Annotated in this window: 47 protein-coding genes (1 of these 47 running past the window's edge); 16 read left to right on the forward strand and 31 right to left on the reverse strand. The window is 65.4% G+C overall.

Features of this window, described 5'->3' with window-relative positions; genetic code table 11:
- Positions 1-1,385: hypothetical protein (locus K1X74_12680; protein ID MBX7167176.1), on the reverse strand; the 1,385-nt coding region annotated here is incomplete at its 3' end.
- A gap of 247 nt (positions 1,386-1,632) precedes the next feature.
- Between K1X74_12680 and K1X74_12685 the strand changes: the two genes are divergently transcribed.
- From K1X74_12685 to K1X74_12700, 4 genes are read left to right on the forward strand one after another with little or no spacing between them, the layout of a single operon-like run.
- The gene (locus K1X74_12685; protein ID MBX7167177.1) at positions 1,633-2,439 is read left to right on the forward strand and encodes a glycosyltransferase; all 807 of its coding nucleotides are present in this window, start codon (positions 1,633-1,635) and stop codon (positions 2,437-2,439) included.
- Positions 2,440-2,447: 8 nt separating this feature from the next.
- Positions 2,448-3,701, forward strand: coding sequence for a lipid-A-disaccharide synthase (gene lpxB / locus K1X74_12690; GenBank protein MBX7167178.1), 1,254 nt, complete (start codon positions 2,448-2,450; stop codon positions 3,699-3,701).
- 31 nt (positions 3,702-3,732) lie between these two features.
- Positions 3,733-5,130, forward strand: a complete 1,398-nt coding sequence (locus tag K1X74_12695) for an MEDS domain-containing protein (GenBank protein ID MBX7167179.1) — start codon at positions 3,733-3,735, stop codon at positions 5,128-5,130.
- The gene (locus K1X74_12700; protein ID MBX7167180.1) at positions 5,127-5,915 is read left to right on the forward strand and encodes a M50 family metallopeptidase; all 789 of its coding nucleotides are present in this window, start codon (positions 5,127-5,129) and stop codon (positions 5,913-5,915) included. Before K1X74_12695 ends, K1X74_12700 begins: the two co-directional genes overlap by 4 nt.
- A 909-nt stretch (positions 5,916-6,824) precedes the next feature.
- Here K1X74_12700 and K1X74_12705 read toward each other — a convergent pair.
- From K1X74_12705 to K1X74_12785, 17 genes are all read right to left on the reverse strand, one after another.
- Positions 6,825-7,907, reverse strand: coding sequence for an Mrp/NBP35 family ATP-binding protein (locus tag K1X74_12705; GenBank protein ID MBX7167181.1), 1,083 nt, complete (start codon positions 7,905-7,907; stop codon positions 6,825-6,827).
- A 70-nt stretch (positions 7,908-7,977) separates the two neighbouring features.
- The gene (locus K1X74_12710; GenBank protein ID MBX7167182.1) at positions 7,978-8,496 is read right to left on the reverse strand and encodes a hypothetical protein; all 519 of its coding nucleotides are present in this window, start codon (positions 8,494-8,496) and stop codon (positions 7,978-7,980) included.
- A gap of 132 nt (positions 8,497-8,628) precedes the next feature.
- The gene (locus tag K1X74_12715) at positions 8,629-10,071 is read right to left on the reverse strand and encodes a sigma 54-interacting transcriptional regulator (GenBank protein ID MBX7167183.1); all 1,443 of its coding nucleotides are present in this window, start codon (positions 10,069-10,071) and stop codon (positions 8,629-8,631) included.
- 532 nt (positions 10,072-10,603) lie between these two features.
- Positions 10,604-12,304, reverse strand: a complete 1,701-nt coding sequence (locus tag K1X74_12720) for an NADH-quinone oxidoreductase subunit N (GenBank protein ID MBX7167184.1) — start codon at positions 12,302-12,304, stop codon at positions 10,604-10,606.
- A 92-nt stretch (positions 12,305-12,396) separates the two neighbouring features.
- Positions 12,397-14,019: an NADH-quinone oxidoreductase subunit M gene (locus K1X74_12725; GenBank protein ID MBX7167185.1), complete on the reverse strand. Its 1,623-nt coding sequence runs from the start codon at positions 14,017-14,019 to the stop codon at positions 12,397-12,399.
- Positions 14,020-14,089: 70 nt separating this feature from the next.
- On the reverse strand, positions 14,090-16,234 hold the full coding sequence (nuoL, locus tag K1X74_12730; GenBank protein MBX7167186.1) for an NADH-quinone oxidoreductase subunit L: 2,145 nt from the start codon (positions 16,232-16,234) through the stop codon (positions 14,090-14,092).
- Complete coding sequence (gene nuoK, locus K1X74_12735) at positions 16,227-16,673, reverse strand: NADH-quinone oxidoreductase subunit NuoK (protein ID MBX7167187.1); 447 nt, start codon at positions 16,671-16,673, stop codon at positions 16,227-16,229. The genes nuoL and nuoK overlap by 8 nt, the downstream gene beginning before the upstream one ends.
- Positions 16,674-16,679: 6 nt before the next feature.
- Entirely contained in the window at positions 16,680-17,582 is a 903-nt protein-coding gene (locus tag K1X74_12740) for an NADH-quinone oxidoreductase subunit J (protein ID MBX7167188.1), read from the reverse strand.
- Positions 17,579-18,121: an NADH-quinone oxidoreductase subunit I gene (locus K1X74_12745; GenBank protein MBX7167189.1), complete on the reverse strand. Its 543-nt coding sequence runs from the start codon at positions 18,119-18,121 to the stop codon at positions 17,579-17,581. The genes K1X74_12740 and K1X74_12745 overlap by 4 nt, the downstream gene beginning before the upstream one ends.
- Positions 18,122-18,202: 81 nt before the next feature.
- The gene (gene nuoH, locus K1X74_12750) at positions 18,203-19,450 is read right to left on the reverse strand and encodes an NADH-quinone oxidoreductase subunit NuoH (GenBank protein MBX7167190.1); all 1,248 of its coding nucleotides are present in this window, start codon (positions 19,448-19,450) and stop codon (positions 18,203-18,205) included.
- A 44-nt stretch (positions 19,451-19,494) separates the two neighbouring features.
- Positions 19,495-21,108 (reverse strand): molybdopterin-dependent oxidoreductase, encoded by a 1,614-nt coding sequence (locus K1X74_12755; GenBank protein ID MBX7167191.1) that lies wholly within the window; start codon positions 21,106-21,108, stop codon positions 19,495-19,497.
- A 12-nt stretch (positions 21,109-21,120) separates the two neighbouring features.
- Positions 21,121-22,479 (reverse strand): NADH-quinone oxidoreductase subunit NuoF, encoded by a 1,359-nt coding sequence (gene nuoF / locus K1X74_12760; protein MBX7167192.1) that lies wholly within the window; start codon positions 22,477-22,479, stop codon positions 21,121-21,123.
- Positions 22,480-22,563: 84 nt separating this feature from the next.
- Positions 22,564-23,067 (reverse strand): NAD(P)H-dependent oxidoreductase subunit E, encoded by a 504-nt coding sequence (locus K1X74_12765; protein ID MBX7167193.1) that lies wholly within the window; start codon positions 23,065-23,067, stop codon positions 22,564-22,566.
- A gap of 57 nt (positions 23,068-23,124) precedes the next feature.
- Positions 23,125-24,411 carry an NADH dehydrogenase (quinone) subunit D gene (nuoD, locus tag K1X74_12770; GenBank protein ID MBX7167194.1) on the reverse strand — a complete coding sequence of 429 codons (1,287 nt, stop codon included), beginning with the start codon at positions 24,409-24,411 and terminating at the stop codon, positions 23,125-23,127.
- A gap of 1 nt (position 24,412) precedes the next feature.
- The gene (locus K1X74_12775; protein ID MBX7167195.1) at positions 24,413-24,910 is read right to left on the reverse strand and encodes an NADH-quinone oxidoreductase subunit C; all 498 of its coding nucleotides are present in this window, start codon (positions 24,908-24,910) and stop codon (positions 24,413-24,415) included.
- Positions 24,911-24,989: 79 nt separating this feature from the next.
- The gene (gene nuoB, locus K1X74_12780) at positions 24,990-25,550 is read right to left on the reverse strand and encodes an NADH-quinone oxidoreductase subunit NuoB (GenBank protein ID MBX7167196.1); all 561 of its coding nucleotides are present in this window, start codon (positions 25,548-25,550) and stop codon (positions 24,990-24,992) included.
- Complete coding sequence (locus tag K1X74_12785; GenBank protein ID MBX7167197.1) at positions 25,541-25,972, reverse strand: NADH-quinone oxidoreductase subunit A; 432 nt, start codon at positions 25,970-25,972, stop codon at positions 25,541-25,543. Before K1X74_12785 ends, nuoB begins: the two co-directional genes overlap by 10 nt.
- Before the next feature lie 857 nt (positions 25,973-26,829).
- On the opposite strand from K1X74_12785, the gene K1X74_12790 reads away from it, so the two are divergent.
- Positions 26,830-28,050 carry a M20 family metallopeptidase gene (locus K1X74_12790; GenBank protein ID MBX7167198.1) on the forward strand — a complete coding sequence of 407 codons (1,221 nt, stop codon included), beginning with the start codon at positions 26,830-26,832 and terminating at the stop codon, positions 28,048-28,050.
- A 274-nt stretch (positions 28,051-28,324) separates the two neighbouring features.
- Here the strand turns inward: K1X74_12790 and K1X74_12795 are convergent, their stop codons facing one another.
- The 10 genes from K1X74_12795 to K1X74_12840 form a co-directional block, all read right to left on the reverse strand.
- Positions 28,325-29,794, reverse strand: a complete 1,470-nt coding sequence (locus K1X74_12795) for a PEP-CTERM sorting domain-containing protein (protein ID MBX7167199.1) — start codon at positions 29,792-29,794, stop codon at positions 28,325-28,327.
- A 613-nt stretch (positions 29,795-30,407) separates the two neighbouring features.
- Complete coding sequence (locus K1X74_12800; GenBank protein MBX7167200.1) at positions 30,408-30,728, reverse strand: calmodulin-binding protein; 321 nt, start codon at positions 30,726-30,728, stop codon at positions 30,408-30,410.
- Positions 30,729-31,062: 334 nt separating this feature from the next.
- Positions 31,063-31,851 carry an MBL fold metallo-hydrolase gene (locus tag K1X74_12805; GenBank protein MBX7167201.1) on the reverse strand — a complete coding sequence of 263 codons (789 nt, stop codon included), beginning with the start codon at positions 31,849-31,851 and terminating at the stop codon, positions 31,063-31,065.
- Positions 31,852-32,014: 163 nt separating this feature from the next.
- Positions 32,015-32,869, reverse strand: coding sequence for an SDR family oxidoreductase (locus K1X74_12810; GenBank protein ID MBX7167202.1), 855 nt, complete (start codon positions 32,867-32,869; stop codon positions 32,015-32,017).
- Positions 32,870-32,892: 23 nt separating this feature from the next.
- The gene (gene ruvX / locus K1X74_12815) at positions 32,893-33,387 is read right to left on the reverse strand and encodes a Holliday junction resolvase RuvX (protein ID MBX7167203.1); all 495 of its coding nucleotides are present in this window, start codon (positions 33,385-33,387) and stop codon (positions 32,893-32,895) included.
- Positions 33,388-33,432: 45 nt separating this feature from the next.
- Positions 33,433-34,509 (reverse strand): NTP transferase domain-containing protein, encoded by a 1,077-nt coding sequence (locus K1X74_12820; GenBank protein ID MBX7167204.1) that lies wholly within the window; start codon positions 34,507-34,509, stop codon positions 33,433-33,435.
- A 79-nt stretch (positions 34,510-34,588) separates the two neighbouring features.
- A complete protein-coding gene (locus tag K1X74_12825) occupies positions 34,589-35,986 on the reverse strand; it encodes a UTP--glucose-1-phosphate uridylyltransferase (GenBank protein MBX7167205.1) in 1,398 nt (465 codons plus the stop codon).
- Positions 35,987-36,081: 95 nt separating this feature from the next.
- Positions 36,082-36,513 (reverse strand): hypothetical protein, encoded by a 432-nt coding sequence (locus K1X74_12830; GenBank protein ID MBX7167206.1) that lies wholly within the window; start codon positions 36,511-36,513, stop codon positions 36,082-36,084.
- 9 nt (positions 36,514-36,522) lie between these two features.
- The gene (locus K1X74_12835; protein ID MBX7167207.1) at positions 36,523-36,669 is read right to left on the reverse strand and encodes a hypothetical protein; all 147 of its coding nucleotides are present in this window, start codon (positions 36,667-36,669) and stop codon (positions 36,523-36,525) included.
- Between the two features lie 22 nt (positions 36,670-36,691).
- Positions 36,692-37,438 carry an MBL fold metallo-hydrolase gene (locus K1X74_12840; protein ID MBX7167208.1) on the reverse strand — a complete coding sequence of 249 codons (747 nt, stop codon included), beginning with the start codon at positions 37,436-37,438 and terminating at the stop codon, positions 36,692-36,694.
- 442 nt (positions 37,439-37,880) lie between these two features.
- Between K1X74_12840 and K1X74_12845 the strand changes: the two genes are divergently transcribed.
- From K1X74_12845 to K1X74_12860, 4 genes are all read left to right on the forward strand, one after another.
- Entirely contained in the window at positions 37,881-41,579 is a 3,699-nt protein-coding gene (locus K1X74_12845) for a preprotein translocase subunit SecA (protein MBX7167209.1), read from the forward strand.
- Positions 41,580-41,643: 64 nt separating this feature from the next.
- A complete protein-coding gene (locus tag K1X74_12850; GenBank protein MBX7167210.1) occupies positions 41,644-42,957 on the forward strand; it encodes a 3-deoxy-D-manno-octulosonic acid transferase in 1,314 nt (437 codons plus the stop codon).
- Between the two features lie 150 nt (positions 42,958-43,107).
- Positions 43,108-44,301 carry a methionine adenosyltransferase gene (gene metK / locus K1X74_12855; GenBank protein ID MBX7167211.1) on the forward strand — a complete coding sequence of 398 codons (1,194 nt, stop codon included), beginning with the start codon at positions 43,108-43,110 and terminating at the stop codon, positions 44,299-44,301.
- Between the two features lie 70 nt (positions 44,302-44,371).
- Positions 44,372-45,166 carry a hypothetical protein gene (locus K1X74_12860; protein ID MBX7167212.1) on the forward strand — a complete coding sequence of 265 codons (795 nt, stop codon included), beginning with the start codon at positions 44,372-44,374 and terminating at the stop codon, positions 45,164-45,166.
- A gap of 45 nt (positions 45,167-45,211) precedes the next feature.
- Here K1X74_12860 and K1X74_12865 read toward each other — a convergent pair whose 3' ends face one another.
- The 3 genes from K1X74_12865 to K1X74_12875 all read right to left on the reverse strand — a co-directional run bounded on the left by K1X74_12865 (position 45,212) and on the right by K1X74_12875 (position 49,503).
- The gene (locus K1X74_12865; protein ID MBX7167213.1) at positions 45,212-47,275 is read right to left on the reverse strand and encodes a carboxy terminal-processing peptidase; all 2,064 of its coding nucleotides are present in this window, start codon (positions 47,273-47,275) and stop codon (positions 45,212-45,214) included.
- Between the two features lie 329 nt (positions 47,276-47,604).
- Positions 47,605-48,420: a hypothetical protein gene (locus K1X74_12870; GenBank protein ID MBX7167214.1), complete on the reverse strand. Its 816-nt coding sequence runs from the start codon at positions 48,418-48,420 to the stop codon at positions 47,605-47,607.
- Positions 48,421-48,480: 60 nt separating this feature from the next.
- Positions 48,481-49,503, reverse strand: coding sequence for a DUF1559 domain-containing protein (locus K1X74_12875; protein ID MBX7167215.1), 1,023 nt, complete (start codon positions 49,501-49,503; stop codon positions 48,481-48,483).
- Positions 49,504-49,622: 119 nt separating this feature from the next.
- On the opposite strand from K1X74_12875, the gene K1X74_12880 reads away from it, so the two are divergent.
- The 7 genes from K1X74_12880 to K1X74_12910 all read left to right on the forward strand — a co-directional run.
- Positions 49,623-51,434, forward strand: a complete 1,812-nt coding sequence (locus tag K1X74_12880) for a sigma 54-interacting transcriptional regulator (GenBank protein MBX7167216.1) — start codon at positions 49,623-49,625, stop codon at positions 51,432-51,434.
- A 35-nt stretch (positions 51,435-51,469) separates the two neighbouring features.
- The gene (gene xseA, locus K1X74_12885) at positions 51,470-52,771 is read left to right on the forward strand and encodes an exodeoxyribonuclease VII large subunit (protein MBX7167217.1); all 1,302 of its coding nucleotides are present in this window, start codon (positions 51,470-51,472) and stop codon (positions 52,769-52,771) included.
- 42 nt (positions 52,772-52,813) lie between these two features.
- Positions 52,814-53,221, forward strand: a complete 408-nt coding sequence (gene xseB, locus K1X74_12890; protein ID MBX7167218.1) for an exodeoxyribonuclease VII small subunit — start codon at positions 52,814-52,816, stop codon at positions 53,219-53,221.
- A gap of 61 nt (positions 53,222-53,282) precedes the next feature.
- Positions 53,283-54,206, forward strand: a complete 924-nt coding sequence (locus tag K1X74_12895) for a polyprenyl synthetase family protein (protein ID MBX7167219.1) — start codon at positions 53,283-53,285, stop codon at positions 54,204-54,206.
- Positions 54,207-56,126 carry a 1-deoxy-D-xylulose-5-phosphate synthase gene (dxs, locus tag K1X74_12900; GenBank protein MBX7167220.1) on the forward strand — a complete coding sequence of 640 codons (1,920 nt, stop codon included), beginning with the start codon at positions 54,207-54,209 and terminating at the stop codon, positions 56,124-56,126.
- 90 nt (positions 56,127-56,216) lie between these two features.
- Positions 56,217-57,101 carry an NAD(+)/NADH kinase gene (locus tag K1X74_12905; protein MBX7167221.1) on the forward strand — a complete coding sequence of 295 codons (885 nt, stop codon included), beginning with the start codon at positions 56,217-56,219 and terminating at the stop codon, positions 57,099-57,101.
- Between the two features lie 74 nt (positions 57,102-57,175).
- Positions 57,176-57,671: the start of a hypothetical protein gene (locus K1X74_12910; GenBank protein ID MBX7167222.1), read on the forward strand. The gene runs 545 nt beyond the window's last position; 496 of the gene's 1,041 nt are visible here — the first part of the coding sequence; the start codon lies at positions 57,176-57,178; its stop codon lies beyond the right edge, outside the window.

Here is a 57,671-nt window from a genome sequence, read left to right on the forward strand (position 1 = left end):
GCAGCCGGGTCGTAGTCCCCGAGTGCGTCGGCCAGTCCGTTGAGCGCCCAGATCGCATGAATTTTGGCCGGCGCCTCGGCCGAGCCGGCCAGCAAACGCTCGAGCGGCGCGACGGCCGGGCGACCCAACCCGACGAGCCGTTGCTGGGCCCGGACGCGCTCGCTATGCGCGGGATGCGCCAGCGCGGCCAACTGCTCTGCGAGCGGCGCCGCGTCGGTCTTTCGCGGTGGCTCGGCCGGCACGTCGCCACGCTCATAGGTGACGCGGTAGATGCGCCCTTTGACTGCCGGATTGAGCCACCCGCCGTAGTTCCAGTCGGCCACGTACATGGCCCGGCCGTCGGGGCTGAAGCACAAGTCCTGCGGACGGAACTCCTCGCCCTGCCCGTCGTTGACCATGAAGTCGTCGATCTGGGCCGTGAACGTCGCGCCGCTGCGCTCGAAACGGAATCGCTGGATCTTGCCCTTGCCCCATTCGCAGAAGAAGGCGTTGTCGCGATACTCGGCCGGCCAGGTCACGTCGCGGTAGCACGCCGCGCCGCAAGGCGAGCCGCCTCCGTGCTCGCTGATGTGCGGCAGATGGCGCTCGGGGTGCGGGTGATAGTCATACGGATAGCCGTAGTAGCCAGTCTCGACGTGATGCGTAAGCCGCGTCCACCAACCGAGGCCGTCGTCGGTATTGTCGTAGGTGAAGATGTTGTCGAGCGAATCGAAAGCTACGTCCAAATGGTTGCGGGTTCCAGAACTGAACACCTCGAGTTGCGTACCGTCGGGCCGCATGCGCACCACACCGCCCCCTTCGAGGGTGACCTGGCTGCCGTCGGCCCCCGTGGCCCGGGCGATCCCCTTATCGCCGACCGACACGTACACGAGGCCGTCCATCCCGAGCCGAATGCCGCTGACGATGTGATCGTTAAAGCCGAACACGCCGGCCGGAGGTCCGAAACCGTCGGCCAGATCGCGGCGCTCTTCGGCCACGCCGTCGCCATCGCGATCGCGGAACACCGAGTAGTGCGGCGCGTGCAGCACGTACAGCGCCCCCTCGTGCCAGAGCAGCCCGAACACGGCCGACAGCCCCTCGCAAAACACCGTCTTGCGCGGCGGCCCGCCGGTGGGGTCGAAGCGGATCATCAAGACCCGGTCGAACTCCTGCGTCGAAGGTCCGCGCATGTCCATCGGGTCCTCGCCGATGAACAGATTGCCCGCCTCGTCGCAGGTCACGACGCTCGGGTGTTCGACCTCGGGCGCGCTGTACATCAGCTCTGCGCGAAAGCCGTCGGGCACCTTTTGAGCTGGCGCCGAACGCGGGTCGAGCCCCGCGGTTCCGAGCAGGCAGACCAAGGCTAAGGCCGCGATGCGATGGGCGGCCGGATCGAGTCGAGACACGCGAATGACTCCGTAAGGCGGGGAAATTGGGGGCGGCGTTGCAGCGTGGTCCGGCGGGTGGCTGGCGTGCTGCACTATGCTAATCCACGCAAAGACTTGCGGCAAAACTGCGGCCGCTGGCTGCGCGGCCGCGAGCGGGATGATTGAACTTCCGGCCGGACACTGGTTTTGACATACTTCGGCCCCCGGCGAGGGTCCGGTCCGAGGCCGGCCGGGCAACGCCCCCACTCAGAGCGGCACGGATGCCATGCTCGATCTGTCGATCGTACTACCGTTTGCCAACGACGCCGCGCGGCTTGCGCGGCGCGTGCCCGAGCTGGTTGGAGCGATGTACCGGCACGGCAACAGTTTCGAGATCGTCGCGGTCGACGCCGGCTCGACCCCCGCGGAGTACGATGCGACGCGCGTCATCCTGCGCGATGTACCGCAGGCCCGGCTGCTGCGACTTGCCCCATGCGGCGGCCTCGACGCGGCATTGACGATGGCGCTCTCGGCATTGGCCGGCGAAGCAGTCGTCGTCATGCCGGCCGATCTCCGATACGTGGCCGACGACATCACATTGCTCACCGAGCGTCTGGCGCGTTGCGACCTGGTGTTTGCGCGGCGGCGCCAATCGCGCGCGAAGCGCTATGTGCGCGGGGTGTGGCAAGCGCCGCGACGCTGGCTGTGCGGCACGCTGGCACACGACCCGACGAGCGGCTTTTGGGCCGCTCGGCGCGAGGCGGTCTCGGGCCTGCAACTGTTTCTCGGCCAGTCCCGCTACGTGGCGGAGATCGTCGCCAGCCGCGGCTTTCGCGTCGGCGAGGTCTACGTCGAATACCGCGCGGACGAGCCGGCCTCGCGCATCGCGCGACCGCTGCCTGGGCCGCTGTGCCTGCTGGCAACGGCCTGGCAGATGCGCCATGTAGTCGATGCGACGGGCAGCGACGTCGAGTTGCTCGACGCCCCGCAAGTTTCCGCCTGGCGGGTCAACAAGAGCCCGTCGGCGCTGCGCCGACTCGACGGGCACCATGCGCCCGCGGCCGGTGCGCTCCATCCCCACTCTCATCTGTAAGGACGGTCATGGCCAGCTCGTCCCCGCTCGTCTACTTCTCGGTGGGCGAACCCAGCGGCGATGTACACGCCGCCAACCTGATCAAGGCCCTGCGCCGCGAGTGCCCTGGTCTGCGAGCGGTCGGCTACGGCGGACCGAAAATGCAGGCCGCCGGCTGCGAGCTGCACGAGGACCTGACGAAACTGGCCGTGATGTGGTTTCTGCGCGTGTTTTGGAACATCCGCACCTTTCTCCAACTCCTGGCCCGGGCCGAGCAGTTCTTCGCCACCGAGCGGCCCGACGCAGTCGTGCTCGTCGACTACCCGGGCTTCAATTGGCTGATTGCCAAGCGTGCCAAGCGGCTCGGCATTCCGGTGTTCTACTATTCGCCCCCACAGGTCTGGGCCTGGGCCCGCTGGCGGGTCAAGAAGATGCGCGAGCGCGTCGATCTCGCCCTCAGCGGGCTGCCCTTCGAGGTGCGATGGTTGTCCGAGCGTGGCTGTCGGGTGACGTACGTGGGCCATCCGTTTTTCGACGAGGTGCGCCAGTACCCGTTCGACGAGGCCTTTTGCGCCCAGCAGCGTGCCGGACAGGGGCCACTGGTGGTGCTCCTCCCCGGCTCGCGAAACCAGGAGCTGAAACACAATCTGCGCTGGTTGCTCTCGGCTGCCGAGCGGATTCACGCGGCGCGACCCGACGTGCGGTTTGCCGCGGCTTGTTTCCGGGACTCGCAGGCCGAATCGGTCCGCCAGCAAGCCGACGCACGCGGGCTGCCACTCGAGGTCTTCCACGGTCGCACGCCCGAGCTGATCGCCGCGGCCCACTCGTGCATCGCCGTGTCGGGCTCGGTATCGCTCGAGCTGCTCCATCACGCCCGGCCGACGGTCGTCGTATATTGGATCGATGCCCTGGCATACTTCGTCCAAACGTTCTTTCGCAAGGCGAAGTACATCACGCTGGTCAATCTGCTGGCCGACGAAGACCCGTTAGCCGGCCGGCCGCGCGACGCCGCACCACCCGACGCGTTGTTATTCCCCGAGTACCTCACATGGCAGGACCGTTCGGCCGATCTGGCCCGACACGTGCTTGGCTGGCTCAACGATCCGGCGGCCCATGCGCGGCGCGTCGGCGAGCTGGAGGCGCTGCGCGATCGTTTTGGCCAGTCCGGTGCCGCGGTCAAAGCGGCCCGGCTCATCCTCGCGTCGGTTGCGGCCCCGGGTCCGCGCGAAACGCTTCGCGGCCCGCACCTCCGCACGGCCGGTGGCGTCGTACGCTCACCGTGAAATGCCGCGCCGTTCCGGGGGCGCCAAGCCGATGAACCGCCCCGAGACTTGGGCAACGCTGGCCCTGTTGGCATTGGCGGCCCTTGGCTTCGCCTGTGATCTGGGCTTCGACCCGATCAACCCCGACGCGGGCCTCTATCTGCCGCTCGCCCGAGAAATGGCCCAGGGCAAGGCGCTCTATCGAGAACTGCCCTGCGATTACCCGCCGCTTGGCCCCTCGGTCTTGGCACTGCTCGGCCAGACGACTCGATCAAGCCCAGTGCACGTCATGGGCCTGTTCATCGCCTTGCAAGGCGTGAACGCGGTGTTGCTCGGCTGGTTGTTGCAGCGGCTGGGACATGCTCGACCGTTGGCCCTGGTTGGCGCCGCGCTGTGGCTTGCCTGGACTTGGGCCTGCGAGGGCTCGGCCATCGTGCTCGAGCCATTGGTGAATCTCGGCCTGCTCGCCGCGGCCGTCGCGACGACGTTCGCCGGCGTGTCTGCGGCCGTCGTTGCGGGGCTGTTCGCCGGCGCGGCCCTGGCAACCAAGCAGTATGCGCTCTTGGCGCTGCCCGGACTCGTCGGGCTGGTGATGGCCCGAGTGCATCCGCGAAACGCAGCGTCGAGCGCGACCGCCCCCGCATGGGCGCGATTGGCGTGCTTCTCACTCGGAGCGGCCACGCCGTTCCTTTTGTTCTGTCTCGATCTGCAGCAGACGCCCAGCAGCCTGGCCTGGCACCTGGCTACCTTCGGTGGGCGCGATTACGGAGTCATCGGACCGCGCACGCTGTTGCAGGCCCTGACGAACGGCGGGCCGGCGCTGCCGTTGAGCGTTGTGGCCGCTTTGGCCTTATGCACCGCGGTGCTGCGGCCCACGGCGCGCAGCGTGGCGGTCGTGCTGCTGTTGATCGGCATGACCTTGCCTTTGACCGTGCGCGATTATCCCCATTACGTCCAGTTGGCCGCCCCCTGGGGCGTGGTGGCGCTGGTCGAAGCCGCGGCGCTCGGTAGCCAATCGTTCGCCGGCAGCACCGCGTCCGCCGGACGCCTGCTGATCGCCGGCGCGCTGGTTTGGCTGCCGGTGTGGCTCGCCGCGCTCGGAGCGATCGTGCCCGAATTGCGCGAGCGCCCCCGCGATCAACAACGCCTGGTCGCCGAGTTCGTCCGCCAGAAGTTGAGCGCCGGCGAACCGTGCGTCATCGTCGGGGCGCCGTGGTTGTATGCCCTGGCCGAACTCCGGGCCGCGGGCGACGACTATCGCTTCGTAAGCTCGCTCACCGGCGGCTCGGCGGCCGAACAGGTCCGTCGCGACGGTCTATTGGCTCGTGCCGCGGCGGTCGTCTCGACCGCGCCGATCGAGGGCGAATGGCCCTGGGCTCCGGCCCAGCCGCGATTCAGCTCGGACAACTCAAAGCTCTACCAGGTCTATATTTATCATCGAGCGCCTTGACGCACCGTCCGCATCCCGCGGCGGGTATCAACCACCGGCTCGACCAGGAATCCAACGCCTTGCTGCTGCAAGAACCTCCCCCGACGCCGTACGACCTGAAGTTCTCGTTGTTCGGCATTCCCGTGCGGATCAGCCCTTACTTCTGGCTGGCGGGCATCGTGCTGGGCGCGTCGGCACGCAAATTCGAGTTCGTCGTGTTGTGGGTTGTCGCGGCGCTGCTTGCGATCCTGGTTCACGAACTAGGACATGCGTTTGCCGCGCGGCGCTTCGGCAATCGACCGTCGATCGTGTTACACGCTGCCGGCGGGCTGGCGATCTACAGCCCACGGCGCGAGACCTTGGGCACACGGCTGGCGATTCTTGCCGCGGGACCGGGCGCCGGGTTTCTGTTGGCCGCGGTGATCATCGTGTTGCTCAAAGTGTCCAGGCGGGGAATTTTTTTTGAGTTCCCCGGCGACCTGATCGAACTCGACGGCGGGCAACCGCTCAACTTCCGGCTCAACGTGCTGACGGCCGACGTCCTCTACATCTGCATCTACTGGGGACTGGTGAACCTGCTGCCGATCTATCCCTTGGACGGTGGGCAGATCGCGCGGCTGCTGAGCGTGCGCCACGATCCGATTCTGGGGGAGTCGCGGGCATCGATGTTGTCGCTGTGGACGGCCGGTGGCGCGGCGTTGTTCTGTGCCTTCAAGTTTCCAGACAGCCTGTTTTTGCCGCTGTTTTTTGGCTTTCTCGCCTACGAGAACTACCGGGCGTTGCAGTCCGGATCGCGCTGGCGCTAGTCGCGCGCGGCGCCGTGGCCCGCGCGCTGCGGCGCAGTTGGCGGCGCGTGTCCGCATCGAGCGCGCGACGGCTCAACGATGGTTCAGCGCGCGATGCTCGCGCGCGTTACGCGTGACACCGTGAAGATGCGCCGCGCGATGCGCGGCGCGCTGCTTCGTAGCGCGCGGTCTCGATCGTTCACACGAAAAAAATTTCTGCGAAAGTCAAGAACTCATCTTGCAGAATTTTTGGAGATTCGTACAAATAGCTGGCATGAGTTCCGCTCAGGGACAAGACGGTGTGGCTGCTCAACCCAGCGAGAGTCGTCTCACCGTTTACGAAGGATTGTTGTTTTTCTTGTCAGTGGTGTGCGTGAGCGTGAGGATCGTTTGAGGCATCGCGCCGAACAGACGTACTGATCGACGTCGAGCAACAAGCGGCACGAGGCACGCCCACCGGGAACTTTTTTTGGAGGACGTAGCGTGGCCAAGAAGAAAGCCAAGAAGGCTGCCAAGGGTGCGAAGAAGGCTACCAAGAAGGCTGCGAAGAAGAAGAAGAAGTAGCCTCTGGTAGTGTGTGATTTGCCGGCTGACCGGTCGCAAGATTTGTCAGTCGTGTAATCCTCGCCACCTGATGTGGCCCTGCCCGCGAATCGCTTTCGGCCGGACCGCAACGGCTTTGATTCGCAGGCTCCACCGATCACAACGAGAAAGGGCCGCCTGGCAACTCTGCCAGGCGGCCCTGTGCTTTTTGCTGATCGCTGCTTCCAGCCAGCCGCGGCTAATCACGCTGTTCGATGCGAAGCGACTGGTGCCCCCTGCGCTTAACGAGCCCCCCAGCGGCGCCGGGCAGCCGGCCGACGCCTCCGCAGAACTTCGGGGGCCCGGATCTTGGGCTGGCCGGGAGCGGCCCGCCCGCTGCAGCGGCCGTCAGAGCACCGTCAGGCTCGGCAGTACCGGCGCCGCGCGGTGCCGGTCGGCGAGGCCGCGCACAAGATTGCGGCAGATCGCTTCCAGGTACGGCGCCACTTGCGGATCGTCGAACGTGGCCGCGACGCGCCCCGCATCGCCTTCGGCGCGGATGTGCATGTTGATCGGCACTTCGCCCAGAAAGGGCACCTCGAGTTCGGCCGCCTTACGCTGCGCGCCGCCCGAGCCAAAGATCTCGTACCGCTGGTTGCAGCCAGGACAGAGAAAGTAGCTCATGTTCTCGACCATGCCCAACAGCGGAATGTTTACCTTGCGAAACATGGCGATCGCCTTCACAGCGTCGGCCAGCGCCACGTCTTGCGGAGTGCAAACGACGACGGCGCCGGTGAGCGGCAACAACTGCGAGAGTGTCAGCGCGATGTCGCCCGTCCCCGGCGGCATGTCGATGATCAGGTAATCGAGCTCGCCCCAGTCGGTGTCCTTGAGAAAGTTGGTGATCGCGCCGTGCAGCATGGGTCCGCGCCAGACGACCGCATCGCCCGGCGCGACGAGAAACCCCATGCTCATGACCTTCAAACCCCCGGCTTCGATCGGCGCGAGCTTCTTCTCGGGCGTGACACTCGGCCGCTGTTGCACGCCGATCAGATGGGGCACGCTCGGCCCGTAGACGTCGGCATCCATCAACCCCACGACACAGCCTGCCCGCCGCAATCCAAACGCCAGGCTCGTGGCGATGGTGCTTTTGCCGACGCCTCCCTTGCCGGACCCGACCGCGATCACGCTTTTGGCGCACAAGCCGATCTGCCCGATCGGGAGCACGGGCCGCCGCAGGACGTCCAATTGAATGTCGACGGCTGCCAGGCCAGGAAATTTGCTCCGCAAGGCGGCCGCCAATTCGTCGCGCGTTTGCTGCCAGAGCGGTGCGACGTGGGTCGACAGTTCCAGGACCAGCGCGAGGTGGTCGCCCTGCAGGCGCACGTCGCGGACCTGGCCGTTTTCGACCACACCGCGGCCCGACTCCGGGTCGCGAAACCGGGCCAGCTCGGCCTCGATGTCGGCGAGTTGAGGAAGATCTGCGGCCATCCGTCACGTTCCTTTCCAGGGCAAAGTTCGACAATCCGCCCGGCGCCGGCCCCACCGGGGCTCAGACGCGTCAGGCCTCGTCGAGCGGTTCGAAATCGGGAGTCGGCTCGAAATCAATCGCCGCATCCGTCTCTGGCGGCTGCGGCGATTGGCGGCGAGTGCGGCTTCGACTCACCGGCTCGTTCGTCGCCGGCGACCAGGGCAACCGCTGCCAGATCGCCTCGCGCACACCCCAGCGGCGCCGCGGCTGCAAGGCAAAGTGCCGCGCGGCCAGCGATTCGATGCCCGACAACTCGTGCAACTGCGACCAGGCGGCGCTGACCCCCAACTCCAAGGCGGTCTGCCATTCCGAGGTCCCCAGCGCAATCCACGCCGCGCGGGGAAAGCGCCGGCGCAGCCGCTCGAGCCGGGCCACGCTCCCGGCGGCTGCGAAGCACGACACTTCGACCCCGACGATGCAATCCGGCCAATCGGCCAGCCGCGCACCGGCCTCGTCGAGGCTGCGGCACTCGACCACGCGATCGATCTGACCGACCGTGGCCTGACGAATCGCCGGCGCCCAGCACGCGCGGCGTTCTACGACCAACATTCGCCTCGCCAATGCTGCCGACATCGTTCTCAACCGAAATCCTGAGACCTGCTGCGTATCCTAGGGGGGTGCGCCCGGCCGCGGCAAGCCGTGCCACGTCGCCGCGGGACGATCCGGCCGGCCAACGCAGTTTCACTCGCCTGGCCCGCTTTCGTCGGACGGCGACTCGAGACCCAATTGCACCAGCCGCCGGTAAAGGCGCGGTCGCGTCATGCCCAACAGGCGTGCTGCCTTGGCCTTGTTGCCCTTGGCCCGCGCCATTGCTCGCCGCAAAAGCTCGGTTTCGACCTCGACCAGAAATGCATCCAAGGCCAACGGCTGCTCCTGGCGCATCGACTTGGGTTGCGCGGCGCCCGTTCGCAGTTGCTCCGGCAGATCGCCGGGTTGAACCCAGGTGCCCGCCGCCTGGTCATGAGCGTGGGCCATCGCGGCGTCGAGTTCGCGCCATTGGCCCGGCCAGTCGTACGCGATCAGGCGCTCCATCGCGGCCGGCACGAGACCGGCCAACTGCTTGCCGCCCGGCTCGTTGCGCGCTTCGAGCGCCTGCTGGGCCAAGAGCGGGATGTCCTCGCGCCGCCGCGACAGCGGTACCACGACGATCGAAAGCGTCGCCAGGGTCATCGCCAGGGCGGCGCGGAATTGTCCCGAGTCGGCCAGTTCCTCCAAGGCCTTGGCCGACGTGACCACCGGACACAGGCCGAGCCGCTCGTCGTCGAGAACATGCTCGAGCTCAGCCTGAATTTCGGCCGGCAGGTGCTCAACATCGGCCAGCAGCAAAGTGCCGCGCAGCGATCGCCCGCGGCGGCCGGCGGTGATCAATTGCGCAAGCGCCGCGCGGATTTGCTCGGCCGGCATGCGCGCGCAGTCGATCGTGAGCCGTTGCGCGTCGACTGTGGGAAACCGTGCGGCGTGCAGCGCCGCGGCCAACTGCGTCCGCCCGCTGCCCTCGGGCCCGACGAAGGCGACCGGCGCCTCGCAACGTGCGGCAGCGGCAAGCTGGGCTCGCAGCCGCGCAGCCCAGCGCGACGGCCCCAACTCGATCGCCGCCTGGGAGACTGCGCGCGCGGTTCGCAACTGCAGCAGTTGATCGTGCAAAACTGCGGCCAGGGGGATCAAGGTCGCCGACTCGTCGGCGGCGGCCGTGGGCAGCGCCGTAAGCCAGCCGAACACGACGATCTCGCCCGCCGCTTGCGACTCCCAGCGCCCGGCGCTCCATGCCGAACGCCCCAGCGCCAAGAACGTGGCGCGGCATGCCGCGACCTCGCCCCCCGGCCTTGCGAGCGGCAGCCTGCGAACCACGACCCCTTGCTCCGGCACGTCGGGCGGCGGGCAAAGCAGGACCCCGATGGCCTCCGGCGACCTGGGAGAATTGGCCTGCTCGACCACGCTTGCGCTACCGCTGGCATCGTAACGGCAGGCGATGCCGACGAGCGCGTCGGGGGCTAGTCCGAACAAATCGGCACAGGCCCGGTTGCACCAGGCAATCCGTCCCCGATCATCGACGGCAAAGCACGGCTCAGGCAGCTCGTCGAATAGTCGCCGGAGCTGCATCGGTTTGATCGGCGAGCGGGTCATCCGCCACCTGCGCGGCCGCCAATCCGGCGAAGTTGGATCGCGCGGATTTTTTGAAAGCAGTTTATTCTCGGCCTGACACTCTGTTGTCACAGGCCGCCGGTAGTTTAGCGGCCTGGACGGGGCAGGAAAGCGGCGGAAAACCGCCGGTTGGGAAAACCGCAGCCCCCTCCGGCGATCTTTTCGTCGGAGGGCAAGGGGCAAGCCGCGGTTTTGCCCATTCCATTAAGGGCGGCGGCCGTGTTTCTGACCTGACGCTGCTGCGGTCTTTCGGGGCTGCGGTATGCCGTTGGGACCAGTTCGCCCAACCGGCCGCCGCCTCTTATTCTTTCCTGCCAGGCTGTAGTCTTTTCCTGCCAGCCAGTCGTCTTTTCCTGCAAGGCTGTCGTCGCCACATCCGCAGGATGTGTCACAGCAGCTGGGCTCGACACATCAGCCAGGGCTCGTCGCAGCCGCAGGGCTCCGGCACAAAGCGAAGGGGCCGTGGCCGATTCGGCCCAGCGCCGCGCCAAAGGGCCTGTGCAGGTACAACCGGCTATTCGGCCTGGGCGATCTCGGCGTCCGCCGTGCGGGGCATTCCGTGGATGCCGACCGCAGAGACGGCCTTCGAGCGAGCCGAAGCATCGGCCTCCACAGTCTTGCTCGGCGGTTCAGTCTTGCTCGGCGGTTCAGTCTTGCGAGCCGGTTCACGCTCGCGAGCGGGATCGGCCGCCGCGCTGGCGGGTTCAGCCGCTCGTGCACGTAGCGAACCGCTGGCCCGCAAGGCGCCATCCCAGATCCGTCCGCCGAAAATCATCGTCAGAACGACGAGTACGCCCGCGGCCAGGGCGCAAAACGCAGCACCCTGCCCGCCTTCGGCCGCCGGTTCTTTCGCGGGTGCACTGAAATAGATCGCGTCCACGATGCGCAGGTAGTACACCGCGCCGATGGCCGCGTTGAGCACGCCGATGATGGCCAGACCTACGAACCAGTTGCGCAGGCCGGCGCTGGCGCCTGAATCAATCGTCAAGGCGGAGCCGAAGACGGCCCACTTGCCGAGAAAGCCAGCCAGGGGTGGCACGCCCGCCAGACTGAACATGAACACCGCAAGGGCCGCGGCGATGGCCGGTCGATGTCGATGGAGGCCGTTCAGCTCGTCGACGGTATCGATGTCCCGTGTCTCGCCTCCCAGGTAAGCCAAGGCCGCGAAGGTGCCGACTGTGGCGATGACGTACACGGCCATGTAAATCAGCATCGCGGCCACGCCGTCGAAGGCCGGCGAGGTGGTCGCCCCGCGCTGGGCCGCAAAGGCGACCGCCAGGCCAATCATGATGTAGCCCGAGTGCGCGATCGACGAATAGGCCAGCAGCCGGCGGATATTCGTCTGCCAGAGTGCCAGGATGTTGCCCAGGGTCATGGTCAACGCGGCCAGGATCAGCGTCACGCGCCAGCCGAACGGCTCGAGCCCCGGCAAGGCGATCAGCAGCACCCGCACCAGGACCACGAAGCCGCCGATCTTGGGGAGCACCGAGAGCAACCCCGCATTGGCATTCGTGGTGCCTTGGTAGACGTCGGGGGCATAGAAGTGAAACGGCGCCGCGGCGACCTTGAAGCCCAGGCCCGCGAACACCAGCACCATGCCGAGGCTCAGCAACGGCCGCCACGACTCGATCGCTACCTCGCCATTGGCCAGCGCCGTACGCAACTCGTGCAGATCGGTCGAGCCGCCGACGCCGTAGAGGAAGCTGAAGCCGTAGAGCATCACGGCCGAGGCCAGAATGTTGAGGAAGAAATACTTCAGGGCCGATTCCTGCGAGCTGATATCGCGCCGGCCGAGGTACAGCAGCAAGTAGGTCGGCATCGAAATCAGTTCGAGCCCCAGGAACAACAGGGCCAATTCGTTAGCCGAGCCGATCAACATCAGACCGACGGTGGCCAGCACGATCGAACCGACGTATTCGCTCCCCTGCAGGCGATGCGCCTCGCGCGACGTGGCCAGCAGGAACAGGCCGCCGGCCCCCAGCGCCAGCCAACGAATGAACTGGCCAAAGGCGTCGCCAGCGATCGGGCCGTGCAGGTCGCTGCCCGAGACTTGAGTCATGATCCCCGCGGCCAGGACCATACCCAGGATGCCCAGTGCCGTGGCCCCCGTGCGCAGGTGTGCAAAGGCCCCCGCCACGTAGATCACGGTCGCCACGCCGAGCAGCAGGATTTCCGGCGCCAGATAGGCGATCGTGTCGTTCGTCAAATAATCCATCGTGATCGAGGCCTCGTTCGGGGCAGCGGTAGCAGTCGCTGCTTCAGTCGGATTTCAGGCTGGTGGTTAATGCGCCGGGCAGATGACTCGGGTTATCGATCGGCAGCGACGGACAGTGGCAGCTCGCGCTGTTCGGCGACCGTCGCGGTGGCCGGTTGACCCAACTGTTCCATCACGCGCGGCCCCAGTTGCGCGGCCAAAGGATCGACCGCCGGCGTCATCTTGTCGATGAAGAACTGCGGCTGGACACCGATCCAGACAATGAACACTGTCAGCGGCAACAGCGCGGCCACTTCGCGCACGGTCAGATCGTGCACGGGGCGGTCCCCCTCGTGCAGCGACTTTTCCACGAGCGGGCCAAAGAACACGCGTTGCACAAGCCACAGCATGTACCAGGCCCCCAGCACGACGCCCGTCACGCTCAGCACCGCGATGGCCAGAAACTGAGTCTGGTAAGCACCCGGCGCTTCGGCCCAGGCCCGCTGGAACATGCCGGTCAACAGCAAGAACTCGCCGGCGAACCCATTGAGCCCCGGCAGGCCGATGCTCGACATCGTCATCAGCACCATGAAAAACGCCATGACGGGCATGCGGCTGGCCAGCCCGCCCAGCTTGGCGATCTCGCGGGTGTGATAGCGCTCGTAGAGCATGCCGACCAGGGCGAACAAGGCCCCGGTCGACAGGCCGTGATTGATCATCTGGAGCATGCCGCCCTGCAGACCCAGCTTGTTGAGCGAAAACAGGCCGATCATGCAGAAACCCAAGTGGCTGACGCTGGAATAGGCGATCAGCCGCTTCATGTCGCTTTGGGCCAGGGCCACCAGCGCCCCGTAAATGATCCCCGCCACCGACAACCACAGGACGTACGGCATGCACGCGGCCGTGGCGTCGGGCAGCATCGGCAGGCTGAACCGGACGAAGCCATAGGTGCCGATTTTCAGCAGCACGCCGGCCAGCAGCACGCTGCCGGCGGTCGGCGCCTGCACATGGGCCAGCGGCAGCCACGTGTGAAACGGAAACAGCGGCACCTTGACGGCGAACCCGGCAAACAACGCCAGGAAGATCAGCACCTGCAGCCGCAAGGGTTCGATCGGATGTTCGGTTACGGCCTGCTGCAGCGCGGAGATCGAAAAGGTCATTGTGCCGGTGTGGCTTTGAACCCACAGCACAATGGTCAGCAATCCCAAGAATGTCAGCACGCTGCCGGCCAGGGTGTAGACGAAGAACTTGATCGCCGCGTAGCGGCGGTCTTCGCTGCCCCAGACGCCGATCAGGAAGAACAGCGGGATCAGCGTGAACTCGAAAAACACATAGAACAGGATGATGTCGCGGGCCGCGAACACGCCGAGCATGCCCGTGGCCAAAAGCAACAACAGCACGTAATAGCTCGTGGCCCGTTCGCGGATTGCGTTCCAGCCGACCAGCACCGATGTCAGCATCAGCAGGGCCGACAGCCCATACATCCACACGCTGAGGCCGTCGAGGCCCAGGCTGAGCCGGACGTCGAGCGCGCCGTCGCCCGCCGACAGCCACGTCACGTCGGCCGAATCGGCCGCGTTCGGATAGCGAACCACGACGACCGTGGCCGCAGCCAGCGTCGCCAACACCGCCAACAAGGCAACCATCCGTGCCACCTCTCGGCCCCCGGCCGACAAGGCACAAATCACCGCGGCGCCGATCAGTGGCAGCACCAGGCTCAGTAACAACAGGTTCATCCGTTCACAGCCTTCAATTCGCGTTGCCGTTCATTCGCGTTATCGGTCATGCCTTGCCGCCCACGCGCGATCAGGGCCCCGGCCAGAGCAGCAGCGTGCCGGCCAGGACCAGCAGTCCCAGGACCATCGCCAAAGCGTAAAACTGCACCATGCCAGTCTGCAGCGAGCGGAACACCCAGCCGAACCCACGCGGCACTTGGGCCACGAGATTCACCAGGCCGTCGATCAACACGCGGTCGAGGAAATAGCTCAGGCCGGCCAGGACCCGCAGTGGCCAAACCACGAGCAGGTCATAGATCTCGTCGAAGAAGAATTTGCCGTAGGACAGGAGATAGAGCGGCTGCAGCACACGGCCGAGCGTCTTGACGTGCGAGCGATCGCCCAGGTAGAGGAACATCGCCAGCCCGATCCCGGCCAGGGCCACGAGCGTGCTCGTCGCCGCGACTTCCTTGTTCAGCCCCGCCGGCTGCGGCGTGTCGGCCATCGGGGCGAAGGCCAGCGAAGGCGCGGCCGCGAGCATATGGGCAAAGCCGTGGGTCCACTCGAAATAGGCCCCCACCACGACCGAGCACACGGCCAGGATGACCAGCGGCATGGTCATCGCCGGCGGCGACTCGTGGGCATGGTGACCGGCCTCTTCGGGAATGCGCTCTTCGCCGTAGAACGTCATCAAGAATGCACGGAACGTATAGAAAGCGGTCAAGGTGGCGGTGAACACGGCGGCCCAATACAGGTACTGGAACAGCCCGCCGTCGTGAGCCCGCACGTGCACGGCGTCGAGGATCATGTCCTTGCTCCAGAAGCCGGCAAAGGGCAGCACGCCGGCCAGTGCCAGGCACCCGATCAAGAACGTCCAATGGGTGTAGGGCATCACCTGCCGCAAACCGCCGAAGCGCCGCATGTCGATCACGTTGCCCATCGCGTGCATCACGCTGCCGGCGCCGAGGAACAACAGCGCCTTGAAGAAGGCGTGGGTGAACAGGTGGAACATGCCGCCGACGATGCCCAACAGCGAACCGGTGCCGAGCCCCAGAAACATGAAGCCCAACTGGCTGACGGTCGAATAGGCCAGGACCCGCTTCAGGTCGTTCTGCGTCAGGGCAATCAACCCGGCCAGCAGCGCCGTAAACCCGCCCACCACGGCCACGACCTGCTGAGCGTCGGGCGCGGCCATAAAGAGCGGCGTACACCGGGTGACCATGTACACGCCGGCCGTGACCATCGTCGCCGCGTGGATCAGCGCACTGACGGGCGTCGGGCCTTCCATCGCGTCGGGCAACCAGGTATGCAGCGGAAACTGGGCACTCTTGCCGCAAGCGCCCAGCAACAACAACAGGCAAATCGCCATTCCCACGCTGCCGCCCACATAACCGGCCGAGCCCAGGGCCAGCCGGCTCTGGCCGAGCACACCCGATACGACCGTATCGGCAGCGCCCTCGGCGCCGGGCACGACCGTGTCGTGGAAATTGAGCGTGCCATAGGTGGTCCAGATCAAGAACACGCCCAGGGCAAAACCGAAGTCGCCCACGCGGTTGACCAGGAACGCCTTCTTGCCGGCCGCAGCGGCCTCGGGCTTCTGGAACCAGAAGCCGATCAGCAAATAGCTGCACACGCCCACCGCTTCCCAGAACACGTAGAGCAGCGCGAAATTGCTCACCGAGACGAGCATCGTCATCGAGAACACGAACAGCGACACGTAGGCGAAAAATCGCCAGTAGCCCGGGTCGTGGTGCATGTAGCCGACCGAATAGAGCACCACCAACGACGACACGAACGTGACCATCGACAGCATGATGCACGTCAACGGGTCGGCCCGGAGCGTGATGTCGATCGTGAAATCGCGCGGGCCCGTGGCGGCGGTGTTTTCGCCGCCGAGCCGTTCAGCATCGGCGATGTTGGCCCAAGTCCAAAGCGTATAGGTGTGTTCGTAGCCGATGGTGGCCGTCTTCGCGGCGGCGTGGTTCGCTGCGCCGTTTTCTGCCGCGTGACCCTCGGCTGCCGCGGCGTGTTCGGCGCCGTGGTGTTCGGCGGGCCCGACCTGGGCGGCAACCTGGAACAGCAGCGCCAGGCTGAGCACGAAGGCACAAGGCATGGCGATCAGGGCAGGCAGGTGCGATTGTTCGCGCAGCAAGTTCTTGCCTAGGGCGCCGGTCAGCAGCGCGGCGGCCAGCGGCAAGGCCGGGATCAGCACCAGCAAGAGATCGAGATTAGACATGATGGCGGAACGCAATCTCTTCTTCGGGTTGAGCCGGTTCTATGCCGGCCGGAGTGAGCCGCGGCCAGCGGGCGCTGGGCGGCGGCAATTCGGGCAGCTCGTCGTCGAAGAACGCTGGCAGGTTGTCCTCGCGGGTCTTTTGCCAGAAAGCGATATCGAGCTTGCCGCTGGCGTTGTAGAGCATCACGACCAGGGCCAGCGCGATGCCGGCTTCGCAGGCCGCGACGGTGAGGATGAAGATCGTCAGCAGTTGCCCGCCCCAGTCGTTGTGATAGCGCCCCCAGGCCACGAGGCTCAGCGAGACGCCCTGCAGCATCATCTCTGCGCACAGGAACATCACGATCATGTTGCGCCGGCACAAAAAGCCCACCAGGCCGAGTCCAAACAGCACGGCACCGATGAACAGCAGGTTTTGCAGGATGGCGAGTTCGTTGGCCATGGCGCGCTAGGCCCTCCCGTTGGTCGGCGCGGGCCGCCGATTGCGAATTTGCAGTTCGGTCGTCAGGGTCTCGACACCGCGACCGTGCGCCACGATTGCCACGGCCGCCACCAGTGCGACCATCAGCAACGTACCGGCGACCTCGACGGCCACGAGGTGGCGGCTGAACAACTGCCCGCCGAGGTGCGCCATGTGCTGCTCGGCCAACACACCGCGGCGCAACTGGACCAATCGCGGATCGACGGCCGGCAGGGCCGGGGGCGGCGGATCGGTGGCTTTTTCCAGCTTCGGACTCGGATCGTCGCTGGTGAGCGACGGCGCGGCTGCAGTGGCGGGCGGAGCCGGCGGCAATTCGGCCGCGGCCGCGTCGGCCGTGCGCTGGGCCTCGGCCAGCACGCCCGGCGAACTCAGCACGCTGGCCGTCGTCAACGTCAGCACACCGACCATCGCCGCGCCGCTGATCGCCGCCAGGTGGCCCTCCCAGCTCACGCGGTCGTAGTACGCGTGGCCTTCCGGCTGAGCGAGCATGAGCACGAAGAGGAACGTGACCAGGATGGCCCCGGCATACACGACGACCGTCGCCACACCCAGGAACTGGGCGCCTTGAATCATGAGCAGGCCCGAGGCCGCCAACAGCGACAGGGCGAACCAGATCGCACAGTAGACAGGGTTGCGACTGGTGACCGTGCCGACGGCCGCACCGAGCGTCATTGCGCCCAGCACGAAGAACACGCTCTGGCTCACCCAGCCGCTGACCGACGGCACGCGCGAGGCATACAGCCCCAGGGCGATCGCCACCAGCACTGCGCCGAGCGAAAAGCCGATTGCGCGGCCGCGCGGGAGCATCAACCACAGCCCCAGGGCCGCGAGAATCGTCGTGACAACGTAAAACATCTGGTCGGAAGTCATGCGGGCTGCACCGGGTCGACGCCCGAGACCGAACGCATCGGCTCAGCGTCTTTGGTCATGTCGTAAACGCTCAACAGTTTTTCCTTGTCGAACACCATTTCTTCGCGGCTGCGGCCGGTCAGGTCGAACAAGCTTGTCAGCTCGATGGCATCGACCGGGCAGGCCTCTTCGCACATGCCACAGAAGATGCACCGCAGTTCGTCGATCGTGAAGCTCTCGGGGTATTTTTCCCGATCCGGCCAGGGGCTTTCCGCGGCGATGATGTCGATGCAATGCGCGGGGCACGCCGTGGCACACAGGAAGCAGGCCACGCACTTGACGCGACCCTGGTCGTCCTTGTTCAGCCGGTGCACGCCGCGATAGATCAGCGGATTGCCGAACTGCGGGCGCTGCTCGGGAAAGCTTTGTGTGACCTTCTTCGAGAACAGGTGCCGGGTGGTCACGGCCAGGCCCTGCACGACCAGCGGCAGATACATCCTGCCCGCCAGCCCGAGCGGCGGCTCATCCACCCATTGAATTCGCGGATCGTCAGGTTTCATCGGGCGATTTCCTCGGTTCTCTCCGCTAGCGCCAGCCCACTGGCAAATTCAGTCCACCGGCCAACTTGTGGTACGGCCCAGTCAATTCAACGAGCCGGCGCGCGGGCGCTTCACCGGTTGGGGCAGTCCGATGCGCGGCCGATTGTCGCTGGCCAGCGGTGCGGCCAGCGCCGCCGCGACGCACGACACGATCAGCGCGCCCCAACTGACGGCCAATTGAATCAGTCCGGCGTTCTCGTCGCCGTAGTGCTGCGACAAGGTCGAACCGTATTCGACCAGCGCCGCCGTGACGAACAGGTTCACCAGGCCCAGGGGCAGCATCACCTTCCAGGCCAGCGTCATCAATTGATCGAACCGGAACCGCGGCCAGCTCCAGCGCACGATCATGAAGAACACGATCACGGCAAGCACCTTGACCGTCAGCACGACGATCCGCAGGATCGCTTCGATCCAGTCGTTCGTTACCCAATCGCTGCCGGTCAACGGGTCGAAATGCCAACCGCCGAGATACAGCACGACGATCAGGAACGAGGCCGTGACCATGTGCAGGAACTCGGCGATCAAGTACATCAGCAACCGGATGCCCGAATACTCGGTGTGATAGCCGCCGATCAATTCCTGCTCGCATTCGGGCAAGTCGAACGGCAAGCGGGCGCTTTCGGCGAAGGCCGCCACGAGGAACACCAGGAACCCCAGCGGCTGCGAGAACACGAACCACATCCGCGCATCGATCTGCTCGCGCATGATCTCTTCGAGCCGCAACGAACCCGTGACCAGCACGACGCCGAGGATGCCCAGGCCCAGGGGCAGTTCGTAGGCGATCAATTGGGCGCTCGAGCGCAGGGCCCCGATAAAACTGTACTTGTTGTTGCTCGCCCAGCCGCCGAGGATCACGCCGTAGACCGCCAGGCTGCTGACGGCGAAGACGAAGACCAGGCCCACGTCGACGTTCGGAGCAATGACGAGCGAAACGGGCTTCTCGATGCCCAGCGACGGCGTGGCCGGGATGTAGCTGCCCCAGGGGATCACGGCGAAGATGCCCAGCGCCGCGGCGAGAATCGTCACCGGGGCCAGGTAATAGACGACCGTATCGACGTGCTTGGGCGTGTACTCCTGCTTCATGATCATCTTGATGCCGTCGGCCAGCGGCTGACCGAGGCCGAACAGCTTGATGTTCGTCAACGGCACGCCGACGCGATTTGGCCCTTGGCGGTCCTGCACCCAGGCGCAGATCCAGCGCTCGAGCAGCACCAGGTAGGCGGCTGCCGTCATCATCGCGAACAGGAACACCGCGATCTTGATCAGGGTTTCTACGGCCAGGGCCGTCATCGTTCGTTACCTTTGCACCGCGTGGAGGGAAGTCTCGATTGGCTTCAAACGCCGGCCGGCTCGCGCGCGGCGAGGGCCACGCCTTGCGGGGGTACGCCGTCGGCCGCGGCGGCGAAATAGGCCACCTCGCCGGCGATCTCGCTGAGCACGGCGCGGGAGTTGTACATCCCGGTTCGGCCGAGCAACTGGGCGTAGATGCTCCCCTCGATCCGCGCCCCCACCGGCGGCCGCACGGCCCACCGGAAGCTCTGCAGGTGGTTCGTGGCATTCACATACGACCCGTCGCGCTCGGCGAAGGCCACACCCGGCAGCCGGTACGTCGCCCGCTGCCAAAGCGGCGAGGCGAACATGTCTTGCACGATCACCAGCGGCGTCTTGGCGACGCGGTTGGCCGTGGCCTCGTCGATCCAGTCGCGCTTGTAGCCGCCGGTGACCCAAACCGCGCCAAATTCGCCCGACTCCAAGCGCGGCAACAGGTCGGCAAACGCCAGCACGCGGCCGGTGAAGTGGCGGATGATCTCCTCGACACCCCGGCGGTTGGGGCACTTCTCGGCGCGGATCGTGAACCCGCCGCGGAATTTCTCGTCGCTGCCCGCGACCGGCACCGGGCCCAGGGCCAATTCGGCCTGCGGGTCGAGCTTGCGCACGAGCAAGGCCAGGAGATACGCCTCTTCGACGGTGAGGTTCGGCGAAAGCACCGCGGCGATGCGGCCCGCCTTGCCGAGCTTCTGCTTGAGCTCGCCGGGCACGCTCGCCCAGTCGGCGGTGACGTATTGCTCTTTGTCGCGGCGCTGCGGCTCGACCAGGCGATGTTCGTCGTGCACGTGGTGATAGCCGTACCGACCCTCGTCGCAAATCCACCACTGGTTGACGGCCTGGTTCTCGCGCGGCCGCAGCCGATAGACGTGGTCCTGGTTCTCGTCGACCCAGATCGAACAGCCCGACGAGCAGCCAGCGCACACGTGCGCGTGGTTTTTCATAAACCAGACGCGCTGCTGGTAGAGAAAATCCTTGTCGCCCAGGGCCCCCACCGGGCACAGGTCGACTACGTTGCCCGAGAGCTTGTTCTCGAGCGGGAAGCCGGGCACGACGTCGATTTCTTCGTGCGAGCCGCGCTCGATGACCATCAGCTCGGCAGTGCCCGTCACCTCGCGGGTGAACCGTACGCAACGGCTGCACATCACGCAGCGGTCGGCGAACAGCGTGACGGTGGGCCCCATGTCGCGGCGCTTGCTGGTAAACGGCCGCAGGTCGGCGCGGCGTTCCTGCTGGCCGTGGGCGAAGTGATAGTCTTGCAGCAGACACTCGCCCGCCTTGTCGCAGATCGGGCAGTCGATCGGGTGATCGAGCAACAGGGCCTCTTCGACGAAGGCCCGGGCCTGCTTGACCTTGTCGCTGTTGGTGACGAACACCGTGCCATCCTTGGCCGGCGTCTGGCAGGCAGGCACGACCTTGGGCATCATCGTGATCTGGCCGGTCTCCGGATTGCGCGTGCCGGTCTCGACCAGGCACATCCGGCAGCTCGCCACGACCGTCAGGCCCGGGTGCCAGCAATAGTGCGGCACGTCGGCGCCGGCGCGGCGCGCGACCTGGATGCCGTTGAGCCGCTCGTGGTCGGCTACTTCAATCTCTTGTCCGTCGACGATGACGATGCCCATAGGTGGTTCCGCTTAATGCGCCCCGGCGATCTGGTGCAGCGCCGGCACCGGGTTGGTTTCCATGTAGCCGCGCGGGTTGGTCCGCTTGATGTAGTCCTCGAACTCGCCGCGCCATTTGCGGATCGCGTTCTTGATCGGCCAGGCGGCACCGTCCGAGAGCCCGCAAATCGTCGTGCCGGGAATAATGCCGATCGTGTCGCCGATTTCCAGCAGCAGATCGAGATCGCGCAGCCGGCCCTTGCCGGCCCTGATGCGCTCGAGCATCGAGAGCGCCCAGTGCGTGCCTTCGCGGCAGGGCGTGCACTGGCCGCAGCTTTCGTGGGCGAAGAACCGGCAGCTGTTGTGCAGGAAGTCGACCATGCTCACCGTTTCGTCGAGCACGACGACGGCCGCGGTGCCCAACCCCAGGCAGCCGGCCTTGCCGGGCCCGTTGAAATCCAGCGGCAGATCGAACTCCGATTCAGCCAACAGGCCCATGCTGATGCCGCCGGGGATCGCGGCCTTGGCCTTGCGCCCCTTCCAGACGCCGCCGCCGAATTCGTCGATCAACTGGCGCGTCGTGATGCCCAAGGGCGCCTCGTAGCAGCCCGGCTTGTTCACGTGGCCGCTCAGGCAGTACAGCTTGGGACCATAGCTGCCCGGGTCGCGCGGGTTGTTCGGGTCGGACGGCACGCCGATCGACTTGAACCAATCGGCTCCGCGCCGGGCGATGTGCGTGACGCAGGCCATCGTCTCGATGTTGTTCACCACGGTCGGCTTGCGGAACACGCCTTCGATCGCCGGGAACGGCGGCTTGATCCGCGGCCAGGCCCGCTTGCCCTCGAGGCTCTCGATCAGGCCCGTCTCTTCGCCGCAGATATATGCCGCGGCGCCACGGTGCACGTAGATGTCGAGCGAAAAGTTGGTGCCGAGGATATTGCGGCCCAAGTAGCCCGCCTGGTAGCACTCGGCGATCGCGCCCTCGAGCCGTTCGTAGCACAAGGGGTACTCGACGCGGAGGTAGATATAGGCCGTCGTCGCCCGCGTGGCGTAGCAACTGATGATCGTGCCTTCGATCACCTGATGGGGGTCGTCCTCCATCAGGATGCGATTGTTGAAGGTCCCCGGCTCGCTCTCGTCGGCATTGACGCACATGTAGATCGGGCCGGGATGGTCCTTGGGCAGGAACGTCCACTTGAGCCCGCAGGGGAAGCCCGCGCCGCCTCGACCGCGCAGATTGCTCGCCTTGACCAGCTCGATCACGTCGACGGGCTGCTTCTCGCGAAGCACCCCTTTGAGGGCCTCGTAGCCACCGGCCGCTTCGTAGACCGACAGCTTGTGGCTGTCTTGCTTGCCTACGTTGGCCAACAGCACCGGCTCGAACTTAGTCACGAGTGTTCGTTGCTCCGTCGTTGGGAAGTCACCAGCCTGGCTGGCGCGTCGCCGGGGGTTTCGGGGTGCGGTTTTCTCGGCCGGTTACTGCGGCAGCCGATTGACAAACGATTCCATCTGCTCGGGAGTCAGGTTCTTATGCAGCTCGGCCTGGCCGCCGTGGTGTGTGGCCAGCATGCAAGGGGCATACTCACAAGCCCCCAGGCATTCGGCAAACTCGACCGTCAGCCGGCCGTCGGGCGTTGTTTCGCCGGGCTTCACGCCGGCCCTCTGACACAGCCGCTCGAGCACTTCCTCGCCACCGCGCAAGGCACAACTAATCGAACGGCACACCCAGGCCCGGGTCTTGCCGTGCGGCTGGTCCTGCTTGAAGTAGCCGTAGAACGAGAGCGTGTCCTGCACCTGGGCCGGCGCCAGCTCGAGCAGCTCGGCGATCTCGATGACCGCCTCCAGCGGCACGTAGCGGAGCGCCTCGTTGACGATGTGCAACGCCGGCAGCGTCACGGCCTGCTTGTTCGGATAGCGCGGAATAAACGCCTGAATCGCGGCGATCATTTCCGGTGTCAAGACGCGTGTGGTGGTCGACATAGATGGCGGTGCGGGTCAGCGGGATCGAGTCTGCGGGATATCGACGGGCGCGGCGGATCAGCGATCCAATTCGGCGGCAATGATGTTGATACTGCCCAATACGGCCACGATGTCGCTGAGCGTGTGCCCCTCGATCATGTAAGGGAACAACGACATGTGGATGAACGAAGGCGGCCGGCAGCGGGCCCGATAGGCAACGTCGGTCCCGTCGCCGGCGATATAAAAGCCCAACTCGCCATTGGGGCTTTCGATCGCCGAGTAGACTTCTTCATGCGGCGTGTCGAAACCGCGATTGCTCATCGCCAGCTCGAAGTGCGAGATCGTACCCTCGATGCTGGAATAGACCATCTTCTTCGAGGGCATCGTGGTCCGCTCGCCCATCGAGACGTTGACCGGGCCCGACGGTAGGTTCTCGATCGCCTGGGTGACGATCTTCAGGCTCTCGCGGATTTCGGCCTGCCGCACCAGGTACCGCGCCAGGCAGTCGCCGGTGGTCATGCAGCAGGTCTTGAAATCAAAATCCTGATAGGCGAGGTACGGCTCGTCCTTTCGCAAATCGCGCGTCACGCCGCTGGCCCGGGCGATCGGCCCCGTGGCGCTGCGGCGGATGGCCTCTTCCTTGGGCAGCACGCCCACTTCCTTCAGGCGGTCGCGGAAGATGCGGTTGCGATTGACCAGCCGGTCCATGTCGCTGAGCGTCTTGGGCAACGTGCGGCAAAACGTGCGGATCTTCTCGACCACGACCGGCGTGATGTCGTACATCAAGCCGCCGACGCGGGTGTAGCTGTTCGTAAACCGCGCGCCGCAGAGCGACTCGAAAATGTCGTAGATGACTTCGCGCTGGTAGAAGGCGTACAAGAAGAACGTGAACGCCCCGGTATCGAGCCCGATGGCCCCGTTGCACAGCAGGTGATCGCTGATGCGCGCCAGCTCGGCAATGATCGTGCGGACGTACTTGCAGCGCGGCGTCAGCTCGATGCCCAGGAGCTTTTCGACGGCACAGTGCCAGGCCACGTTGTTGGCCATCGGCGACATATAGTTCATCCGGTCCGTGACCGTGACGTACTGGTTGTAGTCGAGATGCTCGCCGATCTTCTCGAAGCCCGAGTGCAGATAGCCGATGTCGGGCATGGCCGCGACGACGCGCTCGCCGTCGAGCTTCAGCACCAGCCGCAGCGTCGTATGCGTCGCCGGATGCTGCGGGCCGAAATTCAGCGTCCAGATGTAGTCGAGCTGCTCGTCGTGCGCGAGGTTGCCGCCAAACCCCGGATGCGACAGCCCGGACGGCGTGGCCGCTTCGGGCAAACGGTCTTCGGGCGACGTGGTGGACGGGATCGTGGCCATATCAGCTACTCGCGCGCGTGATCACGGGGAAGTTGTGACGCTCGCCGCGCCCCTGCAGCGGGTAATCCTTGCGCAACGGAAATGCCTCGAACTCTTGGGGCATCAAGATCCGCCGCAGGTCGGGATGCCCGCGAAAGACGATGCCAAACATGTCGTAGACTTCGCGCTCGACATAGTTCGCGCCTTCCCACAGCGGGACCACCGAATCGACTTCGGGGTCGGGCTCGTTGACGAACACGCGAACCGTGATCCGCTCGTTCGATTCGCTGTTGGCCAGGAGGTAGACCAGGCCAAAGCGGTCCGTGGCATCGCGATAATTCAGATAGTCGACGCAGGTCACGTCGATCAGCAGGTCGAATCGACGCTCGTCGCGCAGCCACTCCATCGCGGCATACGCCTGCTCGCGCGGGACCACCACGCGCGATTGGCCGCGAAACTCGCTCGCCGAGATGCTGGGAAACTCTTGTTGCAGGGCGTCGAGCGTGGCTTGCGTTGCCATGGCCTCTTGCTCGTTCAGGAATCCGGGTTTGCTCTTACGGTGCCGGCGGCACCTGGGGTGGGTTCAGGCCAAGCGGGACCTAACGCGACGGGCTGCCAGAGGGCAACACCAGCGAAGGCGTTTCGATCAGGGCTCGCTTCGGCTGCTGGCGCTCGCGAAGCTCGAACTCTTTGCCGTTGATCGTGCCTTCCCGTTGGATCTTGTCTTGCAGGTCGATCACGGCCTGAATCAGCTGCTCGGGACGTGGCGGACAACCGGGCACATACATGTCGACCGGAATGAAGCGATCGATCCCCTGCACGACGCAGTAGGTATCGAACACGCCCCCGGTCGATGCGCACGCGCCCATCGAGATGCACCATTTCGGCTCGTTCATCTGCAACCAGGTCCGCTGCAGGACGGGCAGCATCTTCATCACTACGCGTCCCGCGACGATCATCAAGTCGCATTGCCGCGGGCTGAAGCGAAACACCTCGGCGCCGAAGCGAGCGATGTCGTGCTTGCTCGCGCCGGTGGCCATCAACTCGATACCGCAACAGGCCGTCGCAAAGGGCATCGGCCAAAGGCTGTTCTTGCGACACCAATTGGCCAAGGAATCGAGCTTGGTCACCACCACGTTTTCGGGCAGATCTACCGCCATCGAAACACGCCTTTCCGCCAGGCATAGACGTAGCCGAGGGCCAGCAGGACGAGGAACACCATCACCTCGCCAAACACCAGCCCGCGCGTGCTCACCAGTCCTGAACTGACCGCGGCGTCGACGCCTTCGGGGTTGCGCGAGGCCACGGCCCAGGGGTAGAGGAACAACAACTCGACGTCGAACACCAGAAAGGCAATCGCGACGAGATGAAAGCGAATGTCGAAACGGCGCCGGGTGTCGTGGATCGGATCCATGCCGCTTTCGTACGGCATTTCCTTCACGCGACTGGTCCGCTGTGGACCGAACACGTGGGCAATGCCCAACAGCGCTGCGGCCAGACCAACCGTCGCCAAGACGAACAGCACGACCGGCAACCAGGTCGCTTCAGGAAACCAACTGGCATCCACCGCTGCGGTGTCCATAACCACAAATCCGCCAAGACCTTGAAACGGCGGCAACGGACTTTGTGAATTTCGTCACAAGCCCAGAGCAAAAGTAAACCTGACCTTCGTGTCAGGTTTAAGACGGGCATCGTATCGCTCGCCCTGCAAAGGGTCAAGCAGCCCCGTTGCAGACCGATGCCGCGCCCCTGCACACCTCAAGATTGCCGCGTCGAGCGCAAGCGCAACGCGAACAAACCGAGGTAGCAGCCCACTGGCATTCGGCCGAATCTGGCCGGCTGCGCCGCTCGTCGGTGGAAATCGCGTGCACCGCCCCGGCGGAGGCTGCCCCGGCGCTCGTGCCGCGTCCGGCATTGGCGGGTTGCCGCCAAGCAACGCCAAGACCCAAGCCACCAACAAGGCGAGCCGGTCGTGAAATACCTGCTGAAGAAACCTGCGAAAAAAAATGCAGGTCGGGCGCAAAAAAAAAGCCCTTCGCAGGCGGGGCAGGAACCTACGAAGGGTGGAGCGTCGAAGCAAGCTTCAACGCTCACACGGCTATTCTGCGCGAGAAATCCGCTCACTCAACCCCCTCGAATGACGTTTCTGCTCAGGTTTCGGCCCTTCGGACGACGGCCCTTGCGAGATGTAGCGGCAGGCGAAACTGTTCGGGCGGCGTGCACCGACCCAGCAGCTGACGGCAGACCGCGGCGAGGCGTACCCCGCTCGCCGCCTTCCGCTTCGATGACTGCGGCGTGAACCGATGGCGATAGACGCGGCACTCCCTACAATGACGGGCTTCCGGCGATCGCGCGGGCTTCGGATTTCAGCAGCGTAGACGCTTCAGGCCGCCCGCGAGCAGGGCCGTGCCGGTTCTCGATGATGGAGCGCCGACTCGCATGGCACTCGACCTGATCCAGACCTTGAGCGACCTGGTCGCTCTGCCGAGCGTAAACCCCATGGGGCGCGATGTCAGCGGCCCCGAATATTTCGAGTACCGGGTCAGCGCCTATCTCGAAGCGCTCTTCACGCGGCTCGGCTGGAAGTGGGTGCGGCAAGAGATCGAACCACTCCGTGCGAATGTCATCGCCTGGCTGCCGGGCCGTCCGGGGCCGGAGGAGGGCGGCCCGATCGTGCTGCTCGAAGCCCATCAAGATACGGTCCCCGTCGATGGGATGACCATTCCGCCATGGACACCGACCGTGAGCCATGGGCGGATCTGGGGCCGCGGGTCGTGCGACATCAAAGGCGGAATGACAGCCATGCTCGGCGCCATTGCCAGCCTAAAGGACAACCCGCCTCCGCGTTACCCGTCGATCGTGATGGCCTGCACCATCAACGAGGAACACGGTTACAGCGGCGCCGACCAATTGCCGCAACTCTGGTCCACCGCAGCTGGACCTCACGACGGCCCGCTGGGCGCCGGATTCGTTCCACGCCGGCCGGACGTCGCGATTGTCGCTGAGCCGACGCTGCTCAATGTCGTCGTGGCGCATAAGGGCGCCGTGCGCTGGCGGCTGCACGCCTTGGGACGTGCGGCGCACAGTTCGCAGCCACATCTCGGCGAGAACGCCATCTATCGGATGGCCCGCATCGTCCAAACTCTCGAACGTTACCAGCGCGAGTTCGTACCGACATTGCCGACTCACCCGCGCTGCGGGGCGCCGAGCCTGAGCGTAGGCACGATTCGCGGCGGACTAAGCGTCAATACGGTTCCGGATCGGTGCACGATCGAAATTGACCGCCGGCTGATTCCGGGCGAAACGCCCGACGCAGCGTATCGCCAGGTCATCGACTTTCTTGCCGCCGACGCGGCGATCGACTTTCCGTTGGAGCATGAACGGCCGTATCTCGTCGGACTGCCGCTCGACGATACGCACAACGTAGGGCTCGCCAGCCGCCTCGCCGAAACGGCTCAACGACTTCAGCATCGCTCGGCAGCGGTGGGAGTGCCGTTTGGTACGGACGCCGCGAAGATTGCCGCGGCCGGTGTGCCAACGGTGGTCTTTGGCCCTGGCTCGATCGATCAGGCGCACACAGCCGATGAGTGGCTGGCGATCGAGCAGCTCGAGGCCGCGGCCGCGGTCTTGGCCGAATTCCTGCGGCACTACTGCGACTGAAGCTCGCACGTCGCGTTCCAAGTGGCCGCATCGTCAGGCGGGCAAGTCCGCGCGAGCGCATCGCTCAAAGCGATCGTCGTCAGCCGCGCAATAAAAAAACCCGAGTGGCCCCTGCGGACCACTCGGGATTGTGTTGGCACCACATTTTTGATCGTCCGCCAGGCGGATCGACCATTCCGTATCCAACCGCAGCCGTCCCCCAACATGATGTCTGCGGCGTTTTCTCGGCTGGCCGGCCACGTCTTGGCGACGTGGCCGGCAGCCGGCGAATCACTTACTTGCGGCGACGGCGGGCGACGACGGCCAAGGCCACCGCACCCAGACCCATCAGGACCACCGAACTCGGCTCGGGCACTGCGATGGTGAGGTACTCGGTGTCAACACCGCCGTCACCATCGAAGACCTGGTAGCCAATCGTCACGGTGTACGGCGGGCCAGCCGGACCAGGACCGAAGGTCGCGGTCGAGGTCGCCGAGCCGCCAGCACCCACGACGTCGGTGAAGTCGTCGAACAGGCCGTCACCGTCGAGGTCCCACGCGAACGTCAGGACGTCGAGCACACCCACGTCGGTCGAAGTCGCCTGGAAGTTGGCGAAGTTACCGTAGGGCACGGTGCCCGGACCGCTGATTCCACCCGCCACCGGGGCGACGTTGTTCACCGTCACCACGCGGCCGATGTTCGACGGACCGACGTCGTCAGTCGCCGAGCCGTTGATGTTGACCGAGCCCTCATCCAGCAGACCAGGGTTGGTCAGCCCGACGAGCGAACTGGTGCGGGTCGAGCCGGGAGTCGAACCACCGACGCCCGCGGCCTGACCATCGATCACGAACGTGATCGCGTCAGCACCCGGATCGGTCGCCGTCATCTGGGCCGAGACCGCGTCACCTTCGTTGATGGTGATGTTGCCGTTGGTGCCGTTCAGCGACAGCGTCAGGGCGCTGGGCAGAACGTTGTTCACCGTCACGGTGCGGTTCAGCGTTGTGCTGGTGTCGTCGTCGAAGACCGTGAAGGTCGTGCCGAAGACGCCGTTGTTGTTGTAGGTGTTGTTCACGACACCCGAGGTGCGGGTGCCCGAGAGAGCGCCGTCAACGCCAGCGCCGGCACCGTTGATCACGAACGTCTGGGCATCAGCACCCGGATCGGTCGATTGCATCTGCGACGCAACGCTCGAACCTTCATTGATGGTGACGTTGCCGTTGATGCCGTTCTGGTTGGCCAGCACGATCGTCGGGGCGACGTTCGTCACCGTGACGTTGATCGAGCCCGAGAGGCCCTGGCTGTCGGTCGGGTTCGAGCTACCCAGACCCCACGAGCTGTTCTCGACGATGTTGCGCGAGAAGCCCTGGTTGTACGAAACAGTGTGCACACCGTCTTGGTTGTAGGTGAACGAGCCACCGGTCAAGGCCTGATTACCCTGCACCGTACCAGCGCTGAGGTTTTGAGTCTGGAAACCCGACGCGCCGTTGCTGGTGAAGGTGACCGTATTGCCACCGATACGGCTGGTCGTGGTACCGGCGAAGCCCGACTCGGTATCCAAGTTGCGGGTGATCGTCAACGAATACCCGCTGCTGCTGCCTTCGGGGATCGTTGCGGTGCCGGCGAAACCGGACTGCGAGAGACTCAGGCCTTCGACATCGGCGAGGGCCGGAGAAGCGGTAAAGAACCCAGCGGCCGCTACCGCTGCGAACGCCGCTGTGCGCAGCGTCCCTTTCAAGACGTTTGAACCGATCTGAGTCAATCTCATTAGCGTGCTCCTGACTTACGAATCAGTGGTGCCAAAACTGATACGGAAACGTCGAAAATTGCCAAACCCACGGAGCGCATGCGCTCTGGGGGCTTACAAGGGGCCATAATAACAGCGGCATAAGCGGCTGCAACAGAAAAATCCAGACAATCTGCGAAATTTTTTGGTCGGCAGCGCGGTCCACACAAGCAGCCGACACCGAACAGCTTACGCAGCCTCGAAGATGCAACGCCTGGAATCTGGCGGCTGTAGCGGCTGCAATTGCGATCTGACAGGTAGGCGTTTGCTGCCTAACCGGTTGCCGTAAAACCAAAAGCCCCCACGACTTGGGGGCGCGGCAAAAAAGAAGGCGCGTCGCGCGCGGGGGGGCACTCTTGCGGCGCTGGCCGTCCTGGCAAGAACCCAGGCCTCTCCCGATGGGGGGCCCGCTGGTCTGCCGTCGAGTGCTACTTCCGCGCGGACGCGCTAGGAACTAATCTCGGCAAAAAGTTTTTTCAGCCCCAGGGCATCGCGCGATCGCCCGCAAGCCTTTCGGAAGCCGGCAAGTTCGTACCGCCGTCGGGCACCTGCGACTGATTCCGCGGATTCTCCGCCCCGGCCGTGGCAAATCACCCTAGAAAGTGTCGAGGATGAAGTGGTGCCCCCGGTGATACTTGCGCTCCTCGGGGTACTCGTTGTGCCACTGCTTGTTGTAGACCGGGATCCGCATTTCCGGCGGATAGCGGTAATACAGGTCTTCCGAGCTGCGGTAGTAGTCGGCCGACCAGAAGTTCTGCGGATAATAGACGTACGGGTAGTGGTAAAACCGCTGCCAATCCTGGGTGTTGTAGCTGCCTGACCACTGCCGGCCGTAGGCTTGTTGGGCCGACGCCTGGGTAGTGAACAGCCCGCAGAACAACAACACCGCCAGCGCAAACAGTAGCCGTCGAAGCATGGAGCCTCTCCTCTCGGACGCTGCCGAGACGCTCGGGCGGCCGCGGACGATAGGCCTGGAAACAGGCGCACTTTGCCGCGGAAATCGCCATTCTGGGTCGAGATGAGATCGGCCGCGGCACCCATTGCCGGCAACTCGCCGCACGGGACTCGTCCCTCTCGAGCTCCCGTGCCGAGGCTGCCCAGGGGCCGCCGCCAGAACTGACCATCGGCCGCACTTCAAAGCGGCGTTGAGAGAATATCCGGCAAAACCGCTTCGGTCGGCACAACCGGGCGCCGACTGCCCGCAAACTTTGCCCGGAATGCCACGTTCGAGCCCTCGCCGGTCAAGGCGGCTAGTCCTTGCCGGGCATTTTGCCCGCCGCCAGCTCGCGATCCCACTCGTCCATCAGCGGCCAGTGGGTAGCGCAGGTGCCAAAATCGGCCATCGCCAGATAGCTGCGAACCCGGGCGATGGTGCGGTCCAACAGGGCGTTGTCCTTGCGAAAGATAGGCCCGTGGCTGGGCAGCAGCCACTTCACGTCGCTGGCACGAATGCGCTCCAAGGAGCGGACGAAAGCTTCGATATCGCTGCCATGATGGGCATCGATCGCCCCGACGCAGCCATCGCGATAGATGTTGTCGCCGCTGAACAGCAGATCGCCCAGGCGGAATGCCAGCTGGCTGTCGGTATGCCCCGGCGTGTGCCAGACCTCGAGTTCGAGCCCGCCGACGCGAATCCGATCACCCTCGCCGATCAGCACATCGAGCTTGACCGGGGGCATCGCCAGATCGATGTCCTGCGACGGGATCTTGGCAAAGGTGCTGACCGTATCCCCCGTGGCCAAGGGTTCCACGGCCTTGGCATGGCCCGTGGCGGTTGTCTTGAGCAGGGCTTTGATCTTGGCCAGGCCCTGCACATGGTCGACGTCGGCATGCGTCGCGATCACCGTCTGGCACTGATTCAGCGGAAAATCCATCTGCCGAATCAGTTCGACGATCTCATCGACCGTGTCCTCGTAACCGACGTCGATCAAGATCCATTGTTGAGAGTCGTAGACGAGATAGACGTTGCACCCCAGGCGCGTGCCGGCCTGATAGTTCATCTCGATGACGTGCGGGAAGACCGGCTTCCGTTCGACCATGCGACAACCCGCCCAGGGAGAGGTTTCAGGCACCACCGCGGCACCCGGCGGCCGCCTGGTTCACGAGTTTTCCGCAAGCCGCAGGGGGATTTTAGAAAGGCCTCGCCCGAGCGACAACCGGCCGTCCCTGGGGCACCTCGACCGGCGCGCCAAGACTGCCCGATCAACCCACAATCGCCTGCAGCCCCTCGCGAAAAGTGGGAAAACGCCAGGCGGGCTGCAACTCGGCCAGCAAACGTCGGTTGTCGAGCCGCTTGTTGGTCGCCGCGCGACCGCGGCTCGAGGTACCCGGCTCGGGATGGGCGAATTTCGGCGGTTCGGCGCCCAACCGACGGGCCAGCTCGCCGTAAAACTCTCGCCGGGTCGTAGGCTGTCCGTCGCCGACCACATACAACCGGGGCGGAGTGCTGCGTGTGGCGGCCAACACGACGATCTCAGCCGCGTCGTCGACATGTACCAGGTTCAGATAGCTGTCCGCATCGGCGACGATCGTCTCTCCGCGAAGCACCGCGTCGAGCCGGGGAATGCGCCCGGGCCCGTAGATGCCTGCCATTCGCAGCACAACGGCGCGCTGGCCCAACGGGTGCTCGGCAAGCGACTGCTCGGCGGCCAGGCAGATCCGTCCGTTCTCGCCCGCGGGTTCGCAGGGCGATCGTTCGTCGACCCAGCTGCCATCGTCCTGTCCGTACACGCTCGTCGACGAGACGTAGATCAGCCGTTCGACTGTCGGGGGCAAGGCGTCGAGAGCGTGGCGCAGGCCGCCGACGTAGACCTGCTCCATCGAGGGGCCAGCACCACGGTCGTAGCCCACGGCATGCAGCACTGTCTTTACGGCCGGCAGGCTGCCGAGGCTGCTGGGCTCGGTCACATCGCCGATCACCGGCTGCCAGCCGCGGGCAGCCAACTCCTCGGCTCGCTGCTGCGAGCGCGTCAGGGCGTACACCGTCTGGCCGGTCGATCTCCAGCGCTCGGCGACGCGCTGGCCCAGGTATCCGCAGCCGATAATCAGCATGGCCATGTTGACGAGGCTCGGCGCGGGGTTCAGCGGTTACGGCGCGGGGGATCGTCGAGCGAACCCGGATCGCGCAAGGCGGCGTCGGGCGATTCGAGAAATGCGGCCAACATGATTTGGGCAGCCAGCATATCGAGCCGGGCCTTGCGACGCTTCTTGGTCAATTCGGCGGCCTGCAAGGCGGCTTCGGCCTCGGCGCTGGTGAACCGTTCGTCGAAATAACACACCTCGACGCCGGTGGCCTGATGCAGCCAGGCCCCGAACTGGCGTGCCTCGTGCGATTTCTGGCTTTCCCGGCCGTCGAGATGCACCGGCAGGCCGACCACGAATAGCCGCACGCGCTCTTCGGCCACGAGTCGCTGGAAGCGGCGGGCGTCGAGCTGGGGCGTCCGCCGCTGATAATTCTCGTACGGCGAGGCAATCCGCCGCTGCGAATCGGACAAAGCAATGCCGATCCGCACGGTTCCATAGTCGATGCCCGCCACGCGGCCGGGCGGTGAATTCGGCGGAGCGGCGTCGGGCACGAGGAGCCGGGTTGCCTGGGGCAGATGCAAGGCGGAAACGGAGAATTACAGGTGCTGGCCCCAACCGCGATGCTGGATCAGCTTGACCAGCTCGCGCAGCGATTCTTCGCGGCTGCGATGGGCCACGAGGGTCGCGTCGGGGGTTTGCACAATAATACAGTCGTCGATCCCCAACGTTGCAACCAGGTGATCGGGCGTGCCGCGGATGATGCACCCGTGGGTGTCGAGCCCTACGTGCCGAGCCGAGACCGTGTTCCCTTCGGCGTCGGCGCCGCGCAATCGGGCCAGCGCCTGCCAACTGCCGACGTCGTCCCATTCGTAGGGGGCTTCGACCACGGCCACGTCGCGGGCGTGCTCCATCACGGCATAGTCGATCGACACCCCGCGGATCGCGGCAAACTCGGCGGCGAACACCTCGGCAAAGTCGTCGCGCCCGAACGCCGAGGCAATCGTCTCCAGGTGAGCCGCCATCTGGGGTTGATGTTCGGCCAGGGCCGCCAGGATCGTGGCAGCACGCCAGACGAAGATGCCCGAGTTCCAGTAGAACCGCCCGGTGGCGACGTATTCGGCCGCGACCTCGGCCCGGGGTTTTTCGCGGAAGCGGGCTACGCGATAGCTCGGAATACCGCTTGCGGCCAAGGGCTCGGCACGCTCGATGTAACCAAACGACTCGGCCGGGTACGTGGGACGGATGCCGAACGTGACAATCCGGCCGGGCGACTCTTCGACCAGCGCGACCGCATGACGCATGGCTGCTTGGAATTTTTCGGTCGGGCCGATGACATGATCTGCGGGCAGCACGGCCATCACCGCATCGGGATCGTCGCGGCTGACCAGGTGGGCCGCCAGGCCGATGCAGGGGGCTGTGTCGCGCTTGCACGGTTCGCCGACCACGGCCCCGGCAGGCAATTGCGGTAACTGCGCGGCCACCGCATCGACGAGCACATCGGCCGTAATGATCGACACGCGCTCGCGCGGCACCAGGCCCGCCAGGCGATCGAAGGTGGCCTGGATCATCGTCCGCCCGCCGAGCAGATCGAGCAGTTGCTTCGGGAGCGCGGCACGGCTCTCGGGCCAGAATCGAGTGCCGGCGCCACCGGCCATGATCACGGCATGTAGCATCGCCACGGATTCCCCCAAGGTCCTCGGCCACCAGAGCGCCGGAAGCGAGCCCGACCGCACATAATTCGCGGTCGCCGTTCTAGCAGAAATATCGCGGCGCCGTCACCCGCAGTCCCGGCGGCAACACCGACCGCAATTGGTCGGCATCGAGGGCCAATCGCGGGCTGATCTCGACGGCCACCCCGGGATCGACCATCGCACCGGCGGCCCGGAGCCAGGCCGTGTGCAGCGAGATCATCTGGGCACGGACCGTGGCCGGCGTGTCGCGGCGCTCGTCGGGACCATTTTTGAGCGGGGCAAATCGCGTCTGCGGATCGACCTCGACGGCCAGCGTGCGCCGCGCCGCCGGCAGCAAGTCGAAGATGAAGCGCTCGTACTTGATCGCGTTCGGCGCCGCCGGCTCGACTGTGCGCCCCCGCGGATCGACGAACGGCACGCGTTTGAGTGCCCGGTGAAAAGGCAAGGTGCTCGGATCGGCCGCGGCGCGGGCCAGGAACGCGACGTCGATCGCGTGCACGGCGATATTGCCGGCCCAGAGCTCCAGGTTGCCATCGGGGCGGCGGCGGGCGGCGACCTCGTCGGGCAGATCGCTGTACTCGATGATCCGCACCTGCCCATCGATCTGCACCAGGTTGCCGACGCGCTCCAGGGGATCGGTTTTGCGCACCACTTGGGTCGACATCTCGGATTCGGAGAGCAGGTGATTGCCCAGAAACTCCGGATCGCAAACCGCGACGAGCGGATTGTCGACCTGCATGTAGAACAGTTGGGTGATCCCGCGCCGCTGCAGGTCGGCCAGCGCACCGCTGGCGGCCAGCGCCGCGACCAGGCCCCCGTGGCCGTCCGGGCTGAGGGCCAGTTCGTCCGGCGCCGCGAGCAGCACCTGACCTGTCGCCGCATCGACGGCCGGCATGGTTCCCTGGCAAACCACCTGCACGTCCGCGTCGGCAAGGCCGAAATTGTCGTGGGCCGCAAGGAAGGCCAGCGTGTCCGCATGCGTCGCCGGGCTGGTCATCAGGTACAGCGGGACCACGGCGCCATAGCGACTCGTGACGGCCCCGACCCCCTCGAGCAAGATCTGAAACAGCGAAGCCTGCGAGACGGGGCCTATCGGGTACATGCCCTTGGGCTGATCGAAACCGAGTCGGGTCCCCTGCCCTCCGGCCACGAGCACCACGCCGACTTTGCCAGCCGCGAGCAATTCACGGCCACGCTGCCGCGCCAGTTCCGAGGGAAACGGCATGGGCCCTTCGAGCCGGATCGCAGGCGGCCCCACGGCACGCTGGGCCGCTTCGGCCCAGGTCTCGCCGCCGGGCAGATCGTGCCGCAGCTCGGCTAATTGTGCGAAATCGATCGCCGCGATCTGTGCCGCCAGCCGTTCCTGCCGATCGGGCTCGAGCTGCGCCCAGAAGGCCAGCAGATGTTCCTGCCCAAAGCGGCGCAGCAGGGTTCGGAGCTCGAGAGGATCACGCGCCATGCGAAGCAGGAAACCTTGTTTCAACCACGGAAGCCAGCAACACGAAGCAGAATAGCTGGAATCAACAAATATAGGTCAGACGGACGGCGGAACGCCTATGCGGCGACGGGCGGCGCCGCCAGTCGCCGCGCCCAGCGGGCCCCCAGAATCAGGCACAGGGGCAACAGCACCGTGTTGACCGCGCGGAACCAGAAGGGGTACGGCACCATCGCCATATTGGCCAACGCCGCGGCAAACAGTAGCAGGCCGATCGCGATGCCGTGCGCCGGGTGTCGTGCCGCACCCAGGCGCGTGGCAATCCACGAGCTGCCACCCACGGCCAACGCCCAACCGACGACCGCCACGACCAGAGCGCTGGTGGGCAGTCGCGCGGCATAGGCACGGCAAGCCTCGGCGTCGTTCGGGTCAAAGCCAGCAGGAAGCGGATGCAAGATCGTGCCGATGTACTCAACCGCGATGACCAGCCCGAAGGCAACGGCCAAGGCGAGCACGATGGCGACAACGCTGCGAATCACGGAAAGCAACATGGCAAGCGCTCAGCGAGCAGCGGGCGAAGGAGCCTCGGAAGTGCCTTGAATATCCGCACCACGGCGCGCCAAGGGAAGACTCAAGAGAACCAGCGCCACGAGCACGAGCACGAACAACGCGCCGCGATGATCTTCTTTCGGCGGCGCTGGATGCATGGCTCGGCCTCCCGCGCGGCGCTTAGGTGCCGCTCAAGGGGACGCGCATCCCGTCGTAGGCCAGTTCCATTCCCGGCAGCAACTCGGCCGAAGTGGCCGCGTGCTCCAGCTCGTGCGACATGTGGGTGAAGATGGTCCGCCGCGCGCCGATCCGCTCGGCCGCGGCAACGGCTTCTTCGAGCGTGAAATGGGTCGGGTGCGGGCGTTTGCGCAGGGCATCGAGGATCAGCACGTCGAGCCCCTGGAGCTTGTCCCAGCTTTCCGCGGGGATTTCATTGGTGTCGGTGCAATAGGCCACGTCGCCGAAGCGGAAACCCAACACCTCGCCTCGGCCATGGCGCAGCCGGATCGGCACGACCCGCTGGCCCAGAACGTCGAACGGCGCCAGGTCGATGCGCACGAAGGCCAACTGCGGAATGCCGCCGTGGTGAAACGAATCGGCCTCGTGTTCGAACGCATAGTCGAACGATTTGCGGATCCGCGCCTCGACCCAGTCCTCGCAATAGAGCGGCATGCGGTGCCCCAGGTAATAGGGGAACAGCCGCAGATCGTCCAAGCCGAACAGGTGATCGGCATGCGAGTGCGTAAACAGCGTGGCGTGGATCAGGCCAATCTTTTCGCGGACCAGCTGCATTCGCAGCTCGGGTGGGGTGTCGATCAGCAGATTGCCCTCGGGCAGGCCGAGTACGAGCCCGCAGCGCGTGCGCGTGTTGCGAGGGTCGGTGCTCGTGCAGGTCGGGCAGCCGCAACCGATCACGGGCACCCCCATCGAGGTGCCGGTGCCCAGGAACAGGAGCTGTCCGCGAATGTCGATGGAGATCGGCTGATGGGCCAAGCGTGATTACCGCGATAGCTGAGGGGGAGGCGTCGGAACTTGGGGGCAAACGACCCTGCGATGGTGATTCTCACTACCGGCGTCGAGCTGGCAAGCCGGAGGTGTCCGACGGCCGCGCGAACCGTTCCCGCGGTTGGACAAGGAGCCGTCCGTTTCGGCGCAACCTTACGAGAGCGAGTGCTTTAGGGCAATTCTGGCCCGGCGACGAGGCGAACAAACCTTATTGACCCCCCGTAATAAAGCGAATACAGTACGCGCCGGAATCTACGCGCCGCCGGAACGTTTTGACTCGTAGGCAGTTACGGCATCTTGCCGGCTGGCATTTTTCAGTCACTTGCGCACCGGCGCCGCTTGCGCACACAGGGTTGTGTCGGCTATGGCTAACGAAGCTTTGGAATTTGTCTGGGACGCTACCAGCGGTCTCTTTGGCGGGGTCGCTCGGGGGATTGAGCGCGGCATCACTTCGCTGTTCGGCTCGGCCAATGCCCGATTCGTCAAGCGGCTGCAGCCCAAAGTGGCGGCCATCAATGCATTGGAGTCGAAATACCAGGCAATGACCGAGGAGGAGCTACGGGACCAGACGCGGATTTTCCGCGAACGGCTCCGTGCCGGCGAAACGCTCGACGATCTGCTCGTCGAGGCCTTTGCCGTGTGCCGCGAGGGCGGGCGGCGGTTTCTCGGGATGCGCCACTACGACGTCCAGCTCATGGGCGGCATGGTGCTCCACTCGGGCGCGATCGCCGAAATGGTGACGGGCGAAGGCAAGACGCTGGTTGCCACGCTGCCGGCCTATCTCAATGCGCTCGAAGGCCGCGGCGTCCACGTGGTGACCGTCAACGACTACCTGGCCCGCCGCGACATGGAGTGGATGGGACCGTTGCACATGCGGCTGGGGCTCTCCGTCGGCGCGATCCAAGGCGGCATGGGCGGCATGGAGCGGCAGAAGTCCTACGCTTGCGACATCACCTACGGCACGAACAACGAGTTCGGCTTCGACTACCTGCGCGACAACATGCGCCTGGCGGCCCGCGGAGACGACCGCTACCCCAAGGAAATGCAACAGTGCCAGGGGCCTTTGAACTACGCGATCATCGACGAAGTCGACAACATTCTGGTCGACGAGGCGCGGACGCCGCTGATCATCTCGGGCCCCGCGCACGACGACGTCTCGAAATACCAGAAGGCCGACAAGATCGCCCGGCAACTGAAGCGCGACGCGCACTTCGAGGTCAAGGAGAAAGAGCACACGGCCCACCTGACGGAAGATGGGGTTAGGGCCGCGGAGAAGCTGGCCGGCGTCGAGAGTTTCTACACGGCCGGCAACATGGAATGGCCGCACCTGATCGATAACTCGCTCAAGGCGCATCACCTCTACCGCCGCGACGTCAACTACGTCGTCCAGCAGGGCGAGGTGGTGATCGTCGACGAGTTCACCGGCCGCCTGATGCCGGGCCGCAACTGGAGCGATGGCCTGCACCAGGCCGTCGAGGCCAAGGAGGGCGTACGGATCAAGGAAGAAAACCAGACGCTGGCCACGATCACGCTGCAAAACTTCTTCAAGCTCTACAAGAAAATCTGCGGCATGACCGGTACGGCCATGACCGAGGCCACCGAGTTCTGGAAGATCTACAAGCTGGATGTGATCGCCATTCCGACCAACCGGTCGCTCACGCGGATCAATCACCCCGACGTGATCTACCTGACCGAGAGGGACAAGTTCAAGGCGATCGTCGACGAGATCGAGCTGTTGCACAAGTTCGACAGCGTCGAGCAGCGCGACGGCACCTTCATCGCCGGCCAGCTCCAGCAGGAAAACGACCAACAGGTCGAAATCGTCGACCGCGAGTCGAAGCAGCCCCAGACGATCGCCCGGGACAAGGTCAAAGAGGTCCGTCGCCGCGGGCGGCCGATCCTCGTCGGCACGGTGTCGATCGAGAAGAGCGAACGGCTCTCGGAAATGCTGGCCCAGCGGGGCATCGATCACAGCGTGTTGAATGCCAAGCATCACCAGCGCGAGGCCGAGATCATCGCCCAGGCCGGGCGGAAGTCGGCCGTGACGATCGCCACGAACATGGCCGGCCGCGGTACCGACATCATCCTCGGCGGCAACTCCGAGACGATGGCCTGGGCCCAGTTGCAGGACAAGTATCCCACGCGGCTCGACGTGCCGCGCGAGGAGTGGGAGGCGCTGATCGCCGAGATCGAGAACCGCGAACAGACCAAACAGGTCGGCCGCGAGGTGGCCAAGCTGGGCGGGTTGCACGTGATCGGCACCGAACGGCACGAAGCCCGACGCATCGACCTGCAGTTGCGCGGGCGTTGCGGCCGCCAGGGCGATCCCGGCAGCAGCCGGTTCTTCCTCTCGCTCGAAGACGACCTGATGCGAATCTTCGGCGGCGAATGGGCCAAGAACATGCTCACCCGCATGGGCATGCAAGAAGGCGAGGCGATCGAAAGCCGCCTGGTGAGCCGGCGGATCGAGGGCGCGCAGAAGAAGGTCGAGGAACGCAACTTCGAGGTCCGCAAAAACCTGCTCGAATACGACGAAGTGATGGACGAGCAGCGCAAGCGCGTCTACCACTATCGCCAGCGGATTCTCGACGGCGCCAGCGTCAAGGCCGCGATCCTCGACATGATCAATCAGTCGATCGCCGGGCAACTGGGCGAGTTCCTCGACAAGGATTACGGCGCTGCCACGTTTGCCCGCTGGGCCGGCAACCTGTTGGGCGTCGAGTTCGAGCCGCGCGATTTCCGTGGCACCGATTTCGACGCGGCCCAGCAACTGGCCAAGGACCAGGCCGAGCGCCAGGTCGAGACCCAGGTGCACGAACTGATCGATGAGAACTTGCCGGCCGAAGAAGACTCGGCCGAATGGAACTGGGAAGCGCTGGCCAAGGCCGCCAACGCCCGTTGGCGGCTGAACCTGCGCGACCGCGACCTCAAGAAAGTCGGCCGCGACGACCTGGCCGAGGCCCTGATCGAACAGGGGCAAGCGTCGATTCAAGAGGTCGACCTGAGCGAGGGCCAACGCTACCTGGCCGAGGACTATGGCGTCCGCACCGCGTGTGGATGGCTGCAGTTGAAGTTCGGGCTGAAGCTCGAAGTCGACGAGGTCCGCCATTTGGACGCCAAGCCGTTCATCGAACTGGCCCGGCAGCGCGCGGCGGCCGCATATGCCGAAAAAGAAGCCGAGTTTCCCGTGCTGGCCAGCCTGGCCCGCTTCACGGTGACCGAAAACGGCACGCCCCGGCTCGATCGCGAGAAGATCGTCGACTGGGCACAGCGGCGCTTCGACGCGGCCCTGTCGCTCGACGAGCTGCGCAACAAGGATCGCCACGAGACGGCCGAGCAATTGATTGTCCGCAGCCGCGCTCATCTCGACCGTGGCGAAACGGTCCAGGCCGAGGCCCAGGCGCAGGTCGACCAACTGTTCTCGACGGACGACGCGACGCGCACCTTGGCGCTGGCCGCGGGCCGTGGCGCCGCCGATCAGCTTGCGTCCTGGATCAAGGAACAGCTGGGGTTCGACGTCGCCGCCGACGAGCTGGCGCGCTTGAATCGCGAACAGTTGGCGTCCCGGCTGTCGAACATGGTCGAAGACCGGTTCCGGCCCGAGATGCGGCGGCTCGAGCGGTCGCTGGTGTTGAGCATTCTCGACGCCGCCTGGAAAGATCACCTGCTGTCGATGGACCGCTTGCGACAGTCGATCGGCCTCCGCGGTTTCGCCCAAGTCGATCCGAAGGTCGAATACAAGCGCGAAGGCATGCAGATCTACCAACAGATGTGGAACTCGGTCGGCGAACAGGTGACCGACCTGATCTTCCGCATGGAGCAGCTCGACGAAGGCTTCGTCCGCTCGGTCTGGAACGAGACCAGCGCCGTGCACGAAGAGGCCCCCTCGACGGCCGGCGAGATCGGCAAGCAGCAGCAGTCCGCGATCGACTCGTCGCAGACGGCGGCCAAGAGCGAGCCGATTCGCAATCGCGAAGATCGCACGCCGCGCAATGCCCCCTGCCCTTGCGGCAGCGGCAAGAAATTCAAGAACTGCTGCATGAACAAGCGGCCCACCGTCTGACGCACGCGCGGCGAATCGCTCGCGACCTGTCAGACACAGGCAGCCCCGGGAAAGGACTCCCCGCGTGCCCTACCTGCTCAACCTGGTCTACTTGTTGCTGCTGGTGGCGGCGGCGCCGCTCCTCGCATGGCGTGCCGTGCGGCTGGGCAAGTATCGCCAGGGATTGTCCGCGCGCTGCTGGGGCGCAGCGCCCCGCGTCGCAGGCGCGGCACCACGCGTCTGGTGGCATGCCGTCAGTGTCGGCGAGGTGAATCAGTTGGCGCCCGTGCTGGCCGAGTACCGCCGGCAATTTCCCGACTGGCAGCACGCGATCAGCACGACGACGGCCACCGGGTACGAGCTGGCCCGCAAGAAATACGCCGACTTGCCGGTGTTTTACAGCCCCTTGGATTTCACCTGGGCAACGCGTCGGGCAATGGCTCAGGTGCGGCCCGATCTGCTGGTGCTGACCGAGCTGGAGCTATGGCCCAACCTGATCGACGCCGCACGGCGCCACGGCGCACGGGTCGCCATCATCAACGGTCGCTTGAGCGAGCGGAGTTTTCGCGGCTATCGGCGCGTCCGACCGCTCGTGGCCCGGGTGTTGCGGCACATCGACCTGATCGCCGCCCAGAACGAAGAGTATGCCGAGCGGTTCCTGCAATTGGGCGCGCCGGCCGTGCGTCTGTATCGCACCGGGTCGATCAAGTTCGACGGCGCGCGAACCGATCGGGCCAATCCGCAAACGCAGGCCCTGGCCGAGCTAGCCGGAATCACTCCGGACGATCGCGTGTTCCTGGCCGGCAGCACCCAGGCGCCCGAGGAAGAGATTGCCCTGCGGGTCTTTGCCGAATTGACGGCAATTTACCCGCGACTGCGCATGGTTCTCGTCCCCCGGCACCCGGAGCGGTTCGACGAGGTGGCCCGGCTGCTCGACGCCAACGGCCTGACCTGGCAGCGGCGGACGCGGTTGATGCCCGGCAGCTCGCCGGGCGCAGCGGCGCGGATTCTCCTGGTCGACGCCATCGGCGAACTGGCGGCCTGGTGGGGTACGGCTCACATCGCCTTTGTCGGCGGGAGCCTGGGGCAACGGGGCGGCCAGAACATGATCGAGCCGGCCGGTTACGGCGCGGCCGTCTGCTTCGGGCCCAACACCCGCAACTTTCGCGACATCGTGGCCCAACTCCTGGCCGCCGACGCGGCCCGGGTGGTGCAAGACGAGCGCCAGCTTGCCGCTTTCGTCCGCCGCGCGCTCGACGACCCGTCTTGGGCCACGGCCCTGGGCCAGCGCGCCCAGCGCTTTGTCGTCGCCCAGGCGGGTGCGACGCGCAGTACGGTCGACCTCTTGGGCCAGCTGTTCCCCGCCGGGGCCGCCGCGAAACCTCGTCGCGCGGCGTAGAAAGCCGCCTCCGGCGACAGCACGCGCTCCTTGCCCGTTCGACCCGGGCATTTCTATAATCCCGGTTCGGTTCGGGGCACCAGGGGTCGGTCGTCAACGCGGTCGCCGACGTACTCCTCGAGTTTTGTACCCGCGCGCCGCCAGGAGGCAATCGCCGTGGCATCGGGCAAGTTCTTGTTCACCAGCGAATCGGTCAGCATGGGTCACCCAGACAAGCTGGCCGACCAGATATCCGACGGCGTGCTCGACGCCCTGTTGGCTGCCGACCCCTATAGCCGAGTGGCCTGCGAGACGATGGTCACCACCGGCGTGGCCATCGTGGCCGGCGAAATCACCACCAAGGCCCACGTCGATTACCGGCAGATCGTCCGCGACGTGATCCGCGAGGTGGGATACACCGACGACCAGATGGGCATCTGCGCCGACACCTGCGCCGTGATGCTGTCGATCGACGGGCAGAGCCCCGACATCGCGATGGGCGTCGACGAAGACTCGTCGCACGGCAAGGACATCGGCGCCGGCGACCAGGGCCTGATGTTCGGCTATGCCTGCAACGACACGCCCGAGCTGATGCCGCTGCCGATCGCCCTGTCGCACCGCATCATCAACCGGCTGACCGAGGCCCGCAAGAAGGGCGAAGTCAATTGGCTCCGCCCCGACAGCAAGAGCCAGGTGACGGTCGAATACGATGGCCATCGGGCCGTGCGGATCGACACGGTGGTCGTGTCGACGCAACACTCGCCCGACGTTTCGAACGACGAGATTCGCCGGTTCGTGATCGACAAGGTCGTCAAGCCGTGCCTGCCGCCGCAGCTCGTCCAGGGCGAGATCAAGTATCACATCAATCCCACGGGGCGATTCGTCGTCGGCGGTCCGCACGGCGATTGCGGTCTCACCGGGCGTAAGATCATCGTCGACACGTACGGCGGCTGGGGCCGTCACGGCGGCGGTGCCTTCAGCGGCAAGGACCCCACCAAGGTCGATCGCAGCGCCGCTTACATGGCCCGGCACGTGGCGAAGAACGTCGTGGCGGCTGGCCTGGCCGATCGCTGCGAGGTGCAGTTGGCCTATGCGATCGGCGTTTCGGCGCCGGTCAGCGTGCATGTCGACACTCAGGGGACCGGCAAGATCGACGATCAGCGCATTTGCGAACTGGTCACCGAGATCTTTCCGCTCACTCCGGCCGGCATCATCAAGTACCTCGACCTGCGCCGGCCGATCTACCGGCTGACGGCGGCCGGCGGCCACTTTGGCCGTTCGGAAAAGCAGTTCACCTGGGAACAAACGAACCGCAAGGACGAGCTGGCGGCCGCCGCGCGGGGCACGGCGACGGCAGCCCGCTGACCTGCCGCGAAGTCCACGCAGCGCAGCGATTTTCCCCGGGCGCGTGACGCTTGCAGGCAAGGAGCCACGGATGGCCAGTCGAGCAGGCACGCGATCGCGGCAGCCGGCCGTGGCGCCCTGGAATCTCGGGGCCGTGCTGTTGACGGCACTGCTCGGGTGGCTGGCCGCGTGGATCATGGTCCGCGCGGCGCTGGGGCATTTCGAGCGGCCGATCGGATCGGTTCCGCTCCTGCTCGTGGCTTGCGTCGCCTGCGGCGCAATCTTGATCGCCGACGAGCTGGTGCGCCGGACTCCAAGATGCTCCCGGGGCGTCGGCGCGGCCCTGTTGGCTTCCGTGTCATTGCTGGCCGTCGTCGTGACCACCACGCTGGGGACCGCCGGTGGCTCGGTTCGCGCGATCTCGCTGGCGGCCCTGCTGCCCGTCGCCGTGACGCTGCTCGCCGTCGGCCGCGCGGAACTAGCCACGATTGTGCGGCGGCGCGGCCGGAACGCTGCACTGCCCGGGCTCGTGTTCGACGCGCCCCCCTACGCGGAGTCTCCTGGCCGCATGCTTCAAGAGCTGGCGCGTTCGATCGACGCGACCGGTTGCGAGCAAATCGCGGGCACACTGCGCGCCTGGCCCGAGCCGGGCCAACGAACTGTGCAGTTCCACCTGGCCTTTTGCCCGCCGCTGGCCCACAACCCCGAGATTGAGGTCGAACAAACCGCAGGGCCCGATGCGCGCTGGAAAGTGGGCGCGGCCTGGCCCTTTGCGGCGCGCATCGACGGCAAACTGGCGGCCACCGCTTCTGGCAATGAACCCATCGAGCTGGAGTTTATCGCCCGCGCGCCGGCGAGCATCGATGATGCGGGGGCGATGGCCTGACGGCTCGCACACCCCATACGGCCGTTAGCGTGCTGACGCACCTCGTTAGCGTGCTGACACACCCTTGTCGACGATCCGCCCGTCGAAACGCAGGCGGACGTAGTCGCAAGTGATCGCCATGGCCTCGTCGAGATAGTAGTCGCGTTTGATCGTGGTGCTATCGGGGTTCTCAGCCGCTTCGAGTTGGTCCTCTTCGGCCTCTTCGGCGTTGAACTCCTTGCGCTCGGCGAGAAACTTCTCCTCGTTGAGCGTCACGGCCTTGCGCTCCTTCTGGGCCAGGTAGCGCTCGATCTTGTGCTCCTCGCGCTGAAACTCCTTCGACTGTTGCGTGCGCTGGCCCGAGAGGCCCTTGAGCTGCTTGACGAGGTCGGGATCGGCCATGTGCAATTGTTCGAAGGCGGCCTTGTCGACCTTGTCGAACGGCAACGCATAGGGCAGGTCCGACTCGCCGACCGGCAGATGGCTGCTGAGTGCCGGCAGTTCGACGTCGGACACGACGCCACGGTTTTGAGTGCTGTCGCCGCTGGGGCGATAGAACTGCTGCATGGTGATCTTCAGCGCGCCGAGCGCCGATTGCTGGCCGCGGAACAACTCCCACGAGATGTCCTTCAGGCTTTGGACCGAGCCCTTGCCGTGCGTCGATGAATCGCCGACGACGAGTCCCCGACCATAGTCCTGGATCGCGCCGGCGAAAATCTCGCTGGCACTGGCCGAGAACTTGCTGATCAGCACGACGAGCGGCCCGTCCCAGGCCGTACCGCGGTCGCGGTCCTGGTACGACTCGACCTCGCCGAAGGCGTTTTTCACCTGCACGACCGGTCCGCGGTCGATGAACATGCCGGTCAGCTTGATCGCTTCTTCCAGGGCGCCACCGCCGTTTTTGCGCAGATCGAGGATCAAGGCTTCGACGCCCTGGGCGCGGAAACCTTCGAGAATCCGGCCAACGTCACGGCTCGTGCTGCGGAAATCGGGTTTACCGAGCCGCGCGCCGTTCATGTCCATGTAGAAGCTCGGAAGGTCGATCACGCCAACCTTGTAGGGTCGGCCGTCGGGCCGTCGCCCGGCTTCGAAAACGCTGCCTTGAGCGGCGCTGTCGTTCAACTCGACCTTGGCCCGGGTGATCGGAATCACCAGCGGCTGCTCTTCGCCGGCGCGGACCACCTTGAGCCGCACCACGGTTCCTTCCTTGCCGCGGATCAGGTCGACCACGTCGGACAGCTTCATATCGATCACATCGACGATCTCACCGTCGGGGCCCTGCCCGACGCCGACGACGTGGTCCTTCTTCTTCAGGTGACCGTCGCGAGCCGCAGGCCCGTCGGGAATCAACTTGCTGACGATCGTGTCGCCGTCTTCCGATTGCAGCGCGGCCCCAATGCCGGCCAACTGCAGGCGCATCTGAATCTCGAAGTTCTCCAGCGTGTCGGGCGACATGTACGACGTATGTGGATCGTACGAAGTCGTCAACGCGGTCAGGTACATCTCCAACAGTTCGCTGGAGTCGATCTGGTGCATCCGCCGGGCCAGGCTCTTGTAGCGCCGCGTCAACTTTTCGACGGGCGACACGCCGCCCGACTTGCCCGCCTCGGCCAACGGCACCAAAGGCTGGCCGTTACGGCCGGCCTTTTGCTCCTTTTCCTTCTCCAGCACGTCCCGGGCCTTGAGCACCAGCAGATCGTACTTGACCCGCTTGCGCCAGCGTTCGCGCGCCTCGGCCTGATCCTTCACGTAACTGAGCTGTTCGGGATCGGTGACGATTTCTTCATCCACCGTGAAATCGTGAGGCTCGTTGAGCAGCTCCAGGGCCGTCTTCACACGCTCGTCGATCCGCGCGAGGAACGTATTGAACACCAGGTAGGCAAAATTGACGTCGCCCTTGATGATCAGATCGTCGAGCTGCGTCTTGCTCTGGTTAAACGTGTCGATGTCCGACTGGTAGAAGTACAGCTTCTGCGGGTCGAGCGCCTCGAGAAACGTCTTCAAAAACCGCTCGCTCATTTCGTCGTCCAACCGCCGCTGCGAGACGTGATCGCGTCCCAGCATGTTGGTCACCGAGATCGTGATTCGCCGGTCGGTCGAACTGGGAACCGTAAGATCGGCCCAAGCCAACGGGGCCAGCGTCCCCGCAAAGACTGCCAGACCAAGAACCGCGGAGACGACCGTCAAGAACCCGTGAGAGCGAGGAGAGCGGTGCATTGACACCCCCGAGAGGTGGGTACGAAAGGATGAGCACTAAGTGCTTACATTTCAAAGACTTAACCGCATGCTATACAGTTTCGCGCAGCGTGGCAAGATCAAGCCGGCGTTGTAGCGATGCTGCTACTGCCGCCGCATGCGAGCAGGTCGACGTTACCACTTACGCAAGCCCTGCCGTGGAAGTTCTGATTCGACAAGCGTTTACTCGGCCTCGGCCCAATGGCAACCCAGCGGCGATTTGGTTACACCCGCGGCGACTCGGCCGACGACAAATTCTCTGCAACCGGCAAATCTTCGCGACATGCATCGGCAATTTCCAGTGCCGCCATTGCCAAAAGTTGGTCGGGCCCCAGATGGGTGGCTAGCCGCCAGTGTATCGCGGGGAACTGCTGGCTTGCCTGGGCAACCTGCGCGGCGAGCCGCGACAGCAGTTGTCCCTGAAACAGCAAATGCGGCTGGACGATCACTTGGGGAAAACCCAGTCGGGCCACGCTCTCCAGCGCCGTATCCACTCTTGGTTCGGCCATGGCCGTAAAGGCCAACGCGTACCGGGCCGTCGGAGTGCGCTCGTGGCGAAGCCGGGCAAATTGAGCCATCTCGGCGTTGGCCTCTGGATCGTGGCTGCCCCGGCCCACGAACAACACCAGCGTTTCGGCCACACCGCGGGGTGCGTCGCACATGGCCTGCTCGAACCGCACGGCCGACAGCTCCAGCAGCCGCGGGTGGCAGCCCAAGTGCTGCCGCTGCACGATCTCCAGGCCCGGGTGCTCTGCCGCGGCGAGCTTCAGGGCCTCGGGTATGTCACGTTTTGCATGTCCGGCCGCGAACAGCACCAGCGGCAGGGCCAGCAGGCGTTTGGCGCCGCGCTCGACGGCCCGATCGACGGCCGCTGCAATCGACGGTTCGGCGAATTCCAGAAAGCCGGGCTCGACGATCCAGCCCGGGCGGGCGACGGAGATTTGCTCGACCAGCGCTGCAAACTCGGCCACGCCGGCCGCTTCGCGGGTGCCGTGGCCGATGACCAGCAAGGCAGCGGGCTGAGAGTTGCTCGGTTTCACGAGGACATCGTAGTCGGACGGTCACGCACGGCAAACTGCTCGCGCCAGCGCAGACGTGGACTACATTTCCGGGTCGATCACCTTGCCCACGTTGATCGTGAGCGGTTTGAGCAACCGTTCGTCGCTCACCGTATCGGAGATTGCCTGGACCGATCCATCGCCAAAGGCCGAGATGAACAGGCCTGGATGGAGCCCTTCGATCCTGGCCCGGGGCTTGGCACAATCGATGACCAGGTCTTCCGGCTTGGTCCAGGGAATGTTCGTTCTCGTTTCGATCAGCAGGATCGATTTGCTGTTGCCATCGGTGAAATCCCTCACGCCGCGACCCTCGCGGCCGAACAAGACGAACGCCTCGCCCACAGTCGAAACCACGGTCGTATTCGTGCTCGCGGGCTGCTGGTCGGTCGATGCTTGACACTCGGCGGGAATCAGATCGAGCAATTGCAGGTTGTGTGGGCTGTCCCAGGGCTCATCAAGCTTGAACCGCTGATAGAGGTCCTTTTGGTCCAGGTTCAGCAAGATGTGGACGCGCCAGTTCAACAGTGGCTTGCCGTCGGCGTCGTAGTTGGCCTGAACGGGAAAATGCTTGTGCTCATCGTGCCAGAGATGCCAGGCGATCGCGATTTGCTTGAAGCGGCTCATCGACTTCGCGCGTCTCTCGGCCAACGGGGGCACATGCCTGGCGAGCAGCGATTGGGCCCGAGGCGGTGTTTTCGACTTGCCGGCGACCGGCGCTTCGCGGCCCGCGGCCGCGACTTCGGGATCGCGACCACCCATGCTCCGATCGTCGGCGGGCTTCGCATTGGTGTTTGTCGCCGGGCTGAAATGCCGCGAAGTCTTGGCCGTGGCCACGCCCCGATCGGTCCGCATCCCCAAGAAGGCGCAGACCAAGAGCGCGAGCGCGCCAATCGTCATCCGACGTACCCACCGCGAATGGCTCAATCGATCGGTCGGCAAATAGACCGACGCGGATAACGCCGCGACGCGATCTTCCAGGGGAGTGGGCGCGGCCAAAAACCCGCGCACCGGCCAGGCCGCAGGTGTCGCCTCGCGACGCAGCGCCAGGCCGGCCGAGGCCCGCAAATAGACGTCTGCGCCGCCGACCGGCCGGGGTATATTGCAGGGACGGCGGTCTGCGCCGTCTCTTACCGCGTGAGGGTTGTCCGTTGTCCGTGCCGTCTGCCGAATACGTCTATCTCACCATGAAGGTCGGCAGCCGCGCCGGGATGAGCTTCTTGCTCGATCCCCGAGGTCAGACGACGATCGGCCGCGGCGACGATTGCACGATCACCGTGGCCGACCCGCTGAGTTCCCGGGTCCACGCCATCGTTTCCCGGCACGACGGACGCTGGTGGGTCAAAGACCAGGACAGCCGCAACGGGACTTTCGTCAACGACGCCAAGATCGACGAAGCCGCGCTGGCCGACGGCAACTATCTGCGCGTCGGGGCGACTGAATTCTCGTTCCATCACTGCACCGACCCGCCGACGGTCGCCTTCTCGAACAGCGAATTGCTGCAAGAGGTCGTCCGCGACACGGTCATGGACGCGGGCGGCACGGCCGCGCATGCCCTGGCGGCGATCGGCGATACAGGTCAGGCCCATGACCTGCTGCTGCTCTATCAGCTCAGCATCAAGCTGCTGGGCTGTTCCGACCCGATGGAGGTTGTGCGGTTCAGCCTGGAGCTGCTGCGCGACCACACGCGGGCCTCGGTCGTCGGGTTCCTGTGGATCGATGAACAAGGCGAACTACGTCCCAAGCTCACGATCCCCGCCGCGGGCCAGGAGCAGATCCCGCTCAGCCAGGCGCTGACCCGGCTGGTCTCGCAGGAAGGCCATGCCGTGTGGATCGCGAACCAGCAGTCCCGGGAACGCTCGGCCCAATTGCAACACTATGCCGACGCGTTGTGCGTGCCCCTGTTGAGCCAAGGCGAGGTCCTGGGCGCGGTGCATGCCTATCTGGAACGAGGGCGATTTCGACAATCGCAATTCGACTTTGCCATTTCGCTCGCCAATATCACGGCCGTGGCCCTGGTGCGGGCCCGCCACACCGAGAACCTGCAAACGAGCCTGAGCCGGTTGCAGGAAAAATCGGCCTCGTCGGACGAAATCGTCGGTTCGAGCGCTCCTATGCGCGAGCTCAAGGCCCGAATCCAGCGAGTCGCCGCGACGAGCGGTTGCGTGCTGATCCGCGGCGAAAGCGGCGTCGGTAAAGAGCTCGTGGCCCGGGCCGTACACCTCGCGAGTCCCCGGGCCGACCGTCCGATGCTCTCGGTCAATTGTGCGGCGATTCCGCACGACTTGATGGAAAGCCAATTGTTCGGTCACAGGGCAGGCGCCTTCACGGGCGCCGATCGCGACCATGCCGGATACTTCCAGCAGGCCGACCTGGGCACGTTGTTCCTCGACGAGATCGGCGAATTGACCCTGCCAGGGCAGGCGAAGCTGCTGCGCATTCTCGAAGGGCATCCATTCCTGCCCGTCGGAGCGACGCAAGAGATCAAGGTCGACGTCCGCGTCATTGCCGCGACCAATCAGGACCTGCAAACCTACGTGCGAGACAAGCAGTTCCGCGCCGATCTGTTCTATCGTTTGAGCGTGTTCGAGTTGAATGTCCCTCCACTGCGGCAACGCGGCGAAGATATCGCCGCGCTGATCGATCACTTCCTCGATCACTTCCGGCGCCAACACGGCCGGCCCGAATTGAAGCTTTCGGACGACGCCCGGCAGCGGCTGCTGTCCTACCACTGGCCGGGCAACGTGCGGCAACTGCGCAACGTGATGGACAGCGCCGTCGTGTTGGCCGTGGGCCATGAAATCGAGGTCTCCGACCTGGGCCTGCGCGACGCCGGCGGCGGCGAGCTCGAGACGCTCCGCTTCGATTACTGGGAACGGCGGTTGATCGACGAGGCCCTGCGCCGCACTTCGGGCAACGTGCCCGAGTCCGCCAAGCTGTTGGGGATCGGTCGGGCCACGCTGTACCGCAAGCTCGACGAATACGGCATCCAGCGATAACTGGCACACAGGCTCACGCCCCCCCTTGGTTTGCCATGGCCCAGCGCGAGCTGTTTCCCGACGAACCCGAGCTGCCGGCGGCGCCGGCGGCCGAAGCCCAGCAGCCATCCATCTGGAGCGTGGCCGAGCTGACGCTGCGGTTGAAGGACCTGCTTGAGACGGCGTTTCCGGCCGTGTGGGTCGCGGGCGAAATCTCCAACCTTTCGCGGCCCCAGTCGGGCCATTGCTACCTGACGCTCAAGGATGACGAAGCACAAATCCGCGCCGTGATCTGGCGCGGCACTGCCAACCGCGTGCGGTTCGACCTGCACGACGGTCTGGAAGTGGTGTGCTTCGGGCATCTCGACGTCTATGCCCCGCGCGGCACGTATCAACTGGTGATCGAGCAGATCGAGCCGCAAGGCATCGGGGCGCTGGAGCTGGCGCTGCGGCAGTTGCGAGCCCGGCTGGCGGCCGAGGGGCTGTTCGACCCGGCGCATAAGCGCTCCCTACCCCGGTTTCCGCGGACCATCGGCGTCGTCACCAGCCCCAGCGGTGCGGCCGTGCGCGATTTTCTCGAGGTGCTCAAGCGTCGTTGGCGCGGCGCGGACGTGCTGATTTTTCCGGTCCGCGTGCAGGGCGACGGCGCGGGGCTCGAAGTGGCCCGGGCCATTCAATTGGCCAACTGTCTGCCGCAGCCGCCGGAGGTGCTCGTCGTCACGCGCGGCGGAGGGAGCCTCGAGGATCTTTGGGCGTTTAACGAAGAACACGTCGTCAGGGCGATCCATGCGTCGCGGATTCCCGTCGTGTCGGCGATCGGCCACGAAATCGACGTGACGCTGGCCGACCTCGTGGCCGACGTGCGAGCCTTGACCCCGAGCGAAGCGGCCGAGCGTGTCGTGCCTTCGGCCGCCGAGCTGCGCGAAGTCTTGGCCCAACGCAGCCGGCGCCTCGTCGCGGCACTGCGTAGCCGAGCGGTTTCGGCGCGGGCCCGGCTCGACGCGCTGGCGGCGCACCGCACGCTGCGCCGGCCTTTGGACCGCGTGCATGATCTGGCGCGGCGCGTCGACGAGCTGGCTGCGCGCGCGGCGCGGGCCGCCACGCATCGCACGCGCGACACCCGCCGCCGCATCGAAACCGTCGCCGCGCGGCTCGAATCGCTCAGCCCGGTGGCCGTCCTGGGGCGCGGGTACAGCGTGACCCTGCTGGAGAACTCTTCAGGCGAGCGCACGGTGGTGCGCTCCGCGGCGGAGCTTCAGACCGGCGACACGCTCGTGACCCGGTTTGCCCGTGGCCAGGCCACGAGTCGCGTCGAGTCGATCGAGCCGGGGGTCGAACCCTCGTCGGGCGAAGCGTAAACTCGTGTTGGCGTGAGTCGATGAGCCGTGAAGGAAGCTTGCTTGAGCGACGAAACCCCCGCTGCCCCCGACGATCAACCCGAGACGAACTTCGAGGAGGCGCTGGCCAACCTGGAGCGCATCGTCCATGACCTCGAGGACGGCCAAATCGGGCTGTCGACGGCCCTGGCGCGTTACGAACAGGGCGTGGCCCTCCTACGGCAATGCTACGGCCTGCTGGAACGGGCCGAGCGGCGCATCGAGTTGCTGACCGGGTTCGATCCGGCCACGGGGCCGGAAACGGCGCCATTTGACGACGAGGCCTCGGCCGACCTTGAGGCCAAAGGGTCCCGCCGCAGCCGGCGCCGGTCCGCACCAAAGCCCGCAGACGAGCCCAAGTCGTCTGGCGGAAGGGTGTTGCGATCATCGAGCGACAGCCCGGAAGTGGACGACGCCGAGGGGTTGTTTTAGAATCTCCCCCGGCGCGTGCGCCCATGTGGGGGAACCATAAGACCTTAGGCGGCTCGATTCGATGGTGGGTACCACGCAGGCCCTGGGCGAATATGCCGTGGCTGCCCGGGCGCGGATCGAATCCGCGCTCGTCCGCTACCTACAAGGCGATGCGGTCGCGGCCATCTCGCAGGCCGGCGTCGAAACCTGGCCGCCGCGACTGGCAGAAGCCATGCAATACGCCGCCTTAGGAGGCGGCAAACGGCTGCGAGCCCTGTTGGCGCTGCTGGCGGCCGAGGCCTGTGGTGGGAGCGAAGCCGCGGCGATGCCCGTGGCCTGCGCGGTTGAAATGATTCATGCGTATTCGCTGGTCCACGACGATCTGCCGGCCATGGACGACGACGACTTGCGGCGCGGTCGGCCGACTAACCACCGCGTGTTCGGCGAGGCTATGGCGATCCTGGCGGGCGACGCCTTGTTGACCCGGGCCTTCGAGATCGTGGCCGGCGAGGTGAGGCCGGCCGAAGTTGCCGCACGCTGCTGCGCCGAGCTGGGCGGCGCCGCCGGCGCCAGCGGCATGGTCGGGGGCCAGGCCGACGATATCGACGGCGCGTTTCAAGCCGGCAGTCTCGAACAGTTGGAGCGGATTCACGCCCGAAAAACGGGGGCCATGCTGGCAGTTTCCTTGAAATTGGGGGGGCTCGTGGCCGGTGCCAGCAGCGAACAACTCGCGGCACTGGCCGCGTATGGTCGGGCGGTGGGGATCGCGTTTCAGATTGCCGACGATCTGCTCGACGTCGCCGGCGACGAGGCGAAGATCGGCAAGCGCGTGCGCAAAGACGCCGAGCAGGGTAAGCTGACCTATCCGGGGTTGCTGGGGATCGAGGAGAGCCGCCGCCGCGCCCAGGCGCTGGTGGCTGATGCCGCGCGGGCCCTTGAGCCCTTGGGCGCGGCCGGATCGCTGCTCGAGGAGTTGGCCCGGTACGTCGTCGAAAGGGACCGATAGATGAAGTCGCTGTTGTCGCAGATCGACTCGCCGCAGGATCTCCAGGCACTCTCACTGGTCGAGCTGGAAAAGCTGGCGCAGGAAATGCGCGAGGCCCTGTGCAATCTCGTTTCGACGCGCACGGCGCACTTCGCTTCCAATCTCGGCGTGATCGAGCTGTGCCTGGCGCTGCACACCACGTTCGACTTTCGTCGCGACCGCCTGATCTGGGACACCGGGCACCAGATATATCCGCATAAGATGATCACCGGGCGGTTTCACGAGTTCGGCACGATGCGCTGCAAGGGCGGGCTGATGGGCTATCCCAACCCGCACGAAAGCGACTACGACCTGTTCATGACCGGCCATGCCGGCTGCAGCGTATCGACCGTGCTGGGGCTCAAGTCGGGCGACGACCTGATTCCCGGTGAGGGCGACCGCCATGCCGTGGCCGTGATCGGCGATGGCGCCTTGCCGTCGGGCATCGTGTTCGAGGCCCTCAACAACGCCGGCTTCCTCAAAAAGCGGATGCTGGTGGTGCTCAACGACAACAAGATGTCGATCTGTCCGCGCGTCGGGGCGCTGGCCCAATACCTCGACCGCACGCGAATGGACCCGCGCTACACGGGCCTGAAGACCGAGGTGCAGAAGTTCTTGCACCGCATGCCGATGCTGGGCGACGAGGTCGAGAAGTGGCTCCTGCACGTCAAGGACTCGATCAAGGCCGGCCTGACCGGCGGCATGCTGTTCGAAGAGTTGGGCATTCGCTACATCGGGCCGGTCGACGGCCACAACCTCGCGCAGTTGCGCAAGTATCTGCAGATGGTCAAAGACGTCGAGGGCCCCGTGCTGCTGCACGTGGTCACCGAAAAAGGCCACGGCTTTCAGCCGGCCGCCGAGGACCCGGTGTTCTTCCACACGCCGGCGCCCTTCGAACACGAAGACGGCTGCGTGATCGCGATCAAGAAAAGCTCGTCGCGGGCTTATACCGACGTGGCCTCGGAGGCGATCTTTGCCCAGATGGAGCGCAACCCGCGGGTGACCGTGATGACGGCGGCCATGTGCCAGGGCAACAAGCTCGAGCCGGTGCGCGACGCCTTTCCCGATCGCTTTTTCGACACCGGCATCTGCGAGTCACACGCCGTGGCGTTTGCCGCGGGCCAGGCCAAGGCTGGCCTGCGACCGATCGTCGACATCTACAGCACCTTCCTGCAACGCAGCTACGACCAGATCTTCCAGGAAGTCGCATTGCAAAATCTGCCGGTCACCTTGATGCTCGACCGCGCAGGGCTGACCGGTCCGGACGGGCCGACGCATCATGGCTGCTTCGACCTGGGGTATCTGCGTGTGTTCCCGAACCTGGTCGTGATGGCCCCCGGGGACGAGGCCGATCTGCCGGCGATGCTCGATTTTGCCCTGGCGTCGCCGAGCCCCTGCGCGATCCGCTATCCAAAGGCCGGGGTCGAGACCGTGGCCCGCGAGGTGGCGCCGATCGAGCTGGGCCGTTCCGAGGTGATTCGCACCGGAAACGACGGCACGGTGATCGTGGCCGGAACGCTCTTGGGAACGTGCCTCAAGGCGATCGAAAGTCTGCGCAAGGAAGGCCTGGAGCTGGGGCTGATCAATGCCCGCTTCGTCAAACCGCTCGACACGGCCGAGATCTTACGGGCCATCGAGCGATCGCCGTTTGTGGTGACGGTGGAAGAATCGTCGCTGCCCGGCGGCTTTGGCTCGGCTGTGCTCGAGGCGGCGGCCGACGCCGGGCTGGACGCCAGCCGCGTGCGTCGCCTGGGAATTCCCGATCGGTTCATCGAGCACGGCGAGCGGAACGAACTGCTGGCCGACCTCGGCCTCGACGCGGCCGGGCTGGCGCGCACCTTGCGCGAATTGGCGGTCACCTACAGCGGCTGTTCCGCGGCAACCCAAAGGCGTGTGAGCTGACGCGACGCGTGCGCTGGTGCGGCCAGGGCGCAGTTGTGCTTGGGGGCAGGCTGCTTGTAGGCAGGCGGGTTGCCGCCTAGGATCAGCCCCATGGCCACCAGTTCTTCTGCGGTGCGCAAGTTCACCGCACCCGGTCCCCCGCGAACCATCGTGCTCGGCTCGGGCGAGCGTCCGCTCGTGGCTGCCGCGGCCAGCGAGCTGCGATCGCAGATCGAGAGCCATTGCCAGATCGTGGCCTGGGACCTCACCTTCGCGATCGATCCGGCCGATTACGACGCCGAGTTGGTGATCGTGTTGGGCGGCGACGGTTCGATTCTCCGCGCCGTGCGCAAGCTGGGCGAACACCAGCGGCCGATCCTGGGAATCAACCTGGGCCGCCTGGGCTTCCTGGCCGACCTGCGGCCTGCCGAGCTGCCGGTCGTGCTGCCAGCATTGACAGCAGGTCAAACACGGATCGTCGATCACCTGATGTTCCACTGCGAACACCGCCGCGGCGAACGTGTGCTGGCACATTCCTTGGGCTTGAACGAAGTCGTGGTGCACGCCGGTCCGCCGTTCGCGATGCTCGAAGTCGATTTCTACGTTGACGCCGAATTAGTCACTACCTACAGTTGCGACGGCCTGATTGTCAGCACGCCGGTTGGCTCGACGGCGCATAGCCTCTCGGCCGGCGGCCCGATCCTGCGGAAAGATTTGCAGGCGTTCGTCGTCTCGCCCATCAGCCCGCACACGCTGACCAATCGGCCCGTGGTCGACGCGGCCGAGCGATGTTTCGAGCTGGTCGTGAACCAGCCGAACCCTGGTACGGACGTGGTCGTCGACGGACAGGTGCTGGGCAACTTGCAGGCCGGCGATCGCGTGTCGATCTGGCGTGCCTCGACGACCTTTCAGTTGATCGAAGTGCCCGGCCACAGTTACTACAAGACGCTCCGCGAAAAACTCGGTTGGAGTGGACAGCTTCATCCGGGCAGTTAGCCGGGTTGCCCGTGGCCCGGCCGGCGCGACAGGCAGTCGCGCTGCACGCGGTTACTCGAAAGGATGCGAGTTCGATGCGCACGTTCTGGGCTGTGTTCGCCGGCGTAGCGATATCCCTGGCGCCTTGCACTGCGCGTGCAGAGGCCAACGATGCAGCGCCTGTCGCCGACGCCTCGGCGCCAACGTATACGCTGCGTTACAAGTTCCAACCGGGCCAGGTGCTGCGCTGGCAGGTCGAGCATCGCGCCGAGATCCGGACCACGGTCGGCGGGACCACCCAAACCGCCGAAACAATCAGCGGTTCGATCAAGGCCTGGCGCGTGATCTCGGTCGAAGAAAACGGTAACGCCACGTTCGAGCACCTGGTCGAAAGCGTCGAAATGCGGCAGAAACTCGCTGGCCGCCAAGACGTGTACTACAACAGCCAGACCGACAAGCAGCCGCCGTCCGGTTTCGAGCAGGTGGCCGCCAACGTCGGCGTCACGCTCACCATCTTCACGGTCGACAACCGCGGCGCTATCCTGCGCCGCGAAGACAAACGCTCGCAGCCCAACAATCAGACCGGCCAGA

The sequence above is a fragment of the Pirellulales bacterium genome, from assembly GCA_019694435.1.
Classification (GTDB): domain Bacteria; phylum Planctomycetota; class Planctomycetia; order Pirellulales; family JAEUIK01; genus JAIBBZ01.

What these genes read in the sequence shown, in the direction of transcription:
- K1X74_12685 (MBX7167177.1), top strand. Translation starts at nt 1,633, where the DNA reads ATGCTCGATCTGTCGATCGTACTACCGTTTGCCAACGACGCCGCGCGG.
- lpxB (MBX7167178.1), top strand. Translation starts at nt 2,448, where the DNA reads ATGGCCAGCTCGTCCCCGCTCGTCTACTTCTCGGTGGGCGAACCCAGC.
- K1X74_12695 (MBX7167179.1), top strand. Translation starts at nt 3,733, where the DNA reads ATGAACCGCCCCGAGACTTGGGCAACGCTGGCCCTGTTGGCATTGGCG.
- K1X74_12705 (MBX7167181.1), bottom strand. Translation starts at nt 7,907, where the DNA reads ATGGCCGCAGATCTTCCTCAACTCGCCGACATCGAGGCCGAGCTGGCC.
- K1X74_12710 (MBX7167182.1), bottom strand. Translation starts at nt 8,496, where the DNA reads ATGTTGGTCGTAGAACGCCGCGCGTGCTGGGCGCCGGCGATTCGTCAG.
- K1X74_12715 (MBX7167183.1), bottom strand. Translation starts at nt 10,071, where the DNA reads ATGACCCGCTCGCCGATCAAACCGATGCAGCTCCGGCGACTATTCGAC.
- K1X74_12720 (MBX7167184.1), bottom strand. Translation starts at nt 12,304, where the DNA reads ATGGATTATTTGACGAACGACACGATCGCCTATCTGGCGCCGGAAATC.
- K1X74_12725 (MBX7167185.1), bottom strand. Translation starts at nt 14,019, where the DNA reads ATGAACCTGTTGTTACTGAGCCTGGTGCTGCCACTGATCGGCGCCGCG.
- nuoL (MBX7167186.1), bottom strand. Translation starts at nt 16,234, where the DNA reads ATGTCTAATCTCGATCTCTTGCTGGTGCTGATCCCGGCCTTGCCGCTG.
- nuoK (MBX7167187.1), bottom strand. Translation starts at nt 16,673, where the DNA reads ATGGCCAACGAACTCGCCATCCTGCAAAACCTGCTGTTCATCGGTGCC.
- K1X74_12740 (MBX7167188.1), bottom strand. Translation starts at nt 17,582, where the DNA reads ATGACTTCCGACCAGATGTTTTACGTTGTCACGACGATTCTCGCGGCC.
- K1X74_12745 (MBX7167189.1), bottom strand. Translation starts at nt 18,121, where the DNA reads ATGAAACCTGACGATCCGCGAATTCAATGGGTGGATGAGCCGCCGCTC.
- nuoH (MBX7167190.1), bottom strand. Translation starts at nt 19,450, where the DNA reads ATGACGGCCCTGGCCGTAGAAACCCTGATCAAGATCGCGGTGTTCCTG.
- K1X74_12755 (MBX7167191.1), bottom strand. Translation starts at nt 21,108, where the DNA reads ATGGGCATCGTCATCGTCGACGGACAAGAGATTGAAGTAGCCGACCAC.
- K1X74_12765 (MBX7167193.1), bottom strand. Translation starts at nt 23,067, where the DNA reads ATGTCGACCACCACACGCGTCTTGACACCGGAAATGATCGCCGCGATT.
- nuoD (MBX7167194.1), bottom strand. Translation starts at nt 24,411, where the DNA reads ATGGCCACGATCCCGTCCACCACGTCGCCCGAAGACCGTTTGCCCGAA.
- K1X74_12775 (MBX7167195.1), bottom strand. Translation starts at nt 24,910, where the DNA reads ATGGCAACGCAAGCCACGCTCGACGCCCTGCAACAAGAGTTTCCCAGC.
- nuoB (MBX7167196.1), bottom strand. Translation starts at nt 25,550, where the DNA reads ATGGCGGTAGATCTGCCCGAAAACGTGGTGGTGACCAAGCTCGATTCC.
- K1X74_12785 (MBX7167197.1), bottom strand. Translation starts at nt 25,972, where the DNA reads ATGGACACCGCAGCGGTGGATGCCAGTTGGTTTCCTGAAGCGACCTGG.
- K1X74_12790 (MBX7167198.1), top strand. Translation starts at nt 26,830, where the DNA reads ATGGCACTCGACCTGATCCAGACCTTGAGCGACCTGGTCGCTCTGCCG.
- K1X74_12795 (MBX7167199.1), bottom strand. Translation starts at nt 29,794, where the DNA reads ATGAGATTGACTCAGATCGGTTCAAACGTCTTGAAAGGGACGCTGCGC.
- K1X74_12800 (MBX7167200.1), bottom strand. Translation starts at nt 30,728, where the DNA reads ATGCTTCGACGGCTACTGTTTGCGCTGGCGGTGTTGTTGTTCTGCGGG.
- K1X74_12805 (MBX7167201.1), bottom strand. Translation starts at nt 31,851, where the DNA reads ATGGTCGAACGGAAGCCGGTCTTCCCGCACGTCATCGAGATGAACTAT.
- K1X74_12810 (MBX7167202.1), bottom strand. Translation starts at nt 32,869, where the DNA reads ATGGCCATGCTGATTATCGGCTGCGGATACCTGGGCCAGCGCGTCGCC.
- K1X74_12820 (MBX7167204.1), bottom strand. Translation starts at nt 34,509, where the DNA reads ATGCTACATGCCGTGATCATGGCCGGTGGCGCCGGCACTCGATTCTGG.
- K1X74_12825 (MBX7167205.1), bottom strand. Translation starts at nt 35,986, where the DNA reads ATGGCGCGTGATCCTCTCGAGCTCCGAACCCTGCTGCGCCGCTTTGGG.
- K1X74_12830 (MBX7167206.1), bottom strand. Translation starts at nt 36,513, where the DNA reads ATGTTGCTTTCCGTGATTCGCAGCGTTGTCGCCATCGTGCTCGCCTTG.
- K1X74_12835 (MBX7167207.1), bottom strand. Translation starts at nt 36,669, where the DNA reads ATGCATCCAGCGCCGCCGAAAGAAGATCATCGCGGCGCGTTGTTCGTG.
- K1X74_12840 (MBX7167208.1), bottom strand. Translation starts at nt 37,438, where the DNA reads ATGGGGGTGCCCGTGATCGGTTGCGGCTGCCCGACCTGCACGAGCACC.
- K1X74_12845 (MBX7167209.1), top strand. Translation starts at nt 37,881, where the DNA reads ATGGCTAACGAAGCTTTGGAATTTGTCTGGGACGCTACCAGCGGTCTC.
- K1X74_12860 (MBX7167212.1), top strand. Translation starts at nt 44,372, where the DNA reads ATGGCCAGTCGAGCAGGCACGCGATCGCGGCAGCCGGCCGTGGCGCCC.
- K1X74_12880 (MBX7167216.1), top strand. Translation starts at nt 49,623, where the DNA reads ATGAAGGTCGGCAGCCGCGCCGGGATGAGCTTCTTGCTCGATCCCCGA.
- xseA (MBX7167217.1), top strand. Translation starts at nt 51,470, where the DNA reads ATGGCCCAGCGCGAGCTGTTTCCCGACGAACCCGAGCTGCCGGCGGCG.
- K1X74_12895 (MBX7167219.1), top strand. Translation starts at nt 53,283, where the DNA reads ATGGTGGGTACCACGCAGGCCCTGGGCGAATATGCCGTGGCTGCCCGG.
- dxs (MBX7167220.1), top strand. Translation starts at nt 54,207, where the DNA reads ATGAAGTCGCTGTTGTCGCAGATCGACTCGCCGCAGGATCTCCAGGCA.
- K1X74_12905 (MBX7167221.1), top strand. Translation starts at nt 56,217, where the DNA reads ATGGCCACCAGTTCTTCTGCGGTGCGCAAGTTCACCGCACCCGGTCCC.